Source organism: Eisenbergiella sp. OF01-20 (assembly GCF_003478085.1).
In the GTDB taxonomy this organism is placed as follows: Bacteria; Bacillota; Clostridia; order Lachnospirales; family Lachnospiraceae; genus Eisenbergiella.
In genome coordinates, this window is the sequence record NZ_QUES01000015.1 from 1 (window position 1) to 57,671 (window position 57,671).

Consider the following 57,671-nt stretch of genomic DNA (forward strand, 5'->3'; position numbering starts at 1 on the left):
TTCATCACCTGCCGCAGCTTATAAACCGGCGCCCCGGACAGTTCTCCGTAATGAGGATTCTCATCCATCCGGTACTGCCTGATTTTCGCCGTATTCGCCCCGTGCACCGTATCGATGATCACATTCGTTCCATACCTCTGCCTGCACGCCAACACACAGCCAATCAACGCCTGTGCGATCTCCGTCACATCCACTTCCTCAAACTGGCTCAGGCAGTTCGCACAATTCCCGCAGTAATTCGATCCGTACTCCCCAAAATACCGGAGAATATAATCCCGCAGGCATTCATTCGTAAAGCAGTAGAAGGTCATCTTACGCAGCCGGTCCCGGTCCCTCTCCGTCACCAAATCCCTGGTGAGCGCATCCATCTCCTGGTTGTCCTGGTTATGGTCGATAAAGAACTGGTTCGTCACCACGTCCTGCCCGCCGTACAGCAGAATACACTCCGACGGTTCCCCGTCTCTTCCGGCCCTGCCGGCTTCCTGATAGTAGCTTTCCATATTTTTAGGCATATTATAATGAATGACGTACCTGACATTGGATTTATCAATTCCCATTCCAAAGGCATTGGTAGCCACCATAACGGGATACCTGTCATAAATAAAATCGTCCTGATTCTGTCTCCTCTCGCTGTCACTTAACCCGGCATGGTACCGGGTAACCGGAAATCCATCGCCGTGCAGCCGGTCGCAGACCTCCTCCACGACTTTCCTGGTCAGGCAGTAAATGATCCCGCTTTCCTCCCTGTGCAAATCCAGATAGTTCTTCATGGTGGCATATTTATCCCTGGGAGTCTGTACCCCGAAATACAGATTCGGCCTGTCGAAGCCGGTGGTCAGCACTTCCGGGGACTGCAGCATCAGAATGTCGATTATATCATCCCTTACTTCTTTGGTAGCCGTGGCTGTAAAAGCTCCCACCACAGGCCTTTTGGGAAGCCGGTTAATAAAATCCATTATTTTCAGATAACTGGGCCGAAAATCCTGTCCCCATTGGGATACACAATGGGCCTCATCCACGGCAACCAGGGATATATCGGCATCCTGGGCAAAATCCAGGAATTCCTCGGTAACCAGCCGTTCCGGAGCCACGTATATAATGGGATAGCGGCCGGCTTTGGCGTATTCCAGCGCTTTCCTGTACTGTCCCGGTGTAAGGGAACTGTTGAGATAAGCGGCATGAACGCCCATATTGTTCAGCGCTCCCACCTGATCCTTCATTAAGGAAATCAGAGGGGAGATAACCAGTGTGATGCCTCTTAACATCAGGGCCGGTACCTGGTAACAAATGGATTTTCCCGCACCTGTGGGCATAATTCCCAGTACATCCTGTCCCCGCAGTATGCTGTCAATCAGCAGTTCCTGCCCGTCGCGGAAATTATCGTATCCAAAATATTGTTTCAGCACCTGAAATTTATCCATTGTATTCCTCCACCTTAAAGCTGCCCTTCCGGCCGCATTCCATCCTGTGTACTATTCTTTTTTTCCACACAAATCTCTCAGGGATTCTATGGAGATTTTCCATTTTGAACTCATGAAAAGAACGAAGCATTGAAAGCTTCAAACGAATTTACCGATAAAAATATCCTACCACATATCTTCCGCTTTCCGCAACAAGAAGTTGATTAAAAAAAGGAAAACCGCGTCCCCAAAATGAGAATACACGGTTTTCCGTAACAGCCCGGATACATCCGGACTGTTACCGCATCCCTTCTTTTCAAACCCCCGCCAGCATATTCAACAAGCCTGCGCCGCCGCCATGTCCCAGCCTTTACAAACATCCACCCATTCCCCGGAACCGGAGTATTGTTCCAACTCCTCCATCGTTACTTCGATAGCGCTGTTGCTGCTGCCGCAGGCGGGAAATACGGTTTGAAAGCGTTTGAGGGACTCGTCAAGGTAAATTTTAACCCCTTCTTTTACGGCAAACGGACAGACGCCGCCAACCGCATGTCCGATTTTTTCTTCCACCTCTGCTGCGGGAAGCATTTTAGCCTTTAATCCGAAGCGGGCCTTATATTTTGCATTATCTATTTTGGCATCACCGGCCGTTACGATAAGGATACAGGCATCTCCTGTATCAAAGGACAATGTTTTGGCGATCCTGCGTCCTTCGCAGTTAAGTGCCTGGGCGGCCAGTTCCACCGTCGCGCTGGACACCTGGAATTCTTTGATTCTGCCGTCCGCGTTCCATTGTTTCAAATATTCTTTCACTTTTTCAATTGCCATAATATGTCTTCCTTTCTGCCTTTCGGTATCTATTTTATAACAAGGCCCATCAGCTTTGCAAGCTCTGCAGCCTGGTAAATATCTATGACGGCCCCGATAAGTTCCTTTTTTTCTTCCGATACGATAATGCCTTCCACCTCATTTCCCCGCAGATCCATTCCCTTCAGGGATGTGTGGAAAAAACTGGCCCGCTTCAGGTTCATTGCCTGCCAGTCCACCTTTTTAAAGCGGCAGTCCGCCAGATAGCTTTCCTGCATATCGCATGCTGACAGGCTTGCGGCTTCCCATCTTGTCCCGCTGAAATTGGCAAAGGACAGGCCGCATTCCTCCCATCTTGTCTCCTTAAAAAGACTTTCATGGAAATCGGTGCCCACGCCCTTCACACAGAGGAATTCACATCGGTTAAAATAGCAGTCATCCAGAATACTGTTGGAGAAATCGCAGTTTTTAAACTGCACATCAATAAAACTTGCTTTTTCAAAGTTGCAGTGGAGAAAAGTACAGTTTTCAAGCACCACACCCTCCAGATTGATTTTATAAAAATCTTCTTCTTCCGCCATCAGACCTTTTATGCGGCATTGTTCCACCAGCATATCCTCCCGGCGCGCTTCCTGCAGACAGGCCAGGCCTTCCTCCACATCCCGCAGCGAGGCGGAAAGCACCGGCGGTGCTGTTTTTATCCGTTTTGCTTCCATACCGATTCCCCGTTCCTGTTTTCTTGTGTACAGGCACCTTCCCGCGAACTTGCTCTGCTGTGTTCCCAGCGTGTCAAGTACAAGGCCCCGCTGCCTGCGGCGGGGTCTCTGATTTCTCTAACTGTTAAGTCTATCACAGTATGGGGGAAAGTGGAAGTACGCAAATAGAATAAGGGTGCAGATAAAAAAGTTTGGCGTCACCCGCACAGGGAAACTGGGGCGGGTGACGCCAAACTTTTTTATCTGCACCCAAAAGGCGTCCCGTCCAAAGCTGCCGCTTTGCCGGGACGCCCTATATCGGAGGACTATGTCTGTACCAGGAAAAGCAGCCGCTCCTCTTACCGGCCGCCTTTTTCCGTCAGCCGTCAATGGCGATATAATTGTGCTCTTCCACCGTCTTCTTTTCTTCTGCTTTGGGTATCGTAAGCTTCAGGATACCATGCCTGAAGCTTGCTTTAATCTGTCCGCGTTCCACGTTTTCCCCTACATAGAAGGTACGGCTGCAGGATCCTTCATAACGTTCTTTGCGGATATATTTTCCGGTCTTTCCTTCGTCCTTGTCCAGGGTCTTTTCCGCATGGATGGTAAGGCAGCCGGGACAGCCCTGATAACCTTCCTCCAGTTCCACCCGGATTTCCTCTTTCTTAAAACCGGGCAGATCCACCACCAGCTCATAGGTTGTGTCCGTTTCACGGACATCCGTTTTCATAAGGCGGGACGCATTTTTGCCATAAAGCGGGTTTTTCCTGCCGAAGAACTCCTTGTTCCTCTTTTTTTCCCATTTATCATCGAACGGGAAATCCATAAAATCATCAAATAAGTTTTCACCAAATATGCTGGGCATCAACATATGTCATTCCTCCATTCTTTTCCATATGCAATTCGTCCGCCGTTACCAGATATTATCCCTCAATGGCAATGCATTTATTTTCTTCCGTCTTCGGCAGCGCTTCTTGCCTGGGTACGGTCAGCTTCAGGATACCATTTTCAAATTTTGCTTTAATATCCTCCTGTTTTACATCACTGCCCACGTAAAAGCTTCTGCTGCAGGAGCCCATGTAACGCTCTCTCCTGATATATTTTCCGTTTTCATCCTTCTCATCGTTATTTTTCTTCGTAGATGCGCTGATGGTAAGGTACCCCTCCTTCAGCTCCGCTTTGATATCTTCTTTTTGAAAGCCGGGCATATCGATATCCATTTCATAGCTTCCGTCGCTTTCTCTGATATCGGTTTTCATCAGGCTGTTTTCACTGTAGCCTCCAAACGGGAATCTCATCCAGTCATCCAATAAATTTTCTCCAAAAATACTAGGCATCAACATAATCAATCGCTCCTTTTCGTAAGTCGAATATCCCGCAGCAGGCTGCTGGGTATCCGGTTCTCGCGGCAGTCGCCAAATATCCATGAAAGCATGGCTGCCTGGCTCGCTGCCCGCGGAAATAATATGGTTTCGTTTACAAGTTCGGAACGCGGGTACTGACTCTGCTTCGGTATAAAAAGGGATTGTCATCTTTCGATGCATCCTGCTTTTTGTATCTTTGGTTCTATGCCTTTCCCTTTGTTCTATATGTAATATAACACGCATTATCAGCAGAGTCAAGAGCCGAGTGCTAAACAAATTATAAAAAAAGTGTGAAACAAAAAGAAAGGGATGCAATCCCATAAAAAAACAGGCCGCTCCCATGTCCGTATTGTTTCTTTGCAGCGGTTCAGACTTGTCAGAACCACTGCATCCGGCCAATCAAATCACCGCGCAGGCGGCCGGATACGGTTCTTTGTATCTATGATAAAATAAATATGGATATTCCCTTCAGAAAATTATATGATACTGTTATATGCGATGTACCGTTCCGGCACCTTTTTGTGCCATAACCACAGCAAAACCACTCAAACAGGAGACAGAAATGAATATCAGACAGGAAACCCCAAAAGACTATGACGAGGTATATCAGCTTATAAAATCAGCATTTGCCGCCGCAGAACACCGTGACGGCACGGAGCAGGATCTGGTTGCGGCCCTGCGTAAAAGCGCCGCTTTTGTGCCGGAGCTTTCCCTTGTTGCGGAGTCCGGCGGCAGGCTTGCCGGCCATATCCTTTTCACGGAAGCAAAGGTGGGCCAGGATATCGTATTGGTGCTTGCCCCTTTATCCGTATCCCCGAAATTCCAGAGACAGGGAGTCGGAACCGCCCTGATTCGGGAAGGGCACCGGATCGCCCGGGAAATGGGCTACCGGTATTCCCTTGTTCTGGGAAGCGAAACCTATTATCCCCGTTCAGGCTACCTTCCTGCCGCACAATTCGGGATCCAAATTCCTGACGGAATGCCCGAGGCCAACTTCATGGCAATCCCTCTTCAGGAACAGGCCGGGCCGATCAGCGGGGCCGTGTCTTATGCAGAAGAATTTCGGTAACAATGCAGTCAGGTCTGCGCCTTCACTGCGCAGACCGAGGCCGTAAGGAAGTGATTCAGGAGTGCCAAAAGCCATAGCCGAAGGCGGTTTCGGATGGATTTTGGCAGAAGCCGGGTAGGGACTGAACCGTTACGGATATGGCATATAAAGGTTGGGGAACCGGGCGATACTATCCTTTCCGTTCCAGGTAGTTCTCCATATATTCCCGTATCTTCCTGAACTGATCTTTCGTCACCGGATTTTGTGACTCGAAAGCCATCAGTCTGGGAAGGTATCCCTGCCGGTTTACGATACGCCGGCTTTCCGGGAATTGCAGCTCATATACAAGGGAAATGTGGCCCACCAGATGATCCACCGCCGTTTTTTTCAGACTGCGCAGTATGGCATGCTCTTCATAAAAGGCCGCCATCACCGCTTCCGATACCGTACAGCTTCTGAGCTCCCGGGAAGATACATTATAAATCTCTTCCGGCGGGAAATCCACATTCACTTTCAGAATATCAATCTTATCCGCATCCCGCAGGATATGGCAGAAGCGCTCCGTCCGTTCCTCCGGCATGGCAGGGATCCGGTAGGCGCTGTGATAGCGGACCGCATTCCAAAGCAGTGTATCCTCCGACTCCTCCCCGGTATACTCCCTGATTTTTCCCTGTTCAAAAAGAATCTGTGCCCCATATTCGGCATGATCAATGGAATCGGCATCGATAAAAGTCCCATAATTTTTCAGCTGTTCAAAGCGGCCCACATCGTGCAGCAGCCCGGTAAACCAGGCCAGATCCTGTTCTTCCTCTTCCATCCCGAGGGATTCGGCTATCTGCCGGCAAAGTCCGGCAACCCGGAAGGTATGCTCTATTTTCAGACGCACCTTTTCTTCCCCGGCATTATAATGGCTCACATATTCACGGAAAACGGCCTCCGCTTTCCTTCTGTCTATTTTCATCCTTTTTCCCTTTATCAGCACTGCTTACGTTTTGCGCAACAATACCCAGTGTTTACACCGCAAACTGGCTGTTATAAAGCTGTGCATAAAATCCTTCGGCCCTCAGCAGCTCTTCATGCCGTCCCTGTTCGATCACTTTCCCTTCCTTCATCACCAGAATCACATCCGCCTCCCGGATTGTGGAAAGCCGGTGGGCCACAATAAAGCTGGTCCTTCCTTCCATCAGACGGGCAAAGGCTTCCTGGATTTTCATTTCCGTCCTCGTATCGATGGAAGAGGTTGCTTCATCCAGGATCAGCATAGGCGGCAGGCAAAGCATAACCCGTGTAATACACAGCAGCTGCTTCTGTCCCTGGGAGAGGCTTCCCCCATCCTCGGAAATCACCGTATCATATCCTTCCGAAAGACGCTTGATAAAGCTGTGGGCGTGGGAAGCTTTTGCAGCCGCCACGATTTCCTCCTCCGTGGCATCCGGTTTTCCCATGGTAATATTATCCCGGATGGTCCCTGCCTTTAGCCAGGTATCCTGAAGCACCATGCCGAAGCCGGTGCGAAGGCTGCTTCTTGTCATATCCCGGATATCGGTGCCGTCGATCCGTATGGCGCCGCTGTCCACATCATAAAAACGCATCAGCAGATTGATCATGGTCGTTTTTCCGCAGCCGGTGGGACCTACGATTGCCACCCTCTGGCCCGGCTTCACCGTCAAATTAAAATCCTCAATCAGCTTCTGCTGCGGCGTATAAGAAAAATACACATGGGAGATATCCACATCCCCCCGGAAGGCATTGCTTCCCTGAAGAACTGCCGCATCCGCCTTTTCCGGTACCTGCGGCTGCTCTTCGATCAAATCAAAAATCCGTCCGGCACAGGCCAGGGCGTTCTGCAGTTCGGTCACCACACCGGATATTTCATTAAAAGGCTTGGTGTACTGGTTCGCGTAGCTTAACAGACAGGATAAATCCCCGACGCTGAGCCGTCCCCCCACCGCAAGCAGGGCGCCTGTCAGGCCCACTCCCGTATACACCACATTGTTCACGAAACGGGTGGCCGGATTGGTGATAGAGGAATAAAAAATAGCTTTCAGGGAGCACGTTTCCAGCCGGCTATTGATTTCGTCAAACTGCTCCATCGCTTTCTCTTCATGGCTGAACGCCTGCACAGTGCTCTGGTTTCCGATCATTTCATCAATCAGCGCCGTCTGTTCCCCTCTGGTTTCCGACTGCAGCCGGAACATGGTAAAGGTCCGTTTGGCTATAAAGGCCGCCACAAAAAGGGACAGGGGCGTAATCAGCACCACCACAAACGTGATTCCCACATTGGTAGCCAGCATAAAAAGAATCGTTCCCACGATGGTCATAACTCCGGTAAAAAGCTGGGTAAAGCCCATGAGCAGACCATCTGCAAACTGATCCACATCCGCAATTACGCGGCTTACGATTTCGCCATAGGAATGGCTGTCAATATACTTTAAAGGAAGGATTTCTATTTTCCGGAAAGCCTCGTTCCGGATATCCCTCACAATATGATAGGTCATTTTATTGTTGCAGATATTCATGATCCACTGCGCCAGGCCGGTAAAGGCTATCGCTATGGCAATCTGCTTTAAAACAGCAGCTATCGCAGGAAAATCCACCCGGCCCTGTGCGATGATATGATCAATGGCCCGGCCCGTAAGCTTGGGCACATACAGGGTCAGAGCCACACTCACTGCGGCCAGCACCAGGGATACTCCCAGATAAAACCAGTAAGGCTTCAGATACCGCAGAACTTTGACGAACGTTTCCTTCTGCGAGGATATTTTTTCTTTTCCCTTTGCCATTCTTACGCCTCCTTTTCAAACTGGGAATAATAGATTTCCTGATAAGCCGGACAGTCCGCAAGAAGCTCCTCATGTGTGCCGATACCGGCCATTTCCCCGTCGTCCATAACGATAATCTGATCCGCATAACGGATGGAGGATGCCCTTTGGGAAACAAGAAACACCGTAGGCCCGTCCTTCATCTCCTTAATTGCCTTGCGCAGTCTGGCATCCGTGGCAAAGTCCAGCGCGGATGCACTGTCATCCAGAATCAGGATTTCCGGCATTCTGACCAATGCCCTGGCAATGGTCAGGCGCTGCTTCTGTCCGCCGGAAAGGTTTTTCCCTCCCTGGGACACCGGTGCATCAAGACCGCCTTCTTTGGTATCCACGAATTCCCTCGCCTGGGAAATATCCAGCGCACGGTAAATCTCCTCATCCGTCGCATCCTCTTTTCCCCAAAGCAGGTTTTCCCGGATTGTCCCTTTAAATAATACTGCCTTCTGCAGGACAACTCCCACTTTACGCCGCAGCTCCTCCAGCGGATAATCCTTCACGTTTTTCCCGCACACCAGAACCCGTCCTCTGGTCGCATCATAAAAACGGGGAATCAGGTTCACCAGGGAGGACTTTCCGGATCCCGTACCCCCGATAACGCCGATGGTCTGTCCCTTATATACCCTGAAATCAATATCCGTCAGGGATTCCGCACCTGCATTTTTATAAGTAAGCCCTACCTTATCAAATACAACCACCGGTATCTCTTCTCTCCCGGATCCCACTGTTTTCTTTCCGTTTCCTCTGGAATCCCCTTTTTCTTTCCGTACCGCTCCCGCTGCCTGCCCCGGATCCGGCATACTGGACTGTATCTCAAAAATACTCTGGATCCGGTTTCCGCAGGCAATCGCTTTGGTAATGGTAATAATCAGATTCGCCAGCTTAATAAGCTCTACCAGTATCTGAGACATATAATTTACCAGGGCCACCACCGCCCCCTGCGTGATCGCGCCCCCTTCCACACGCCATGCCCCGGTCCAGATCAAAGCGATAATCGCCCCGTTAATAATAATATACGTAATCGGATTCATCAGTGCCGAAATTTTTCCCACATGCTTCTGCATCCCGGTCAGCGCGTCATTGCACTCTTCAAACCGGCTGATTTCGCTCTCTTCCTTATTAAATGCCCTCAGCACACGCACACCGGTCAGGTTTTCCCGCGTGATCCCCAGAACCTTATCCAGCCCTCCCTGCACCTTTTTGTAAAGAGGCATGGTCAGCATCATAATCCCGAAAACCACCACAGAAAGCGCCGGTATCGTTACCACAAAAATAAGGGCCGCCTTAACATCTATTGTAAAAGCCATAACCATCGCCCCGAACACAATAAAAGGCGAACGAAGGAACAGACGCAGCACCATATTCACCCCGTTCTGCACCTGGTTCGAATCGCTGGTCATCCGTGTAATCAATGTGGACGTACCGATCGTATCCATTTCCGAAAAAGAGAAGCTCTGGATATGCGCAAACAACGCATGCTTCATTTTGGCTGCAAATCCCACCGCCGCTTTCGCAGCAAAAAACTGAGCCGTTATCGAACACACCAGCCCGATAACTCCCAGCATAATCATCACAAAACACATCTTCCCGATATAGCCCCTGTCCCCATTACCGATACCGGTATCAATAATAGCCGCCATAACCAACGGCACCAACAGCTCAAAAGACGCCTCCAACAGCTTAAAAAGCGGCGCCAGGACCGTCTCTTTCTTATAATCCTTCAAATAAACCAGTAACTTTTTCAAACCCTCACTCCTTCATCTCCCGCAGCATGCTCCTCTGCAGTCTCTCACACAATCCGGTATTATTCCATTGCCAAATTACTCCGTATATCGTATCATAAAAATAAATATATGAAAATTATTATATTTATATACAATCCATACTTTTTTCATATACCTAATTTCTCTATAACTTGTAACTCCGCTCCTGCCCCGCATACCCCCAGCTTCGTGAGTCCGTGCCGGCCTCCCCCTCAGAAAGGAACATATGGATTTAAAACAACTCTCCTACTTTACTACCGTTGTAAAAGAAGGCACCATCTCCGGCGCCGCAAGAAAACTGAACCTGTCCCAGCCTCCGCTCAGTACCCAGATGAAGCTTCTGGAAGAAGAATTCGGCTGTGTACTGTTTCAGCGTGGCTCACGGAAAATCCAGCTTACGGAAGCCGGGCAGCTTCTCTATGAAAGGGCTGTCACCATGCTGGAGCTGTCTGAGGTGACCCGGAAAGAACTGCTGGATTACCGCAACGGACTGACCGGCGCGCTGCGGCTGGGTGTGGTATCCTCGGTTGGCTGCAGCCTGCTGCCCGAATGGGTTGCCGCCTTCCATAAAGATTTCCCGGCCATCCGTTTTGAGCTGTTCGAAGCAAATACCTACCAGCTTCTGGAGCAGCTGCGTTCCAATCTGATCGAACTTGCCATCATCCGCACGCCCTTTCACGGGGAGGGCTTTTCCTGCACCACGCTCTGTGAGGAACCTATGCTTGCCGTGGGAAGCGGAATGTACTTTTCGGATATTCTTTCCGGCAAAGACCCTTCCTCTCCCGATGGCACCATTTCCCTGGAAGCCGTGAGCCGTCTTCCGCTGATTATCTACCGCCGATGGGAAGCCCCTCTCCGGGAGGCCTTTGCCAGGGAAGGGCTTTCCCTCTCCTGCTTCTGCATAAACGATGACGCAAGAACCTCCGTCAACTGGGCGGACGCCGGCCTGGGCGTGGGAATCGTCCCCGCGTCTTCCCGTCCCCTCCTGCGCAATCCGCGGACAAAAGTATATGAAATAAGCGACAGCGGGCTTTTTACCAGCATTTCCGTCGTTCATAACAAAAATGCATATTTGTCCGCTATCGCCAGAAGATTTGTCACCTGTTTACAGGAATTGTGTTAACTGTGCAAGACGTTCTATTTCTTTGTCAATCCGCAGCCCCAGGGGCCGTTCCTTCCCTGCCGGGTTAAACCAGCAGCATGCGATCCCCGCATTGTTGCCCCCCTGGATATCGGAGGTAAGGGAGTCGCCGATTATCATTGCCCTGTCTTTCTCAAATCCGTCAATATGGGCAAAGCAATACTCGAAAAATTCCATCTGCGGTTTCTGAAAACCAACCGCCTCGGACACAAAAATATCCTTCATATAGCGCTCGATACCGGAAAGCCTTAACCGGCTGCGCTGGGTGGCCTCCACCCCGTTGGTCACCACATAAAGGTCATATTTGGAATAAAGGTATTCCAGAACCTCCCGGGCATTTTCCATCAGCTCATGCCCTTCCCCCAGAAGAAGCTGGTATTCCTTTTCAAAGGAAACGCCGTCCCCTTCAATTCCCAAATGCGCAAACAGCCTGGAAAACCGGGTAAAAAGCAGGGTCTGCTTATCAATTTCCCCCCGTTCAAAGGCCTCCCACAGGCCATGGTTTATCCGGGAATACAGCTGATAGGTATCTTCCCCGGCTTCATAGCCGTTCTTTTCCATAGCGCGGTAAAAAGCGGACTTTTCCGCCGCCCCGAAATCCAGAAAGGTTCCGTCCATATCCAATAGTAATGTTGTATATTCCATATATTTCTCCTCATGGGTATTATACTTTTATTCTATCTTATTCCCTGCAATTACGCAACGCAAACACATGGCTCTCCCTAAAACGATACGCAGCGAAACGATACGTAAAAGCCGGGACTGCCCTCCGGCCCGCAAACAGAAAGCGATGGATTCCGTATAACCTGCAGCAGTAACCGCATGATAAAAATTTTGTTCCCCCAAAATGAACCCGGATGAAAGTCATGACGAATATAGAGTAAGAGGGTACGGGAGGTGAGGATTTGGAAGCAAAAGAATTAGAAAAGTGTATTGACGAGTTTGGCACGGAAATCTATCGATTCTGCATTAAGCTATGTATGGATAAGGCAAACGCGGAGGATTTATATCAGCAGACCTTTCTGAAAGCATTAGAGAGCGATATAAAGCTCGACTGGGCACAGAATCCGAAAGCGTTATTCTTCTCCGTCGCACACAATCTGTGGAAAAGCGACCAGCGGAAAAATGCCCGGCGTGCCGCAATTGCCCCCTGTAATCATCTGGATGAGGAAAGCGGGAAGGAATTGTATTCGGATATAAATGTGGAAGAACAAGTATTCCGGCAGGAACTCATCAGGCAGACGAATGAAATCATTGAGGGAATGCCCGAAAAATTCCGGATACCGCTGATACTCTACTATCTGTTTGAACTGCCGGTGGAGCAGATAGCCCAAACGGTCAAAAAGCCGCCGGGCACCATAAAAAGCCGCTTATTCAAAGGCAGAAGCCTCATAAAAAAAAGATTGGAGGAATCAGGCTATGGAAAACAAGAATTATGACAGTAAATTAAATGAACTGATCCGTACCTCTATGGAACTGGAGGACACTCCGTCCCCGGAATTAAATAAGCGTCTGAAAGCCAGCCTTTACCAGCGGGAAGCAGCACGGGAGAAAACTGCGGCAATCCGTTCCATCCCGCTTTGGTTTGTTCCGATGCTTCTGAACCTTGTAACCTTTTCCCTGTTGGCAATCCTTGCCTTATTGGTGATCGCCAACCCTTATCTGGCTAAACTGGCTGCCGGAATCTGTGTCTATCTCGGCATTGCCGGTATCCTCATCACGGCGGTCGGTGTAAAGAGAACGAACATGAAAGAAGCGATAACCATTCATGTTCAGAAAAGAGGTATCTTCGCATGAATGAAAATAAGAATTGGGGAAAACGGCTTGCTTATATTGGCATTCCCGTCGTACTGGCCGCCGTAATCCTGCGGGTCGTCCTGTACTACTTCAAAAGTGACGGGTTCAGCGGGATATCCATTATGTTTCCCGTACTTATTATAGGTACATTGTTGTCTGCTTTGCTGATGTCCGGCTTCTTCGCCGCTTGGGTTTACCAGGACTGTAAAAAACGGAAGGATGACGGCATCCTTTGGGCCATTATCGTATTTATTACAACGCCGTTTATCGGGCTGCTCGTTTATTTTTTACGGCGTTCCGAGGTAAAAAGGGTCTGCACCGCCTGCGGGCACCCTGTTTCCTTAAAAGCTAACTATTGTGAAGAATGCGGATCGAAAATTGAAAACAAGGAGGATTTTACAAATATGAATATACAACGTACACACCACATCCGTTTTATTATTACCGGCGCTGTCTGCATGGTGCTTATGATCACCTGCCTTACGGGATTCATCGTGAAAGCGGCGGCGGGCAGCGGTATCAATTCCGATGCTGCTTCCAATGAAAAGGTATGGAATATGGGCAGTATCCGCATGAATTATGAGAGTTATGTAAACGGCGTATGGAAACTGGATTTCAAGAGCGCCAGTGACGGCTTCGTGGCAGAGGAAAAAATGACCATCCAGAATGCCGGAAGCGACTGCCTGTATGCAGATATATCCTGCGGTACTATCCCTGAAGATGCAAGCCTTACTTTGTATCTGGTACAGGGGGATAGGGTTAAGACCTTCGATGTAACAAACCTTTCCGAACCGCTCAGCTATCCCCTGGCAGACTTTGAATACGGGAAGCTTTATGTAAGGCTGCTGATTGAGGGCGTCGGGGATACTGTCTCTGTAATCGATATCCACTAGTACTACAGGGAACTGATCGGCTTACGGAAAACAGAAGGATAACCGGTCAGTCCCAACGAGGGATCTTGCTTCACAAAACACTAAGAGCCGCATGGATACTATGTCCGTGCGGCTTTGCGCATTTCTTTCCGCAATCTATAGACGCAGGAATGAATAGCGTGAATGAAAAGGCGCAGGAATGAAGTGGAAAACACACAGGATATATGGTACAATATTTTATCTGAAATTTACACGGTACCTGTTAGAAATGAATCATATTAGAAGGGGTTGGGGGATTGGATATGCCTTTTACAAATGGACTGGAATGGACTTTTAATACGCAGGCAGAAAGATACGAAAAAATGCGTCCGGGTTATGTCCCTGCGCTGTATGATGATATATTCCAATTGGCGGCTATTGACGAAGCCAGCAATGTAATGGAAATCGGTATCGGAGGCGGACAGGCAACCCTGCCCTTCCTAAAGACGGGCTGTAGCTTAACTGCTGTGGAATATGGGGAAAACCTGGCAAGCGTTTGTTGTGAGAAATTTAAAGACTATCCAAATTTTTCAATAGTTGTGGGTAAATTCGAGGATTCCTGTTTTGAAAGCAATTCCTATGACTTACTGTTTTCGGCATCCGCTTTTCACTGGATACCGGAAGAAACCGGATACCGGAAAGTTTTCGATTTATTAAAAAGCGGCGGGGTATTTGCCCGTTTTGCCAATCATCCTTACAAAGATAAAGGCAGAGAAGGTCTGCACGAAGCGCTTCAAAAGATTTACGGTGTATATATGCCCAAGGCCCTTGCCCCCCATGAATATAGTGAGCAGGATGCATCCGCCCGTGCGGATCTTGCTGAAAAATACGGATTTACAGACATCTCCTATAAGTTATACCATAGAACAAGGACTTTCACTTCGAAAGAGTATATAGAACTGCTGGGCACTTACTCAGACCATATCGCCATTGAAGAAAAAACAAGAAGCAGATTCTTTTATGAAATAGAATCTGTTATAAATACTTTCGGCGGGCGGATTACGATTTATGACACCATAGATTTGCAATTGGCAAGGAAACCGTAACTACAGCTTCCTGATAGGAAAGGCCGGGCTGTCCGCCCGGCCTTTCCCGTTTTTATAACACGGTTTCCGGGATACTCCCCGGACACCGTCTGCCTCTCTGCATAGATTAATCCAGGGCAATCCGGAACACCACCGGCTTATCGCCCTTCACGCCTGCCGTCTTCACATGAAGGCCTTTTTCATCTCTGGTACAGCAGCATTCTCCGTCAAAACCCAGCACCTCCACCTTGTTAATGATCCCATGGAAGTTCGGCTTGCTGGATGCATCTTGTTCCCCCAGCGCCGGGAAGGTATATTCCCCGTTTTCACTGCGTTTCATGACAATGGCATACAGATTGCCGCCGTTCATGGTATAACGGATATCGTCGGAGGTAAATTCCTTCTTGATGCCGTCGGAAAACTGGCCTTCCACTACCTGGGTGGGGCCTTCCCCGTATTTTCTCCATACATGGGAACCATAGATGGCCTCTCCGTTTACCCTGAGCCATTCCCCGATTTCCAGAAGGATCGCTTCATCCTCCGCCGGAATGGTGCCGTCGGCTTTCGGACCGATATTCAGCAGCAGGTTTCCGTTCTTGCTCACGATATCCACCAGGTCACAGATGATATCACAGGCCGGCCTGTACGTATTGTTTTCCGTATAGCACCAGGAATTCAGGGCAACCGCGGTATCCGTCTGCCAGTAGTAGGGCTTTACGTCCGCAAACTGCCCTCTTTCAATGTCCACCACCGCTGTGCCGAACATAAACGCATCGTGCTTGTAATTGATGAGGACCTGTTCGCCCCATTCCTCCGCCCGGTTGTAATAATAGGCGGCCAGCTTTTTCAGATAGGGCTTAAAAGAGCTGTGCTGGATCCACCAGTCAAAATACAGCAGACGGGGCCGGTAGCGATCGATGATCTCACAGGTCCTCACCAGCCAGTCCTGCAGATATTCTTCCGCAGGCTCCGGTTTGCTGTAGATATCATGATGATCCGCTTCCGGCATGGAGGGCCAGTAGATATCCCCCCGAACCAGAGGTTCCTTCACATCGCTGTCAAATTCTTTCCCGTGTCCCAGGAAAAACCAGTGCTCCGCCCGGTGGGAGGAAGCGCCGTTCACTATTCCTCTTTTGGCGAATTCGACACACAGCTCACCCAGCGTATCCCGCTTCGGCCCCTGTTCATAGGCGTTCCAGTGGGAGATATCACTCCGGTACATCTGAAAGCCGTCGTGATGTTCGGCTACCGGCACCACATATCTGGCTCCCGCTTTTTCAAACAGATCCGCCCATTTGGCCGCATCAAATTTTTCCGCCCTGAACATAGGGATAAAATCCTTATATCCAAAGTCTTTATGAGGGCCGTAGGTTTTCACATGGTGCTCAAATTCAGGGGAACCCTGGATATACATATTCCGGGGATACCACTCGCTGCCGAAGGCGGGGACGCTGTAAGGACCCCAATGGATGAAAATCCCGAATTTCTCATCCCGGAACCAGTCCGGAAGAGGATGGGCGCTGAGGGAATCCCAGTCATCCTTATAGGTTCCGCCGGCAATCACATTTTCTATCTGCTCCAGATAATTCTTCATTTTCGCTTGTCCTCCATCCTCAGATTGGCGTAAGCCTGCAGCATCAATCCGTTACCACGCCCTTCTGCAGCATCACATTGGCGTACAGGGCCGTTTCACCGGTGGCAATTATGGCATAGGCTTTCTTAGCTTCTTCATAAAAAGCAAACCGTTCGATATGCCCGATGGCATCCTTTCCCCGGGCCTCATATTTTTCTTCGATTTCCTGATAGGTGTCCCAGATGGGCGTTTCCACATCGTCCCCCGGCATAACCTCCATGAGGCTGAAAGGCTTTTCCACATAGGAATCCAGAGGGAATACCTGCAGGACGGCATCCAGGATTTCCGGCACGCCGTGTCCGTCCATCCGGATTACCACAGCGTCCTTTCCCATAGATTCCGACGGGAAATTCCCGTCCGCAATCACAATACGGTCACTGTGCCCCATTTCACACAAAACCTTCAGAAGCTGGGGCGATAAAATTTTAGGAATTCCTTTTAACATATCACTTTCCTCCGCCGGTTATTTCACCGGTTATATCCCACAGGTCTTCCCAGTCCCCGGCTCCCGGCCAGAGGAATACCTGTCCCTTTATCAGCCTGCAGTTTTTATCCGCTTTGCGGATCGTTTCCATTTCCTCCGCTGTCAGGGGATCCTCCGTAACGCATTTCAAATTGCTGACATATTGAGGCTCCTTAACGGAAAACGGGATGGGGATCTGCCCTCTCTGGGCCGCCCATTTCAGGCAGACAAGCGCCGGATGGATGTTGTGTTTTTCCGCAATCGCCACGATTTCCGGCATCTGGGTATCCGCCACATCCTCCGCTGTCCTGTCCCTTTCCGGGCGGGAGGGAGAACCGATGGGGCAATAGCCTATCGGCTGGATGTTCTGGGAAACGGCATAGTCAAACAGTCCGGGCTGCTGGAAACCGGGATGAAGCTCCATTTCCAATGCCGCCGGCCTGATTTTGCACAGAGGCAGCACCGCTTTCAGCTTAGGTACCGTCATATTGGACATACCGATATATCTGACCTTCCCTTCCTCCACCAGCTGCTCGCACTGTCTCCAGACAGACATGAATTCTTCCGTCGAAAACGGTTTGGAATCCGGATTGCGGGAATCCCCGTCGCAGCCCGGCGCATGGTAATTGGGAAAAGGCCAGTGCACAAAGTAAAGGTCAATATAGGTCAGCTGCAGATCCTGAAGGCTTTTCCGGCAGGCATCCAGCACCTGCCCTTCTCCGTGCCTGTCATTCCAGACTTTGGAGGTGACAAAAAGCTCCTTGCGCTCCACAATCCCCTCGTCCAGCACACGCTTAAGCACCTCACCGATGCGATCCTCATTCTGGTATACGGCGGCGCAGTCTATCAGACGATAGCCTGCTTTTATGCTGCCGTATACCGCCTCGGACACCTGTTCCGGGCCGTATTTATCGGAACCGAAGGTTCCAAGCCCCACCGCCGGGATCGTCTCTCCGGTATAGAGAGCCCTGCGGGGGATTTTATTCTGTTCTATAACTTCCGACATACTTCCTCCTGTCGTAACTGCCGTACGGGCGCACAGTTACCTCTTGTTTTCCAAGTTTTCCGGCCTGCTGTCAGTCAAACACCACAGCTACCTTGCCGCAGTTTCCTCCTGCCATCAGTGCATAAGCTTCCCCTGCTTTTTCTATGGGGAATTCGTCGGTAATCAGATCCTCGGGATGGATTCCCCAGCGCACCAGACGTTCCACCAGTTCTTCCATTCTCCACAGGGAGGTTACCCAGGAGCCGTAAATCGTTTTCTGTCCATGAATGATGTCCGGGCTGGGCGTAAAGTTACAGGTTCCCCCTTCACCCACGAATGCAATCTTGCCCCATTCCCTTGTGGCACGGATGGCAAGCTGTCTTCCCGGATCGCTGGCGCTGGCGTCAATGGAGCGTTCCACACCGTTTCCGTTCGTCACCTTCATAATACCTTCCATGGCTTCATCCGGTTTGAATACATAATCCACCAGCCCCAGCTCTTTGGCAAGGCCGATACGGTAATCGTTCATTTCCACACCGATAAGCATGTTGGCTCCCATGGCTTTGGCAAGCATAAGGGCGGCCAGGCCCACCGGTCCCAGTCCGGTAACCAGCACGGCGTCATTTCCGCAGATGCCTATTTTTTCAATCGCTTCATAGACCGTACCGAAGCCGCAGGCAACCTGTGCCCCGTCCTTATAGGTCAGTTCGTCGGGCAGCGCGATCAGATCCTTTTCCTCCGCAAGGATGTAAGGAGCCATTCCGCCGTTCCTCTGCCATCCATAGGCCTGACGGAAGCGGCTCTTGCAGGATATGTAATAGCCTCTCCGGCAGTCATTGCAGACACCGCATCCGGAAATATGGTACACAATAACCCTGTCCCCTTTTTTAAAGCGTTTCAGCCCTTCGCCCTCTTCCACGATCACACCGCACGGCTCATGTCCTGCCACCATGCCGGGGATATAGCCTTCCGGCCCTTTTCCCACATGCTCCCTGTAAATACAGCGGATATCGCTGCCGCAGATGGTGGTTGCTTTCGTCTGGAGCAGCACCTGTCCGTGGCCGGGTTTGGGAATCTCAAAATCCTTCATTTCCACCGTACTGTTGCCGGGCAGTGTCGCCCCTCTCATTCTCATTTTTTCCATTGTCGTACCCCTTTCTTTAACACAGATAAATACTAACTGTTCCGCAGCTTCACAGTTACAAAAATAGTTCCTAATCTCCGCCGGGGCAGTCCGTAACCGCACAGGCAGAAATATTTTTAACGGATAACTTCATTATAAAAGCTTCCTGAAAAAAGTATTAGACAGGGATTTGACAACTTTCCTTTTTTTGTGTCGCATCAGCGCAGGTTTTTCATTTCCCTAAAAAACTGCCGTTCCTCTTCCATCCCCTTGTCCCCTTCCCGTCCGAATCCGGGAAAGCCTTGACTTACGGGAAGGTACGCGCTACAGTAAGGATAAAAGCCCGCGGCTTCCAAAAAGCCCTCCCTCTCCGGAAAGGATCCGAATTATGCGAACAAACTTCAGCGATCTGGATATCCGTTTTACCATCGGTGACACCCGGTTCCAGGCCCTCAATATTATCTATGAAAAATTCCTGCGCACCGTTCCCAGCCACAGCCACGGCAGCGGGAGCTATGAAATCCATTATGTCCCCAAAGGTTATGGCCGCGCCCGAATCAACGGCCGGTTTTATGATATCCAGCCCGGCACTCTTTATGTCACCGGCCCCCATGTGGAGCATGCCCAAACGCCCCATCTGGAGGATCCCATGTGTGAATTCTGTATTTATCTGAAAGCGGAAAAAAAACGCCGTTCCCAGCCCCTGTCCGGCGCGGAGGCGGACAGCGCCGGGCAGATCCTCTCCCTCCTGGAGAGGACCCCGTTCTGGTTCGGCCAGGATACCCGGAATGTATCCCCTTTGGTGGAGGATTTGTTCGCAGAGCTGGAAAACCGCGATACCGGTTACCAGCTCCAGGTGGAATCCCTTCTGCGTCAGCTCCTCATCCGTCTGGTTCGCAATTTTGAAGAGAAAAAAGGATCCGGCGCACCGTCCGGATCCCTGATTACCACCGATAAAACCGCGGTAATTATAGAAGATTATTTCCTTTATGAATACCAGAACCTGTCCCTGGAGGAGCTTGCCGGCAAACTGGGTCTTGGCACCAGGCAGACAGAACGGCTTCTTCAGAAGCATTACGGAAAAACCTTTCTCCAGAAAAAAACGGAGGCCCGCATGTCCGCCGCCGCCATCCTTCTGACGGACAGCAGCCGGAGCATAACCTCTGTGGCCGAAGCCCTCGGTTATTCTTCCATTGAACACTTTTCTTCGGCTTTTAAAAACTATTACCAGATCAGCCCCAGGCAGTACCGGAAGGAAGGCGCCTATCACAGCTTCCCGCTGCCGTAGGCTGTGTCTGAATGATAGCTATTGCCGGTAAGTACATCCTCCCGTAAGATCCGACCGGCTTTTTCCGGTTCCTCAAAAAGGGGGCTATGGGCCGAATGGTAAAAGGTATAAAAGGCTTTAACCGGCGCCTGTATCTGTTCATAATATTGTTTTTGCAGAGAATAGCAGCATGTATAATCATCGATTCCGGCAAGAAAATAAACAGGGATTTCTAATGCCGGTACTTCGAGAAAGGCATTAAAACCAGCTGCATCTGTAACAACAGGGGTGGTCTTGGTAAAGGCTTTTCCGCGCCAGATATTGATACGCTCAAATGGCGTATATACCGGACAGCGCAGACTCGGAAAAAACAGCCCCGTAATTACAGAATTCATGTTGTGCATGGTTCCCACTCCCAGCCGGTGCATTGCGGTATCACGCAGCGGGGAATTGAAATAGCTTTTATAAGCGCTGTCGTCATTTAGAATCGGATAGTTTTCCAACTCACTGACCATTTTTATATTTCCGGATAACCGATACTGCTTCAGCATATAGCTATACGCTAATTTCTCTGATTTTTCCTGGTCGGTAATCTGCGACATTCCAATATAAGCGTGAAAAAGTTCAGGATGCCTTGACGCGGTTACTATGCCGATATAGGTTCCAAAAGAATGTCCCAACAAATAAATTTTATCCTGCCCAAACCTTTCCCGCAGGTAGTTGGCCGCTCCTACAGCATCCTCAATATACTGTTCTGTCGTTATCGTTTCCGGCTGAATACCGGGATGGTAAGAAAGCGAAGTTCCCCGGTATTCCAGATAGCAAACGACAAATTCCTTTTCCATGCCGGAGGGATATTGTGTTTCTAATAAATACGCCGGAATCCCGGGACCGCCTCCGAGAAACAGCAGAACTGGTTTGCTGATGTCTTTTCCCAGGATAAACATACCCAGAGATGTGTTGTTGATATCTACAAGGATCTTTTCTGAAATACTTCCCTCTGCCACATCGCCGTTCTCGTTTCGGAACAGTTTTGGTTTTCCATAACCAGGCGGAAGTATGATACATACGGTAATTCCTATACATACAATAAGCCCAATAAAAATACTCCACATCTTCTTTTTACCCTTTCTATATGGTGCGCCGCGCATCGTAACACCCCTTCCCTATATGGTTTGTATTCTAAAACTGAACTCAAGTTCAGTTTAACCATACCCTAAATCCGGACCGCCGTCAAGATATTCTGAATTAAAGTTCACTTTTTCAGCTATTTATGCTATTCTAAACGCAAGTGTATTTGAAAATTGCCTTCTGCAAGATGTGCGTCACGATTTACGTGGCATACTTCCTGCGGGAATGAATGTTCAAATACTCTCTGCTACTCCAACCGGGGACAGGAGGATTTACATGGGAGCGGAAAGAAAAACACAGCAACGGACGATTGAAAGCCGCAAAAAGCTTTTACATGCCGCCTATAAACTTTTTGTAGAAAAAGGATACTATAACACGAATACAAAGGAAATAACACGTTATGCCGGAATCTCCATCGGCAATTTTTATAACTATTATCAGGATAAGGGAGAAATCTATTGCGCCCTGTTAAGGGAGTATACCGCGGATTCCTGCAGAGCCATGCAAGAATTAACGGACCAGCTTACGGCACTGGAAAGCCGGTCTGCTTATAAGGACTTTCTTTCCTCTTATCTAAGACAACTGCTCAGCCGGGCTGCGGACACTAAAAAATTCTTTGAAGATTCCATCGTCATTGCAAAAGAAAATCCCCGGATACAATCCATACTTTCCGGGACCGAAGAAGATTTGACTGCCATTATGGAAACGTTTTTAAGAAACCGATACCCGGATAAACAAGAAGATTTCCATATCAAGGCAAGAATGGTATACGTAATTACCGACAAAGTAGCCAAAGATATTCTTAAAGTGGATAACAAACAACAAAAGGAAGTTTATATGCAATATTTTATCGAACTGATTCTCCACTTTTCCTTTGATCTATAGATACCCGATTTCGTGAAGAAAGAATTATGTTTATTTTTTTTCATCTAAAAAAGGACGCTCAACAGAAGCATCCTTTTTTAGCAGTAAATGAGGGTTGCAGATGGGGGCTGCATCTTTCAGGCAGCTCTGCACATTTACTGCGCAGAACGTAAGATAACGCAGCGGCAGCAAGCAGCCGGCTCATCGCGGAACGATGTAATCGGCCGACGAAAAGTTCTATTGGAGCCGATGGTTCTATTGTCCGCCCGGCCGCCGCGGGGATCCGATGTCCTGTCACTTTCAGGGGATCCGATTCGTAAACAGCGAATCGTCTACCTCGCATCCTGTAAATAAAATATGGTTTTCTATATTGTGCATCCGTTCTTTTTGCTTCTTATCGGCATCTGCATTGTTGGGGTTTTCACAATCACACCCCAAACTGAACAGCGCGATTTTGCAGGCCGTCATAAACAGCGGGATTTTGGATAACCAGAAATCGTTCATGGGATTCCCCGACAGGTAGCCCTTGAGAAAGCCCGCTATAATCTCGTTTGTAAAATCGCTCCCTGCCTCATTGTTCCGTCCCATCCATAACGCGAGATACAAGGCGTTGCCGATATCGAACGCATACCAGGAATACATGCAGTCATCAAAATCGACAAGATGAATGCGCTCCCCGTCGATCAGAAAATTACCAGGGTGCAAATCATTATGTATCAATCCATAGGAGTCTTTGTCTCTTGGCAGCGCTTCTATTTCGGCAAGTAAATTTTCAGCAATTACATTCACCGAAGGAAAGGATTTTATTTTTTCGCTTATCATACTGCGTATCGGAAACACGGGCCGTTTCTCCATACCCACTGCGGGCGCATAGTCTCTTGTAACACGGTGCATGTCACCCACGGCCTTCCCCCAGTTATAAAATACTTTTTTATTCCACAGCCGGGGATTATTCTTGTCCCAGCAGCGGCCATCCATCCTGCGAAAAGCGGAGATTATCCGGGACACCCCCTTCTCATCTGCCGAGAAGGCAAGTTCTCCTTTTTCCGTTTTCAGAGGGGAGGGCACGTTTACGCCTTTTTGGGACAAATACAGAAGCCAGTCCATCTCTGCTTTTGTCTGGCCGCTGCTGCCGGCAGCGTTTTCCACGATCCGCAGAATGTACGGTCTGTGATCTTTCTCAAACGTATACATTTGCTTGTTTTTCTCACGTCCATAAGTAAGAAACCGGCACGTATCCTTATCAAATCCATAAACGTCAGCGGCCAGCCCCGTTAAATAGTCTGTCATCATCGCATTTTCCTTATTGTGCCGTCATCTGTCCTATATTTCCTGCGGCCCGCCTCTTAATCCGCCGTATCCATCTTTCCATAATTGCCGGAAGCCTTTACCAAAGCTTCTCTGAAAGCAGAGGCAGCGGTTCCAGGAAGCGTTCCAGCATACCTTCCTCCGTAATACCTACGTCCAGGCTGCCTATCGTATCGTTCCACAGGCAGTAGACGGCCCCTGCCATTCGGGGCGAATAGGCCGGCAGCACCTCCGCCCGGGCGCCTGTGCTGAACCGGTTGGGTTCCCACTGCTGCAGCGCCTGTGTATCCAACCGGTCATAGCCGCCTCCCGGAATGATATAAAGGTTGCTGTTCAGGGAATTGATAATAGAAAAGCCGGCTTCATACATATCCTCCGGATCCGCCCATTCGGTGCTCCAGATCTGCATCTGCACCTTATCGGAAACCACCTTTGTTTTTCCGTCCGCACGGCTCAGGCTTCCCCAGAGACGCACCGAACGCCCGCTCTCCTGTACCATGGCAATCATTTCATTGGCAAACTTCCGCAAATCCTCTCCGCTTCCGTAATACTCATCCAGTCCGATATGCACTACCCCTTCTTCGGGGAAAACAGGATCCTCCCCTTCCAGATATTCCTTCCAGATAGTCTGTACCAGTTCCAGCGTTCCCTTTTTACTCAGATCCAGGTGATCCACGTTATCAGGTTCATCCGCCAGCGCATATTCCGGAAATACCCGTGTAATGGAAAGGCTGTGGGCCGGCGTATCGATTTCCGGAATCACCTGTACTCCTTTTCCCTGTGCCCACCTGGTAAACGCCTTCCATTCTTCCTTAGTCAGCGCCCCGTCCAGCGAAGTAATCCCTTCCCCCTTTTTATTCCTGGTATCCGATTCCAGCCGGAAGCCGGCATAAGCGGTGAAGGCATTTGCTATCGTGTCATTTTTCCCGCTGGTAGCCAGGATTTCGTTATCATTCAGATGAATCCCCAGGTTATTCATCTTGTTATCACTCATATACAGCACGATCTGCTTCAGAGTATCCATGGATACCATCCTTCTGCCGATATCAATGGCAAAGCCGCGCACCGCATAGCGCGGATAGTCCCGGATCACCCCGCAGGGTATTCCCTGTGCCCCTTCTTGGACCTTTAGCAACAGCTGCTTCAGCGTCCCGGTTCCCCATAGCAGCCCCTGCTCTTTTTCCGCCTTCAGCCGAATGCTTTCCCTGCTGATATCACACCAGTAGCCTTCCTCCCTAAGCCCCATGGAGCTGTCGGCAAAACCCAGGTAAATATCCCCTTTTTCCAGGGCATCCTCCGTTCCCGAAACCACCGGTAACTCACCGCCTGCCAGAGAGTTCCAAATGTCTTTCCATTCTTCCGCCGCTTCCGTCAGTTCCTCTTCCCTGCCGCTCTGCAGAACCAGACGGCCGGAATTTTCTACTGTAAAAAAGCCTTTTTTCCCTTTCCACTCCGTAAGGGCTGGGGTAATCTCCGGCCGGGAATTCACCTCTTTGTCCGCAGGCACGGCTTCTGCTCCGGCTGAGGCGGCCTGTTCCTCTTCCTCTCCGGCCGGCTCCGTCTGTTCTTTTTCCGCTCCCGCCGGATGCGTCTGTTCTTCTTCCTCTCCCGCCGGATGCGTCTGTTCTTCTTCCTCTCCCGCCGGATGCGTCTGTTCTTCTTCCTCTCCCGCCGGATGCGTCTGTTCTTCTTCCTCTCCCGCCGGATGCGTCTGTTCTTCTTCCCGGTCCGCAGCCGGAGGAACCGTCACCGTATATGCCGGAGAATCCTCATACAGCCCCTCCCGGGATACCCGGTATCCCACTGTCACATTTTTTTCTTCCACAGTCGGATAGACCGTTCCGTCGTCGCCTATAATTTCCTCATAATCCGCTCCCAGAAGCGCAATCTCATACCCCTCCGGTACCCGGGGAAGCGGAAGGAAACGCCTCCCGTCCTCCATCACTTCTATTTCCGGGATCTCCAGCGCGTAAACCAGGGGCACTTCTTCATACAGCTCCATTTCCAGCAGCGAAACGTTCTGGTAATAAAGATACTGATTTTCCTCCGTCGTGGAAACAGCGGTGGTCCGGATCCGGAAAAAACGTCCGCTTACCCCGTTTTCCAGAACAACACTCTGGACATTCGCTTCCGGTACCCCTTCCCACGCGCCTGTCTCTATCCAGTTTTCCCCATCCCGGGAAGCCTCCAGCACAAACCCCTGCACATTCAGCCGTTCCCAGGAAAGCCTGACAAAAGTGACGGTTCTCTCCTCCGGGAACTCCACCATCAGCCAATGCTCCGGCTGTCCCGGTTCATTGGCACTGGACCAGCGGCTCGCGCCGTCTTCCTTCCCATCTGCCGCCAGGGACGGAGCAAAGCTTTCCTTTTCCACACTGTCTGCCGTCACCCGGACCCCGGACAGCCGGGCGAGATTTTCCCGGTAAAATCCATGGGTTTCCCCCGTTCCTTCTTCCGCTTTTGTCAGGTCATCCCCCCGCAGTCCAAAGGCCGCCAGCAGAAAGAGGAATACCAGCAAAACACCTGTGCCTACCTTAAAAAATCGTTTCATACAAATTCCTTTTTATCATTCATTTTCTATTATTTTTTAATGCTTGAAGCCGAAAAAAAGGCTTAAATCATCTCATAGCTTCTTATTAGGAAGCCGGCAAAGCCGCATAAAATAAGCTTTGTGCAGAAATCATTTGTATCAGCACAATATAAATAGGTATTGGCACATTTGCTGGTAGTCTATCTAATTCATAATAACCAGTTGACTTCATATCACATACATCAAAAAGATTTGCTTTAAGGGATTGGCCAAAATACATCCCTGTCACTTTTTCAATTATCATAGCAAGTAATACAAAACCTGAGTTATTCTATTGAAATTATTCGCCCTTGGGATACATCATTGGCTTGTTAATGAATAACGGCAGCAAATCGCTGTTGTGCCTTATTTTAAAATTAGGATAATCTGCCCATAATTCTTCATATTCATTCAGAACAGATTGATCAAAATAATCAGGAACTCCCGAAGTATGATTCAATAATTGTTCTACTGTTACATCAATGCTATGTAAATCAATAGCAAGAAGTTTTCCTAAAGTATCATCAATTTATATTCTTCCTCATTCGCCAAATCCGCAAACCCAGTTGAACTTTCACATAGTACCTTATCATCTTGAACGCTATATACATTTCCTTTAAAATTAACGTCTATCATCTCTTTGATATTCATACTTTACCTCTGTAAATTCAAATTTGTTCTTTATTTCCATGTAGATGGATACTCCAAATGATAGGGTAATTTTGTATTACGATTTCCTTTTGCAGAATTAACTTGTCCTTGCGTCAAAAATACAGCTTCACTTAAATCCGCATCTTTAAAGTTAGTATCTCTTGTGTCAGCTCCCAAAAAAATTGTTCCATTAAATACGCTCTTTTCAAAATTTGTGGCTATTAAAAGTTTTGTGCTTAAGTCTGCTCCACTCATGTCCTGCCCTTTGAAATTGCTTCCAAGAAAATTGGCAGGAATTTTTTTATATTCACTGTGAATACTTTGCTGAAGCAACTTACACACGTGTTTTAAAATATAATTCGATCTGAGTCTGTATTGCTCTAAATCTAAAGATAAGATACTATTAGGGCAACAATGGCACATTTTTATATTTTCCTCAATCAAAGAATGAATGGATTTTTCTAATGGTTGTGCTGAAATAAGCGACGTTGCTTCTATCAAATAATATCTAATTTGATAAAGCTGAAATATAATTATAAAAACATCAAAAATTTCTGTTGATTGGTTTGGTATATCATTCCAAGTCTGACCTTGATAAATAACTTGCGTCACCTGTTGTCCGGCACCGAAGCAGTCATAACCAATGCAACCTTTCATTTTCTGCTTTTCAAGTTGCGAATGTATTTTACATCGGTAATCTTTTAATAAATTTGTGCATGGTTGCCCTGATACTTTATCTTTTGGAAACCCATCAATTTTTGAAAAAAACAGAGCAGTACAACACAATCCTGAACATTTTGAACAATCCGACTTCATATATTCCCATATTTTATCATTTCTTTCATGTATCATCATCTATTTTTTGCCCCTGCAACTTCCTATTTGTCGAGTACACATTATCCGCCAAATGCGAATATTCTTGTTTGTTATACTCTAATTTTTAATGTCGAATCTGTCAAGTTGTTTCATCTATTCTTATATCGTACCTCAAGTTTTTATGAAATCAGGGCGGGATTTGAGTTAGATCATGACCCACAAACATTTCACACTACAAGCTGAAAAGAGTAGTGAAATGCCCTATTCATCAGACTTTCCAGCTTCGTTGTCTTTACATGAAACCTATCGTACAAACGAAAACCGACACTATTTTTTATAGCATCCGCGACCGGTCAGAACTCCACGCCCTTCCGCGCCGGAATCCCTTTCTCGAACGGATGTCTTATGCACTTCATTTCCGTAATATAATCGGCTGCGTCCGCAAGAAAATCCGCCGCATCCCGGCCTGTGCAGACAATCTCCAGCCCTTCCGGCTTTTCTTTCAGAAAAGCTTTAAGCTTATCCACATCCAGCAGTTTCCAATTTACCGGATAAGTGACTTCATCCATAATAAGAAGCTCAACTTCCCCTGCATATGCCAGGCTCACCGCTTCGTCCAGCAGACGGTTATGGATTCCGGCAAGCGCATCTTTATCCTCCTGTGTCATGGAGGAATAAAAACCATAATCCTTTTCACTGCGCAGAATTCGTATTTCAGGTATGTGGGAAAGGCTGTGCAGCTCCCCGGTATCCCGTCCCTTCATAAACTGCAGGATTAGCACCTTTTTCCCCGCACCCGCCGCGCGCAGGGCCAGCCCCATGGCGGCTGTGGTTTTTCCTTTTCCTTCTCCCGTATATAAATGTAGTAAGCCTTTATTCATTTTTTTCCCGCCTTTCTTCCTGTGCTGCTGCATTTCTGTGAAAAATCCGCTGATACCCATAAGGCAGAGCCATACCCGATATATCCGGCCAAAGCGCTTCCCTGCGGCGATACTTTTCTTCCTCCGCCCGTCTGTTGGGACAGTCCGTACGGGGGCAGGACACACAGATACCGGCACAGGCCTCTCCTTCCTTCCGGGTGAGGACCGCCTGGTAAGCCACGCTCTTTTTCGGAGTCAGCACATAATATCTGTTATAACGGACCTCTTCCTGCCCGATGCTCCCGAAGATTTCCTCCATGGCTTCCAGGGGCAGTTCGCCTCCGGGAAAGAGCATTTTCTTTACCCGCCATCCGTATTTTTCCCGTATTTTTCCGTTCATATCCTCATAGGCCTTCAGCAGCAGCTCCGAACAGATACATTCCGCCATAAAGCTTTCCGTAAGCATCCCCCGGAGGGCGTACTCCTCCTGAAGGCGATCCGGCCAGCTTCCCAGGCTCACAATCACCGGCAAGCTTCTTTCCTCTCCTTCTTCCGCCGTTACCGATCCTTTTTTTACGGCATCCTGGCACCGCATCCCTCCGGCTGCAAACGCATACATTCCTGCCGGCGCCGCCTGTTCCATAATCTTTTCGTAAACCTGGGAAAACAGCAGAAAGTCGGCATCCTCATAGTGATACCGACTCAATGCTGTTTTTAATTCTTCCTTTGATAAGCTTATATGCAGCTGTATTTTATTCATCTTGCGTCTTTCTCGTTTACGCAGTCAATCCCCTTTACCCGCAGGGCACGCATTGCATTCAGGATAGCAAGGACCGCCACTCCCACATCGGCAAATACGGCCAGCCACATATTGGCGATTCCGACAGCGGCTAAAATCAATACCAGAATCTTTACTCCCAGGGCAAAGACAATATTCTGTTTCACAATGCCCAGCGTCTTTCTGGATATTTTCATGGCTGCGGCGATTTTGGAAGGCTCATCGGTCATAATAACCACGTCTGCCGCTTCGATAGCCGCGTCGCTTCCCAGCCCTCCCATGGCGATTCCGATATCCGCCCTGGCAAGAACGGGCGCATCATTGATGCCGTCTCCCACAAAGACAAGCTTACCCTTAGGTGACTTGGATCCGATGATTTTTTCCACCTCATCCACCTTATCTCCGGGCAGGAGCTCGGAGTGCACCTCCGTCAGACCGATTTGGGAAGCCACATAATCCGCTGTTTCCCTGCGGTCTCCGGTAAGCATGATAACCCGTTTTACACCCTCTGCCTTCAGCCCGCTGATGCATGCGGCGGCGTCTTCCTTGATTTCATCCGCAATCAGTATATATCCCAGATACTGGTTATTTCTGGCTACATGCACAATTGTACCAATCTGAGCCGCATTGGTAAAGCTTATTTTCTGCTGCTGCATTAATTTTTCATTTCCTGCATAGATATCGTCCCCGTCAATCACCGCATGGACACCGTGGCCGGCCAGTTCTTCGGTACTTTCCAGCCTGCTTTTATCCAGCTCTCTGCCGTATGCCTTCTGTATGGATAGGGAAATGGGATGGTTGGAATAGCTTTCCGCATAAGCGGTAATTTCCAGCAGTTTATCCCGGGTAATTACTTCCGATAAAACATTCTGCTTGTTTTCCTCCATGGCCGGTTTGACTTCCTTCACCTTAAAGGTTCCTTTCGTCAGCGTGCCGGTCTTATCCATAACAACAATTTCCGTTTCTGCAAGAGCCTCCAGATAATTGCTTCCTTTTACCAGCACCCCCGCCTTGCTGGCCCCGCCCAGGCCGCCGAAAAAGCTTAACGGCACGCTGATCACCACAGCGCAGGGACAGGACACCACAAGGAAGGTCAGGCCTCTGTAAATCCAGTCGGACCAGCCGCCCAGGAACAGGGGCGGAATAACAGCCAGCGCCGCCGCGCAGAGCACGACGATAGGGGTATAGTATCTGGCAAATTTTGTGATAAAGTTCTCCGCTTCCGCTTTTTTGCTGCTGGCATTTTCCACCAGATCCAGGATTTTGGAAACTGTGGATTCCCCGAAAGGTTTGGTGACCTCCACTTCCAGGACACCCGTAAGGTTGATACAGCCGCTGATTACCTCTTCCCCGCAGAGTACCTCCCTGGGCACGCTTTCCCCGGTCAGCGCCATGGTATCCAGACTGGAATTTCCTTTTATAATAACCCCGTCAAGGGGGATTCTCTCTCCCGGCTTCACAACGATGAGTTCTCCCACCGCCACTTCATCCGGATCCACCTCTTCTTCCGCACCATTCCTGCGCACATTGGCAAAATCAGGCCGGATATCCATCAGCTCCGTGATATTTTTTCGGGAACGGTTTACCGCATAGGTCTGGAACAACTCTCCCACCTGGTAAAAAAGCATAACCACCACCGCTTCGGGATAATCCCCCACAAAAAAGGCACCTACCGTGGCAATTGTCATCAGGAAATTTTCATCAAATACCTGCCCCTTCCCGATGTTGCCAACCGCCCTCTTTACCACATCTCCGCCGATTATCACATAGGAAACCAGAAATGCGGCAAGCAATACATACCAGGGCAGCCCCGGCACCAATTTTTCAAGTAATACGGCTGCCGCAAAAAAAGCGGCGCCGATAAGAATTCGCTGCATTCTTTTCTTAATTTTCCTTGTCATTTTGATTCCTCCTCCTGTATATGATCAAGTCCCTGGCTCAGAATGGTAGTAATATGTCCGTCGGCAAGGGAATAAAAAATGGTTTTCCCTTCTCTCCTGCTCTTCACCAAATCCATCTGTTTCAAAACGCGCAGCTGATGGGAAATTGCCGATTGTGTCATGTTCAGTATCTGCGCCAGATCACAGACGCACATTTCCGAACAAAGCAGCACATACAGCATCTTAATCCTTGTAGTATCTCCGAAAATCTTAAAAAAATCGGCCAGATCATCCAGGTCATCCTCTGCCGGCATCCTGGCGTTTACCTTTTCCACAATATCCTCATGCACGTGAATATATTCACAGCTTTCGGCGTGTTCATGGGTTCTCTTCATAAAATAAAACCTCCATTTTTATATAATCGTTCAGGCAAGTCTGAACGATTACGTCTCCTTTCCGCAGACTTGGATAGGCAGTGCCTGCGTCGGCGGGAATTGACCGTTACCTTTATTTACATTTAAACATATGAACAATCATTCATATGTTTAATGCTATTATATGCAGACACACAAAAAAAAGCAAGTACTTTTTCTATTTTTATTAAATTCTGTCTGCACATGGCGGCAGTCGCCAAACGGATACACTCTGCCTTCCGCTGTCTGCGGCAAAAAAAGAATGACCGCCCCAAGCACAAGGGCGGCCATCTTTATGAAGGGTATAATCAACCAAAAATTGGAAGAAAGCAATAAAAAGATACCGGCAAGGACTACTCCTCACCCACTTCTATCTCCAGAAATTCAGGGGAATCAAAAAAATCTTTCAGCGAAATACTAAGCCCGCCGCATAATTTGCAGATCGTAAAAATTCCCGGATTCTGTGTGGAACCATCAATAATATGCATCAGTGTCGTCATAGGAACTGCAGAACGGTAGGATAAAGTATAATAAGATATATCCTTTTTCTTACAAAGGGCCTTAATACGGTTCGCTAACTTTTCCTGCTCTGACATAGCCGGCCTCCTCTGCTTATAAATACATTTTATCTCATTTTTTTCCAAAATTGCACCCATATATGGTAGTAATTTTGTTAATTTATGTATTTATTCCCGAACAAGGCCGTAAAGTTACTTTATTTCGTGTACTTTTTTATATTGCTTCCCACCCGTACTGCGCCAGTATTTTCCTCGGAAATTCCACACGTACGGTCATTTTGGGATCCACAATCTGGCATATGCTCATGTCTGCGGCAAGGGACATGAGCATTCCGGATTTCAGCTCACTGATTCCGGCGGCTTCCCTCACAAACGCCTCCATGCGCAAAACGGCTTTTCTGCCTGCTTCATCCGTCGTGGGGGCGGACTGGATGGTCATTACTTTATCTGCCGTCAGCAAAAAGGGAACGGGCAGGCGGCAGTTCTTCAGGACATGCACCCGGACCGTCACTTCCCCGGCTGTCTCAAGGCCGCAGATAAACACCTCCCCGTCCCCCATCAGCGCATGAAGATCGCCAAGGGACAGAAGTGCCCCCTGCACCGCTACCGGCAGATAAAGCGCCGTACCTTCCCCTATTTTCCGGCAGTCCATATTGCCGCCGTGGCCGCCGGGTGTTGCCGTGTCGATCCCTTCTCCGCCTGGAGCGGTGCCAATCACGCCTATCATGGGACAGCAGTCCAGTGTCAGTTTTTCATCAAACCGTATTTGATCGCCGTTGATAGCAAAGATTGCTGCTTTCGGCTCCGGGAACCTGCCGGCAAAGGCACCATAGGAAAAGGAGGAGCACATGGCTCCCCAGCTGCGCAGGTTTATTGTAAGAATCTCCACCTTCAGGATATCCCCCGGAAGGGCGCCGCGGATATACAAAGGTCCGGTCGCCGGATTTTCCAGGGTATCCCTGCGGTCTCCCAGAGGTCTCTCTTCACAGGTGACGCTGTCATCATAGCAGTCCCTGGTCTGGAAAACCACCGTGTCCCCGCTGTCGCAGACGGCGGCGGGGGCAATTTCCTTATCGAGTCTGTCATGCACATGTTCTCTGCTGATGTACAGCATGGCTGTCCCTATTCCTTTCCGGCCGGTTCCGTTTTCTCTGCGGTTTCCGCATCTTCCCCTGCAAGCCCGGTCCCTTTCAGGATTCCCCATATATAAGGTGCGCCGAACATACTCAGCTTTTTGGGTCCGCGGATAGGCTCCCCCGCCTTCTGCGCTTCCCGTATTTTCCTGTATGCCCGCAGCACCGTAGCCTGGGTAATGGATTTTTCCTTCCTGTCACAAAAAAGCTCCCTGCCCTTTACCCGGTAGGTAAAGGGCAGCTTTTTGCTGGTATAAAAAGTACTGCCGGCATAAAGCTCCACCACATTCCACAGGGCTGTCCCCAGAGCTTCCTCCGAGCGGCATTCCCTGACCGCTTTGATTGCCGCTTCACGTTCTGTTGCGTTCATTTCTTCCATATGTAACCTGTTTTCTTTCCTGCGGGTACCGCATCAGCGGTATTGGTTATGCCAACGGGTAACGGTTCCGGACCTGCCCGGTTACGGCAATGGTTTCTTTTCCTGAAAAAGCATGGGAAGGAAGTCCCTGATACACTGCCGCCAGACATTCCAGTCATGGCCGCCTTCGTATTCCTTCCGGACACAGGGTATTTTGTTTTCCTCACAGAATACATCATCCTCTGCAAATTGTTCCCAAAATTCATCCTGCCTGCCCATCCCGCGGAAAAACAGACGCTGCTCTTTCTGAAAACGTTCTTCCTTCATGACAGCCAGAAAACTGTTATCCGGATTATTACCCATAAAATTATGCATGAAACCGCTGAAAAGCCCTTCCCAGGCAAACAGCTCCGGATGGCTGCAGACAGTTACGCTGGTCTGCATGGATCCCATGGAAAGGCCGGCCATAGCACGAAATTCCCGTCCCGCCTTTACCCGGTATTTCTTTTCTATAAAAGGAATGATATCCTCCACCAGCTCCTCCGGGAACAGATTATGCCGCAGGATAGATTCTCCTTCCGCCGTTTCATCCATTACCATGCCGTTTGCCATGACAATGAGCATAGGAACCGCCTTTTCCCTGGCAAGAAGATTGTCCATAATATGGTTCACCTTTCCCTGCCAAACCCAGCCCCGTTCATTTTCCCCGAAGCCGTGCTGCAGATAAAGGACCGGATAAGGATCCCTGTTTTCTTCATAGCCCGGTGGTACATAAACGATGCAGGTTTCCGTCCTTCCCGTCACGGCGGAGTTATAATATTCATGCCGGATATCTCCGTGGGGCACATCCTTCATCTGGAAAAACTCCGGTACCGGCCCGATTTCAATGTAGTTCACAGGCCTTGCAAACCCATATCCGACAGGAAGAAAAGGACTGAGGGCCAGACAATTGTCCACATACAGATGCACATAATAAAAACCGGCATCCAGAGGCAGATCCACTGTCCACACATCCTTTTCCGTTTCCAGGAAAGGATACATGATATCCCCGATCTGCAGCTGTACATTCATGGCATTGGGATAGCGAAGCCGGATATAGGGCCTTCCTTCCGCCCGGTACATAAGCCCCTCCTGGGAATTGTGAGAGACCGGCTTTTCGTCCGTTTCCACCATCACCGGCCTGCTGTATGCGCAGGACTGCTCCACCACGGCAGGATTGTCCATCCATTCCTTTCCCGCTTCTATCTGCTCTCTTACCTCAATCGTGAGATTTTCCGTTACAGCCTCCGCATCCCGCAGCGTTTTCAGCACGCCATCCAGATTACTTCCCAGACGCTTCCGGCTTTTAGCAAGACCCTCCACAATAATATGTATTTTTCCGGAAGCCTCCGACAGCATGGCATAAATATTATCCAGATTATCTCCTTTTGACTCCGGAAGATTCAGCTTTCCCTGCAGATACCGGTACATTTCCTCCCTGGACCCGATTCCTGCAAAGTTCAGTTTAATCATACCTTTTTCCTTTTCCCTCTCATTTTCTTTCATCCGTTGTCCCTTCCTTCCGCACGTTTCCCGCGTAAGAGCGCGTCTGTACAGACACTCTAATCTCCTGCAATCGCTTTTCGGAGCTTGCTCTTTATTCTCTGCAGGGCATTATCCGTACTTTTGCCGTCCTTTCCCAGGACTCTGGCGATCTGGTTGTAGCTCATACCGGTGATATAAAGATCCAGGACCTGTTTTTCAAAGGTACTTAATTCCTTTTCAATGGCCTGCTCCAGCACCTCCACATTTTCCCGGTCAATAAACAGCTCCTCGGGACTCAACTCCAGGGCCGCAGGTATGGCATTCATCAGGCTGGTTTCTTCATTTCCTTCACTGTCCTGGCCGCCGTTCCCCCCATACAGAGAGATATAGGTATTCAGGGGCATGTGCTTTTTCCGGGAGGATGCCTGCACCGCCGTATACATCTGGCGGGAGACGCACAAATCCGCAAAGGTGCTGAAGCTGGCATCCCTGCCGCTGTCATAATCCCGGATAGCCTTGAACAGCCCTATCATACCCTCCTGAATCAGATCGTTGCTGTCTCCGCCGAGAAGGTACATGGATTTGGCTTTTGTCTTTACCATACCTTTATATTTTTCCATAATATAATCGGTGATATCGTTTTCTCCGTCTCTGAGAAGTACGATCAGCTCCTCATCGCTGTATTCCCCATAAGATTCTTTCATTGGGAATCCATTCCTTTCTGCTGCCTGTCCTGCTCTCTTGCCTGCAGGATACGGATTAAATCCGCCGCCACATGCTCACCCAGAATCTCATAGCCATCCGCATTGGGGTGGACGCCGTCCGGCATAAAATGCAGCACGTTATCTTTGTCATGGCCGTCCAGAATATTGGAATTATACAAATCAATCACTTCCATCCCATGCTCCCGGGCAAGCTCTTTGGTAACTTCCGCAAATTTATCCTGGGAAATCAGGTACGGATGCTGGGTTTTCAGATAATCCTGGAGACTGTTGGGCAATGGTGTCATAAAAATTACTTCGGCATGCGGATAATCTTCTATAAGGCCATCCATGAGTTCGTCCAGATCTCCCCAGAAGGTACGTTTTTTCCTCTCTGCAGAGTTCCCGAACTCCACAAGGCTGGCACAAAAGCCGTCATTGGTCCCTCCCATCACCAGGATGATATCACTGTCCTCAGGGATATCCTGATATCGGTCCACAAAAGCATCGGCCCAGTACCTTCCTATAGAGGATCCGCCTATCCCTAAGTTATATACGTGACTGGCATCCAGGGCTTCCTGAAGTACGTGGGGATATGCCAGTTCCTGATAATTCTCTATACTGTCCAGATTTACCGCCTGGGTAATGCTGTCTCCCAGACAAGTGATTTTGATATCGGAGAAATCAATGTTATTTTCAGATATAGTTCTTTTATCCTGTTCGCTCACCAGAAGCGTTTCCGTATGGGAACTGCGCACCTCCTGACGCTGCTCCAGGGTATACTGCTTCTTTCCGAAGGGATCCGGCAGCCTGGACTCGTTTTTCCCTTTCCGGAGCACGATATCACTGCCGGATACGGTATTGCCGGATGTGGTGTTACCGGAAATATCATTGCCGGATATGCCGTCACCGGAAAGGCCGTTACCGGATTCATCATTGGCGGATATGCCATGGCCCGCCTCATTCCCGGATACGTCGCGGTCGGCTCCGCGGCTGCCGGATGACTCTTTATCCGGTTTCTCCTGGTCAGACTTTCCGCTGCCGGATGGCTCTTTATCCGATCCGTCACGGTCAGACTTTCCGCCGCCCGGTTCATCGCTCCGGTCTTCCCCGTTTGTTTCCTCCCCGGCAGATGCATCATTGCCGGAAATACTGCTGCCTGATACGGTATTGCCCGAAACTGCGTTACCGGAAACCGAATTGCCCGACAGGGTATTGCCTGAAACATCGCCGCAGGGCCGAAGCAGCTGCCTGGCGGGAATTTTATTGCCGGATACCGCCGATCTTTCCTGTTCTCCGGGAATATCATCTTCCGATACCCCGTTTCCGGATACCTCGTTACCGCTCACCGAATAGCCGCTCACCTGGCTGTCCAACAGCTGATTACCGGATATGTGGCTTTCATCCCCTGTATTTTGGGACACGCCGGAAGCCTCTTCCTCTCCGTCTTGTTCTCCGGAATAAATGAAATTCTCTTCTGTTTCCGCTGCGGGCGCACCGTCCTGCGTTGTGCCGGACTGCTGCACGGATCCAACATTCTGAACCTCATCGCTGTCCGCCTGGACGGCAGGGACGTCGGAAGGCTCTTGTTCTTTCCCGGGTGAACAGGCTGCCGCCAGCGATAACAGGAATACAGCCAGCAGACCGCATCCCGTTATTTTTAGAAAGTTATATTTTTTCATTATAATTGACGCTGTCTTACGATTTCATATGCCAGTACTCCTGCTGCCACAGAAGCGTTCAGGGAATCGATATTTCCTTTCATGGGTATCGCTGCGATAAAGTCACAGTTTTCTTTCACCAGGCGTCCCACGCCCTCTCCTTCATTTCCGATTACCAGGCCTATGGGGCCTGTAAGGTTCAGATCATACATTCTGGTTCCGTCCATGTCCGCACAGACAAACCACATCCCTTTCTTTTTCAGTTCCTCCATAGTCTTAACCAGATTGGTAACTTTGGCGACGGGTGTATAATTCAATGCGCCTGCGGAGGTACGGGCCACAGTGGCCGTAAGGCCTGCCGCCCGGTTTTTAGGAATAATCACGCCGTGGGCACCCGCCAGATTGGCAGTACGGATAATCGCGCCAAGATTGTGGGGGTCTTCTATATTATCCAGCAATAGCAGAAACGGAGGTTCCTGCTTTTCCTCTGCCAGCTTCAGGATATCATCCACCTGCGCATACTCATAAGCTGCCGCATAGGCAATAACCCCCTGGTGTTTTCCGGTTTCGGACATCTGATCCAGCCGTTCCCTGGACACAAATTTGATGAGGCAGTCCGTCTTTTTAGCTTCCCTCTTAATGGTCATGATGGGTCCGTCCTGGCAGTTGTCCAGGATGAAAACCCTGTCGATGGTTTTTCCGGAACGGAATGCCTCGATTACCGCATTGCGCCCTTCTATTGTCAGTTGTTCGTATCTCATAGCAGCTCCTTTTTTATAGATGGATATCCAGTTCCTGCAGGGACAGCTTCAGCAGCTCCATAAGCCTGTCCATACGGCCGTCCAGATAAAGATAGCCGTACAGGGCTTCCAGGCCGGTGGCCTTCCTGTAATCTCCCACAGTGGCGTTCTTGGCCGTGGTATAGGATTTGGCATTCCTGCCTCTCCGGTATACGGCCTGCTCCTGGGGAGTGAGAAAACCCTGGATCGCTTCTCCCATCAGGGCCTGGGTCTGGGCTTTGGCCAGACGGCTTTTTTCCTTATGAAGCCGGTTGGGAGAGGCATTGTGGCGTTCCACCACCACTGTCCGTATGATCAGATCATAAATGCAGTCTCCCACAAAGGCAAGAGTCAAGGGGGAGTAGGTTCTCAGATCTACTTCCCCCAACCCGAATTCTCTTTTTATCTGCTCCAGCAGGTTCATGCTCTCTTCCATTTCACTCCTTCGCGGGTGTCCTCCAGGATAATGCCCTTTGCCAGCAGCTCATCCCTGATTTCATCCGCCCTGGCAAAGTTCTTTTCTTTTCTGGCGGCCTGCCGTTCGGCGATTAAGGCTTCTATGGCCTCATCCAGCATTTCTTCTTTTTTCTCCACGATCAGCCCGCATACATCGGAAAGCTCCTTGATTTCATCCAGAAGCGCCTTGAGATAGGCTGCCGTATTCTCCGCACCGCTATTGGTATTGGCGAATTTGACCAGTTCAAAAATAGCGGCAATGGCATCGGCAGTGTTAAAATCATCCTCCATCGCTTCATCAAACTTGGCGGCAAAACCTGCCGCTTCCTCCAGAAGCGCCTTTTCTTCCAAAGTCATCTGACCGGCCTGCGCTTTCTCCAGAAGGAAATTCAGGTTGTCTGCGGCGGTGCAGATCCTGTCCAGGCCGTTCTTTGCCGCTTCCATCAGCTCATCGCTGAAGTTCAGAGGGCTTCTGTAATGGGCGGAAAGCATGAAGAAACGGACTACCTGGGGATCGTATTTCGCCACAATATCACGCACGGTAAAAAAGTTTCCGGCCGACTTGCTCATTTTCTTATTATCAATGTTCAGGAAGGCATTATGCATCCAGTATCTGGCGAAGGGTTTGCCGTTAGCTGCCTCCGACTGGGCAATTTCGTTTTCATGATGGGGGAATACCAGATCCTCCCCGCCCGCATGGATATCGATTTCTTCCCCCAGATATTTCCTGCTCATAACGGAGCATTCAATATGCCAGCCGGGACGTCCGTTGCACCAGGGGGATTCCCAATAGGGTTCGCCGTCTTTTTTAGGCTTCCAGAGGACAAAATCCAGCGGGTCTTCCTTCTGATCCTCTCCGGATACCAGAAGGGAGCGCTTGCCGCCTTCCAGATCATCCAGGTTTTTGTGGGAAAGCTTTCCGTATTCCTTAAAGCTCCTCACGCGGAAATATACGGTTCCGTCCGCCGCCGCATAAGCATGGCCGTCCTCGATCAGCTTCCCTATCATTTCCAGCATACCGCAGATTTCCTGCGTTGCCTGGGGATGGGTGGTTGCAGGCTTCACATGGAGTGCCTCCATATCCTTTTTGCATTCCGCAATATAGCGTTCGGAAATAACGGAGGAATCCACACCCTCCTCGATGGCTTTCTTAATGATTTTGTCATCCACATCGGTAAAGTTGCTTACATAATTTACTTTTAACCCCTTGTATTCAAAATAGCGGCGCACCGTATCGAATACGATCATCGGGCGGGCATTGCCTATATGGATCAGATTATACACGGTGGGCCCGCAGACATACATCTTAACCTCGCCGGGCGTAAGGGGCACAAATTCTTCTTTTCTCTTTGTGAGGGTATTATAGATTTTCATCTTCTTAAGGTTCTCCTTTTTCTCTATATTCGTGAAGACTTACCGCTTCTGACAGCACTTTTCGGTTTCATGGCACCGTTCCTTCCGGCTGCATTCCCGGCGGAAGCTGCATTCGCCTTCTTCACACATTTTTTCTTCTGTTCTTTTAAGGTAACGCACTTGGGCTTCCAGGTCAAGCAGTCTGTTAATTAATTCGCTGTTGGCATGCTGTAAATTGGAAATATCCTCTTTTACCGGGTCCGGCAGGTTCACCTGATCCATGGTATCCCGGGGTATGGGCTGGTTTCCGCGCTTTACTACCCGTCCGGGGACACCTACCACAGTGGAGTTGGGCGGCACCTCGTCAAGTACCACGCTTCCCGCCCCGATTTTGGAATTCTCGCCGATGGTAAAGGAACCCAGGACCTTGGCCCCCGCGCTTATCATTACGTTATCCCCGACAGTTGGGTGGCGCTTGCCGTGCTCCTTGCCTGTTCCTCCCAGCGTTACCCCCTGATAGAGGGTTACGTTATCCCCTATTATGGCTGTTTCTCCGATAATAACTCCATTTCCGTGATCGATAAAAAACCCTTTACCGATTTGCGCGCCGGGGTGGATCTCAATCCCTGTTTTACGCACGCCTCTCTGGGATATCCATCTAGCCAGGAAAAAGTGGCCTGACCGGTACAGCCTGTGGGCCAGCCGGTAATGGAGCATAGCCTTGAAGCTGGGATACAGAAATACCTCCATGGGAGAATGGATGGCAGGATCCCGCTCCCTGATTATCTGTATTTCTTCTTTGCATTTTCTGATTATACCCATTTTTCTTCCTTCTTTCCTATGGGATTGACAGATGACACCAATCTGACTGTCCGCCGCTTCTACGGTTCCGATGCCTTGCGCCTTCTGATCCGCAACGAAAAAACGCGCCTTCTTCCATACTCTGCTAAGAGACGGTTGAAGCCGCGGTTCCACTCTGCTTCAGGCAATAGCCTGCACTTATATCGCGTAACGTGCGTTAACGTATCCGGTTAAAGGGAATCCCTTCCTTTCACCGGATCAGCTCCCGGAGGCACTTTCAGCTGTCCTTGCCGGGAATGCTTGCAGCCGGTGACATTCCCTCTCTGCGGCAGAATACATACCTACTCTTTCCGTTCTTCGCCTTTTCCTATCGTTGGATCGATGTCTGTATATACAGGATATGCAAAATTACATTTTTTGTCAACTTTTTTGTTAGTATTCCGGCTACACGATTTCATTAATGCATATATCCCGGAGCGTCTTAACCTGTTCCAGGCTGCGCAGCAGCCCCATCTTTTCCCAGAGATAACTTCCTTTAAAAGTAAAGCATTTGTCCGCCGGCGCTCTTCCGAACAGAAATGCGCATAACCGTTCCGGGGAGGTTTCTGCATACAGCTTTCCGCAAACGTCCGCCTCCGGCAGCTTCTGTACCGTGCTTTCCTCCGGACCTGCTTTCCAGCAATAGAAGCCGTTGTTCATTTCTATCAGAGGATCCGTGTATTGCAGAAGGATTTCCATTCTCTGCCTGGATTGGATTAGGGAAAGCATTGCGGGAAGATGAACTATCCTGCCCATAATGGCGGGCCTGCATTCCGGGGCCTGTTCCATAAGAAGCTCTTCGTATTCGGGAAGAACCATGGCCTCCTGGATTTCCGCCTCTTTTTCTCGTCCATAGAAAAAATAGCCCACAATCGTCCCTTCATCCAGTAAGAGGAAGATATCCCCCTGCTGGGCATACATTTCCTTCAGCGCCAGCCGGAAATAGTCCTCCGAACGCTGCGTGTACAGCTGGTACCTGCGTTCAAGCTGGGCGGAGGCAAAATCTGCCAGGCCGGGTATATCCTCCTCTTCCAGAGGGCGTATTTCCAGCGCCCCGGAGCCTCCCTGCAGCTTTTCCTCCCGTACATCCTCTGCCGCCTGCAGGATTTTGCGTTCATAACGGACGGCTTCCGCCGCTCTGGCCTCTCCCTCCAAAAGAGAGTAAACCTTCAGCGCCAGATCCGTCTGCAGCCTCCACCGCGGCTTGTCATAAATATAGGAAAACTGGAACGGCTCATAAATCGCCGGGGAAGCCGGCATCAGATACAGAAACGGACGTTCCCTCCCATACCGTTCCAGGCAGGCTTCCTTCAAAAGCCTGCCCATATAACCTCTGTGCCGCCATTTCTCCCTTGTAGCCACTCCCACCACATAATCGGATTCCACCAACCGGCAGGAACCTCCGCTTTTCATGCACAGCCTGTAGGGGGTCAGATACAGCATCGCCAGATCTTGTCCGTCCTCCTCCAAAACCAGGGCTGTGTTTTTTTCCGCTTTGTTCTCAAAATAGTAATCGTTAAAAAGCCTGGTGTCCTCAAAGAAAACTTCTTCCCACAGAGGACGCAGGCTGCAGCAGGCGCCGCCTTCTATTTTTTTTATCTGTTGCATATGCACATCCATTTTTTATCCAGCCTTTACTGTGTTCCGGCCTTCGGGCAGCCACCGCAGCCTGTACATCCGGCATCGATATCTGAAGAATAAAGTCCATAGGGTGTATTTAAAAGGCAGACTGCCTGGGATGAAATCCCTTCTCCCGTACCGGTAAAACCCAGCCCTTCCTCTGTAGTCGCCTTTACATTCACCTGGGAAACTTCGATCTGAAGAGCCCGGGCGATATTTTCTCTCATGGTATCAATAAAAGGCCGCATTTTCGGGGCCTGGGCGATAATCGTCGCATCGATATTTTCAATAAGGAAACTGTGCTCCTCCAGAAGCTGTCCCACCTTCTTTAAAAGCTCCATACTGCTGATCCCCTTATAAGCAGGATCGGAATCCGGAAAATGCGTTCCGATATCTCCAAGGGCCGCTGCGCCAAGAAGGGCGTCCATTATGGCGTGGAGAAGTACGTCCGCATCCGAATGGCCAAGAAGCCCTTTTTCATAAGGGATGTCCACCCCGCCGATTATCAGCTTTCTTCCTTCGGTCAGACGGTGTACATCATATCCCATTCCTATTCTCATCTATAATTCTCCTTACATTCTTTGTAACAGCCCAGACAAGTCTGATCGACGTCTGGTGAAAGTATACCACAATTCCGGAATAAATAACAGGCAGAGCGTTCTTCATTTTTTCTCATGTTGCTGGTAACGGCCCTTTGCACCTGCCATCCAATGGTTTTGCCTGCCCGTTTACCCTCCCGGCTTTACTCCGGGGGTGGCGGTGCTGCAAGGATTCCTGGAAGGGGCGTCTGAAAACGCCAGTCCTTACGCTGTGTCCTTTACAGCGTTAGTACTGCTGCGTTTTTAACCGAGCGAGAGCGCACCCTGGAAGGAACCTTGCAGCACCGCCACCCCCGGAGTAAAGCCGGGAGGGTAAACGGGCAGGCAAAACCACTGGACGGCAGGCGCAAAGGGCCGTTACCAGCAACATGCCTGTCTGATTATCTCCTCAGAACCGCTTCGATTCCGTCCGCCGCTTTTGCCGCGCCGCCGGCCTTCCGGAGAGTGTCCCCAATCCGTCGTGCACAGTCCCGGTAATCCTCCTTCTCCAGTATCTGCCTTACGGCATCCTTTACCGCTGCCGGATATATGTTTTTCAACAGGATACCTGCTCCCAGTTCCTGTGTCCTGCGGGCCACGGCCCCTTCTTCGGGCTGCTGGGGAAACAGCACAAGAGGGACGCCGAAGTAAAGGCTTTCACTCACACTGTTCATACCGCAGTGGGTTATAAAGACACGGGCCTGCTGCAGGGTGCGCAGCTGATCCACCCTGGGTTCTATACGGAAATTAGCGGGAATGCTCCCCAGCGAGGAAATATCGGTATGCATTCCCACCGCCATTATGACATCTGCATCCTCTTCCTTTAACGCTTCCATACAGCTGCGGTAAAAGCCCTCCTGCTTATTCAGCACCGTCCCCAGGGAAATATAAATGACCGGCCGGCCGTTTACAGCCCGGGACGGGGAAGGCACAGACAGGGACGGCCCCGTAAACCGGTACCTGGAAGAAAACGTATCCGCCATCGGCTGGAATTCCCTGGAGGTATAAACAATCGTATCCGTATCGTTATCATTTTGTATCAGTTCGTAAAATTTATCCACACCATAACCATGCTGCCGCAGCTCCTTCATCCTCTCCTTTATCTCCCTCATACCGGTCATCATGCGGAACAAGTCCCCCGGCTTCTGTTTCATCAGCTTTGCGGTATATCTGTTAAAGGCAAACGTGGTCGTGGAACACACATAGGGGATCCCAAGCTTCCCCGCATACAGCTTTCCCCAGATGCAAATGGAATCCGATACAATACAATCCGGCCTCCATTTACGGAAATCCTCCATGACCCGATCCTCCATAGCCAGCGTTACATGAACCGTCATAGACAGCAGCGAGGCCAGATCCTTCCCCACCTTTTTATCAATATCCGCCGGAACCGGAGGCATATACTCATCACAGCATACACAGTCAGCACCCGCCGCTTCTATCCGGTCCCGGAATTCAGCAAACGAATAATAACGGATCGCATGCCCCCTGCCAGCCAGTTCACGAACCACCTCCAACGTAGGGTTCGTATGACCGTAAGCATAAATATTAAAAAAAGCAATCCTTCCCATTTACATCCTCCTTTTTAATACTTTTTATAATTTGTTTTATATGTATTACTTTTCTTACTTTTATGCTTAAATCATACTCCCGTCAATGCGGAATGTCAACATTAAAAAAGCTCCGAACGCGGGAAAGAACCAGCTGGGTTATCATTCACGGCCCCTATTCTTCTTCCGTCTCCTTTCTGTTAAAAACATCTTCAAACAGCTGCACCGTACTGTCAAAAGGCAGGATCCCTATCCCCTGCTCTTCGTCCGCGAGCATGAGAAGCATATCCCCGGGTTCAATCCCGAACATATCCCTCACTTCCTTCGGCACAACTATCTGTCCCTTTGGCCCCACTTTGACCGATGCTACGAATTTTCCCTTGGGCGGCTTAATCTTTGCCATATCCGTTTCCTCCTTATATCTGCCTTTGGATCTACAGTTATACTTGTAAGAAAAATCGTACCATCATTCCGGCAGGCCGTCAACTCCTTTGGTTTTGTTGATGCATATCCGCGAGGCCGAACAGCCGGTTTAATATGGGAACCCTGCAAAAGCACAGGCACAGCAGGATAGCCGCGGCAAGGGAAAACAGGAAAACAAGAAGATAGTTCCACAGCACAGGAAGCGATAATCTGCCGGTCAAAAACCAGACGGCATAGACCATAGGCACCTAATAGAAGAGTTCCGTGAACCAATGCTTCTCACGCAGAAAGAGACGTACCCTTCCATACTCGCTTCCTGCTTCGCTTTCTGGAAAGGCAACGCCTCTCTTCTTGAACTATTGAATAAGAACAATATCACATATCTGCTGTTCGGCAGATATCTGGAATGTATTTCTTCCCTTCCCTGGCTGTTTCCTTCCCGGGAAAGCCTCCCGGACGACAGGGATTCCTTTGCCTGCAGCCTGTCCTATCATTCGGGCGGGTTCTGGAGCGTGCTGACCTATTGGATCATAAACGGCTGCCGGCTGCCGGAAGAAATGCTTGCCGGCATTCTCTGTTCCCAGATGCCGGGAATCTGTCAAAAGGAATCTGCCGTATACCAGAATACCGGCAGCGGGAACCAGCCTGCCGGAGAAGGAACCTCCATGTAACGGCCATAATCGGAAAGCAGGAGCTGCTGGGCCTGCTGTTTTTCCAGTACAACGGCACCCGGCAGAGCCTTTCTTTCCACACAGACTCCGGCATCCGTCACCCGTACCGTTACGGGCTGTCCGTCCAGATATGCGGAGAATTCACCGGGCGTAAGGCCGAGGGTATTCTGTTTCAGGGTCAGATAGGCTTCCAATACATTGGCAAAATCAAATATCTGGTACATGCCGCTGGGTTCTGTGGAATAATATTCCGCAAAACGGCCGATGCATTGATTCAGGTTCTTATCAAAGGCAGGGACATATATTTCCGTTTCCTGTACCCCTGCATATGCCAGATAGGCCTTTACCGCCGCTTCCAGATCCTCCTGCCGCTCCGTCACCAGCTCATAGATCGTTTTCCCGTCTTTACCGGTCAGAAGATAGCCTGCCAGCTGGCCGTCCTTCTTTATGGCGAGAGGCCTCTCATCTGCAGTTTCCACAATGGTTAAAACCGATTCCGGCTCCCTCGTTACCCAGAACGGACGTTCCTCGTTTTTCCTGCAGACAAAAGCTGCCGCCCCTTCCGCTTCCCGGAGGGGAACAAAGGAGATCCCCTGTATATCCGTCCGTTTCAGGGCATGGCGGATATTGTCCCCTGTCACCGTATATTTTACCTGGACGCCGCCCCTGGTAAAGCCGAAGTATTCATATCTCTGCCTCTGTCCGCCCAGAACAGCCAGATCACAGGTCTTTCGCATTTCCTTCAGCCAGTCCTCCATGAGGATTTTCATATGTCCTTCTCCCCGCGCTTTGGGATGTACGGAAACCGTACCCACATACCCTGCCCGCAGAGGATGTCCTCCTGCCATAAGTGTTTCCGGCAGCACCGCAATCTGGGCGCGCAGCTTTCCCTTCTCATCCACAGCAACCCGATGCATAAAAGCGGACTCCACGCCTTCCCCGTAAACCTTTGGTATCAATGTTTCAAAATCATGAGGACAGTGGGCTTTGCTGAAAACATAATTCGCCAGTTCTATGTATGCTTCCCGTTCTTCCGGCTTCGCTATTCTGTATTCACTCATTCCTTTTCGTACCTCTTTCCCTGTTTTATCATGTTTTAGCGCCAGTGTACCCCATATCCATCCGGCTGTCAATCCTAAACCGAAGCCATATTACCTTGCCTGGAGGATCTCTGACGGCTCTCCCTCCCGGGCGTCCTTCCCGGCTGATTCCGCCCAGTTTGCAGCCTCCTGTTCAAAAATTTTGTCTACCATTTCATTTATCTCGGTTCCCGCAGGCAGCCCCACTCCTTTCAGGGCCTTATCGTACCGGGAAAAGGTAAGGGATGCTTTCTGTCCGTTGACCCCGATTACATCTATGGTTATATCCGGATCATTGCTCCCGTAACCCTGGCAGTTATAAATACATTCCCTGACTTCCCCGTTCACCAGGTTTGCCTTTTCCGCTAAAGCCTTTGCCAGCTTGCTATATTCTGACGGATTCTGTGCCAGAGCCTTATCCGGTCCCAAATCCACCGTTACGCTGAGCGTCCTTCCGTAAGCTGCGCTAAAGCCTTCTCCGGTAACCGCATCAATGGAAAATGAATAGCCGGTATCTGCCGGCGTCCTGCTCTTGCCGAATCTCACATCACCGTTCCAGGATGCCCTGGGGAAGGTATATGTCCCGGTATCATAGCCCATATAGATCGTGGCGCCGTCCAGTTTTACCCCAAACAGCTTCCAAAGCAGCTGCGCCCCTATTTCCGCCGCTTCTTCCTGTGTCAGATCCTTTTCCGTCGGCTTTTTGTCCTGGTAATATTCCAGCGGATCCGCCACAACAGTATAAGCCGCTTTCTGATACCCTTCCGGTACCGTCCGGTTTTCTGCGGATGCGGGCAGAGTATACGCAGTGGGAATCGTCTGTATCCCCCCCATATCCACCGCAGCAGCGGCTTCCGCCAGACTGCTGAATAAAGCGGTACATCCTATCACCATTCCCAGCGCCGCGCAAACGGCAATTCCTGTTTTCCCTTTGTTTTTTCTTATTTTTCTCATAATTCTTACCTGCCTTTCTTTTTGATAAGGCTACTATAATACGGGAATATCAGAAAGTTATCACCGACTTGTTACCGACTTATTAAAAGGAAAATATATGTGTACCGTTGTACCTTTCTGCGGAGAAGATTCCATCCGCATAACCGCCTGATGGGCATCGGCAATCTGTTCGCACAGGGAAAGCCCCAGGCCGGCTCCGCCTTCTTTCCGGCTGCGTGCCTTATCCACCCGGTAAAAAGCTTCCTTCACCCGGGGAAGTTCCTCCGCCGGGATCCCTCTTCCATTATCCGAAACGCAAAGAACCGCTTTTTTGCCTTCCGCAAAAGCGCTGACCCGGATCCTTCCTCCGCTTTCACAGGCCTTGATGCTGTTGTCAATCAGATTGATCAGCAGGCTTTCCAAAAGTTCCCGGTTCCCGGTAAGCACATCCAGCTCCGGCTGAAACGTTATGGTTATCCCCCTTTTTTCAGCCTTGGAGCGCATCGTATATCCCACCGCTTCAAAAAGATGCCTGACCGGGATTTTTTCCCACACCATTTCCTCTCCCCGCAGCGCAGCAAGCTCCAGAAGCTGCCGGGACAAATTGGACAGCCGGCGGCATTCCGACATAATATAACCGGCGCAGGCCGTTTTGTCCTCCTCCGTGACAGCGGCCTTCTGGAGATATTCCCCATAGCCGTATATGGCGGTGAGGGGGGTCCGCAGCTCATGGGCAAAATTATCCACAAGGCGCTGCTTCTGTTCGGCGGCTTCCCGGAGGGCGGCTATCTGCTTTTCGATGGTGGATGCCATCTCATTAAAGCTTTTTGCCATAGCCGCCACCTCATCCTTTCCTTTGTCCGGCAGCCTGCCCTGCAAATCCCCGGCCGCAATGCTGAGGGAGGTTTCCGCAATCTGCTGCAGCGGGGCGAACAAACGGTTCAGCAAAGCCAGGAGGCAGAGGGACAGAAGGAGGGAACAGACGCTTCCCCCCAGGAAAAGGGTATTTTTCAGTTTGTTCCAGCTCTCATATTTTGCCTTCATATCATACCGGTAAACCAGCGTATAATCCTCCCAGGGATCCGGAAACTTACCTTCTACATAAAGATACAGCCCTTCTGTCCAAAGCCTGCGGAACCCTTCGCCGGAAGCGCCCCTGCCGGCCATATCCCATTCCGGCATATCCCCGGCATCACTATACCGCAGTTTTTCTCCCTGATACAAAAACAACGCCCTCCGTTTATCCCTCCTGTATTGGGTATAAGGCTCCATAAGCTTTGCCGGATCATAACCGGTCTCCCCGCTCCTGCTGCTTTCCGCCTGCATATCCCGCATCAGGGATGAAAGGATGAAATAATGCTCAGAAAGAGCCATTTCCTCCTGTACATCCCTTTTTTCATTCCACAGCATGACGGATAGCAGAAGAATGGCTCCATTGAAAAATAAAAGGAACATAAACTGCGTGGTAAAAAAAGTCTTTTTTTTCATTTCGGTATCTCCAGCCGGTATCCCAGCTTATAGACGGTTTTAATACATTTCTCCAACCCCAGCTTTTTGCGCAGCTTCTGGATATGGACATCTACGGTTCTGATATCTCCTTCATAATCATATCCCCATACCAAATCCAGGAGACGTTCCCGGGACAGAGCGATATTCCGGTTCTTTACCAGGGTTTCCAGCAGTTCATACTCCCGGGGTGTGCACTCGGTTTCCTGTCCGTCCTTCTCGATTGTCCGGCTTATGAAATCAATCCGAATCCCGTAAAAGACGAAATCGGTCCCGCTTTTCCTGGTCCGGCGTAGCACGGCCTCCACCCTGGCCAAAAGCTCCAGCATTTCAAAAGGCTTGATAATATAGTCATCCGCTCCCATGCGCAGGCCCTTCACCCGATCGGAAAGCCCTCCTTTAGCCGTGAGGAAAATCGTGGGCACATGCTCCACGGTCTGATACACTTCAAAGCCGTCTGCTCCCGGCAGCATAATATCCAGCAGCATCAGATCAAACTGCTCCTCCTCCAGCCGCCGGATCGCCTCCTCCCCGTCATATGCGGACACACAGCGGTGCCCTACAAGCTCCAGATTTCTCCGGACAAGCTCGTTGATTGCCGTTTCATCTTCTACGATCAATATATCCGCCATAATCTTCTCTTTTCTCCAGGGATTTTTTTCGTATCTATAGTTTAATGCAAAGTTATTATAAAGTTATTAAAGCCGAAGCCTTCTGTGCCGGATTCTGTTTAAAAAAGGCAAAGCATAAGCGGAGGCAGCGTTATGCGCCTCCGCTTTGCAATTGGTTTTTATTTCAGTTTACTTTCCAGCTCTTTTATGCGTTTAAGAGCCTGTGCATACTTCATTCTTTCTTCTTCAAGCTCTTTCCTTTCTTCTTCCCGCCTTTTCCTTTCTTCCTCCAGAGCTGCCGCTTGGGCATCAATCGTCTCCTGCATCTCATCAATCATATACTGCACCGTATTCCGATCCAGTTCCCGCAATTCCTTCGAAAACATACCCATCACCTTTTCCATATTCCGGCAGATTCCATAAATATCGTCATACAGTTCCCTGAACATCGGATATTTATCTATCAGCTCAATTATCCGTTCCGGATCTTCGGAACTAAAAAACATAAACCACGCATCCAGTTCCTTATCTATCCTTTTATTTTGCATATTTTTTCGAAAAATGTCAAGCGTTATGAAGATAAAATTCTGCAGAAGCCCCACTTCCAAACCTGTATCGAAGCCCCAATAGGATTTATGCAGATAGTTTTCCGGAACAGCATGAAACTCTCTTGCACTTTTCTCAAACAGTACAATAATATATACATTTTTGATATCCTTGTAGCTGAATTTCTGCTTTGCCCTGTTCTTTTCGTCCCGCACCCTTTTATACTGCCTTAACAGCAAATCTGCAGAATAACAGGCGCTGCGCTCTCCGGGAAAGGAATATCCGATTTTCTGGATTTCCACATTTGCCAGGCTGCCGTCTTCGAATTCTACCACGATATCCGTGATCAGCAGTGTATTCTCATCGGCAATCCTGCTGCCGTCATTCGGAATCACCTGGCGGATCGTTACCTCCTTCCCTATCAGTAACGACAGAAAACGGTTCAGCCTGGCGGGCGTATATTCCGGGCTCATAACCTCTTTAAAAAAAGAGTCATAAAGCACCTTTACCCCCTTCATCCCCGTGCAGAAATCCAAAAACTCCTCCTGCTGCGCGGGCTTCCAGCCGGCAAACTCCGCCTGCAGTCCGCTGTTCGCGCCAATCTCCTCCAACACCTCCTTTCGTTCCCTGATGAGCGGGAAATAATTCCTGAGCTTATTTGCCATAAATGCTCCTCCTGTCTTTCCTTTTTGTCATTTACGGATTATTGCTTCGAAAAGAAGCGCCGAAATGAAAGACCGGCCTGGACGGCCTGTTATTACAGCAGCGTAGATACTGCTGTGTGACGAAATTATAATAACATATATTTTTATATATATCAACATTAAAAGGCCCGTATCCTTATTCCATTCTTCTGAATAAAAATACGGGCTTTTTCTATTTGCCTGGCACACCGTCATGAATGCCGGCGGTTTCAGTTCTCCAGCGAAAAAGCAATAAAATCAATACAGCCTTCTCCGTCATAACGGAAATACAAATCCTGCACGCCGTCCGGCATAGTCACCTCACCGGAAAACTCCTGCCAGGAATCCGAATCCACATCCACCCGGATCGTACCGGCTGCGGCTGCGTCCGCTTCGACAGAAACCGTCACGGTGCCTTTCCCGCTGCCCCTTACCAGCACGGCAGCCTTACTTACTCCATCGAAACAAAAGGACTTGTACCCGATGACCGTCCCGTCTCCCACATTGGCTATGTACTGGGCGGGAAGCCCTTCCTCCGTATTCACGCCTTCCACATCCGGCTCCCTGTCGGGAACATCCTGTGTCAGATAAGGGAAAGCAAACTGCATCTCGCTCTGGCCGGAGAATACGGCTCCATCCCTGCCGGTAAGCCTGCAGCAGATATAAGCGGGATACGTCCCTTTTCCTTCCAGAGGGCCGTCATTCAGGCCGCAGGAGGTTACCGGAACCTGACGGATGCTTCCGTCCTCCGCTATTTCTATTTTTTCCGCGCAGCCTTGTCTGGAAAACTGGGTGCGGTTGGTCTGTCTGTGATAAAAAACATACCACTGTCCGTTGATATATTCCATGCCGCCGTGGGTATTTCCCAGACAGTTCAGGGCATCCGCCGCCGTCCTGCCGTCAAGGCCCACATCCCCGATATCGATAAGCGTTCCCCCATAGGTATAATCCCGGTCCGGCCTGCTGCTGACCGCATAGCATAATTCATGGCTGAGAACGGAGGAATATACAAAATAATAAGTACTTCCGATTTTACGGATAGAACTGGCTTCAAAGAATTCATGCCCTTCAAAGCCTGTCCCCTGGCTGTCCGCAATCGATGGCAGAAGCAGCCTTGGCTCTGTTTTCAGAGTGACCATATCCGGCTCCAGCGTCATTACCTGTGAGCCTTGTTTTCCTCCGATGTGTTCCTTATGCATGGGCGCATTGCCGGAATACAGATAGATTTCCCCGTCATCATCGATGAAAACGCCGGGATCGAATTGTCCCAGATCCGTTTCTCCTTTTCCGAGAACCGTTCCGTCCGCATGCTTCACAAAGCCCAAAAATTCATAGCTTCCCGCAGGTGTATCACAGACCGCGACGCCGATCTCCGGAAGAAAATCCAGACAGTAATATAAATAATATCTCCCGTCCAGCCCTTTCACCACATCCGGTGCCCATAGCGCATGGATTCCCGGAGGATTCAGACCGTTCCCAAATCTGGACTTCACATGATAAATTTTCCGGATCGGCTCTTTTTCCGTTGGGTTCTGGTTTCTCGGATCCTGTTCCTTCCTGAAAATAACGCCCTCATACTTCCACTGCGTCAAGTCCGTCACATCCGCCGAATAGCAGATATAATCGTTCAGACAGAACATCTCTCCGTCAAAACGGTCATGGCTGCCATACACATACACACGGCTGCCGAACACATGGGGTTCCCCATCCGGTACGTATTCATAAGATGGCAGATAGGGGTTGAATACCTGTTTTTTGGTCATTATGCTCTTCCCTCCTACTATTAATCAAAAGCAACTGTTCAGCACCTTCACAGTTACTTTCGGAAACATTATAGCATGCCCGGCTGTTTATACATAGCCTTTATCCGACCAGTCGTGGTTTTTTATCCTCTCGTATTCCTCCATGGAAATCGTCAGGATCGTACCGTGCTTAAAGCCGTAAGGGAAGGAAAAAGAAGCGTCCGATCGCACAAACCGCCCGTCCGACAGGCTGTCCGCCACAAAGGGGACATAGCCCTGTCCGGCGCCCGGCACCCCATAATAATCCAGGAACAGACACCATCTTCCATCCTCCAGCTTCACCGCCGTAGGTGCTTCATACAGGCCGCTTTCCACGGCCTCCATGCTTTTGTCGAAGGCTTCCACCCGTTCGTAAGGACCCGCCGCATGTTCCGCGCGCAGGAGGATGATTTTCTCCGGATTCCCTTCGCTCTTAACAAACATGTAGTACCAGCCGTTTTCCTCATAAATAGCGGAATCAATCACACCGCTGTCCTCTTTCCGGTACAGAACCCGGGGAGAGCCAAATTCTTTGAAATCTTTTGTCCTGCAGAAATAGATCCCTTTTTTTCCATACTCGTTGCAGCGGTGGGAGGAAGACCAGTGAAGCAGATAGTCCCTGTTTTCCCTGTCATAAATGATATCCGGCGCCCACAGACAGCCGAAATCCGCATCCCCGATCGTTACCAGCCTCTGCTCCGTCCAGTCAACCAGATTGTCCGATTCCCATACGGAAAAGCATTTGCTGCCGTTTCTCCCGATTTCCTCCCAGGAGCCGTGATACTGGTTTCTCATACCATAGGAAAGGCTCAGATCCGTGGCAAAAATATAAAACCTGCCACTTCCTTCACATCTGGTAATCGTAAAATCCCTGACCCCTTTCTCCCCATAATACGTCCAGAGCACCGGATTCCCTCCGTTTACCTCTTCCCAGTGAAATCCGTCCTTACTCAGTCCGAAATACACCTGCTCCCCGTCAGGGGTTGTCTTTTCTTTAAAATGTACAAATAAGTATGCCTGCATTTTATTCCTCCTTGAGTCTGAATATCGTCAGTGACAATCCCGGAAACTCGTAGGCAAAGCTCCCGCCCTTGCTGTGAAAAGGACTTTCCTTCGGCGCTACCCTTTCCGGCTGTTCAAAATCATTTTCCGCCGCCGGATCCGCCTGCATGGTGTAAATGGTTCCCCGCAGGACACTGCCGCACATGTCCTCCAGTTCCAGCTGTACGGCTATACTCTCTTCCCGGAGATTCGCCACCTTGAGGATAAGCGCCTGATCCGCTTCGTCACGGCTTGCCCCGTAATACAAAGGTTCGATCACCACCGGCCTGTCCTCGGTTTTTGCACAGAGTCTGCCGTCCACCCATGCGCACAGCCTGTGTCCTGATACCTGCAGCTTCAGCTCGTATTCCTGCCCTCCGCTGACACGGATCAGGCTTTGGGTCAGATCCGACACGCATCCATGAACCCTTTTGCTCAGCAGAAGGTCATAATTCTGCCAGCCGCCCACGGTCCAGCAATAATGGTTCTCCTCATCCTGCCAGCCGAAAAAGATCTGAAAGCCCTGAAAGCCATCCAGCTCCACCGCCCTGCAGCTGATGGTATAATCCTCCCACTCCGTCTCTGCGGGCAGCACGGACACCTCCCCTTTTTTCAGATGGTAATCCCCGAAATCCTTACGTTCTCCTGTCCTGTTGTTTTCCAGGGTTACGCTGCGGTAAAGGACCTCCGCGTTATACCCCTGCAGCCGGATGCTTCCCCGCAGCGGCTGTTCCTTTCTCTCCGGCTCACCCAGTCCCTGCGTCCGTACTCCAAGCCTTCTGCTCCCCTGATGGTTCATAAAAAGCTTCTGGACATAATAGTCAGGAGTTCCGAAAACCTCCCGGTTATTGAACCAGATCATATCCGGCTTCCAGTTCACATAATCCGCGTTTGCCAGCATTGGCGCATAACAGGCCAGCCCCACAGCCTTTGCATTACGTTCCAGTCCCAGCATAAAGCTGGCCTCCACAAGAGCATTATACCAGGTATTCCCCCAGCTTGCATACTCTCCCAGAAAAACCTTCGGATCCTCTGCACGGAAGGAGTCATATCTGTGATGGTTTGCCAGAAACCATTCCGGCGTATGGTAGTAATGCTCATCCACCAGATCGCTTCCGCATTCCTTCGCACAGCTCCAGCCTTTTTCATATTCGCTTCCCGCTGCAAACGGCCCCGCCGTACCTATGATTTTAATTTCCGGGTAGTTTTCCCGGACAGCCTTGTGGAACAAGGGATACCTTTCAAAAAAAGCATCGCCCACCTCCTCATTGCCGATAGCAAGATACTCCAGCCCAAAGGGAGCTTCATGCCCCATCTGTGCCCTGACCGCCCCCCATCCGGTTTCCGGGGATCCGTTGGCAAATTCTATCAAATCCAGCGCATCCTGGATCCATGGCTGCATTTCCTGTATGGGGACCACCCGCTGATGATGGGGGTCATAGCCGCCGGGAAGCACCGGAAGAGGCTTGGCGCCGATATCCTCGCAAAACTGGAAATACTCAAAAAAGCCCAGACCCAGCGTCTGGTTATATCCCCAGCTGTTTCTCCTGGCCGGCCGCTCCTCCGCCGGCCCGATGGTATTTTTCCACCGGTACATGGAATTCCTGGCCTCCGGGTCCAGGGAACCGTCATGGACGAGACACCCTCCCGGAAAACGCATGAATTTCGGCTTCATATCCTTTATTTTCAGGGCGATATCCTTGCGCATCCCGTTTCTGCGCCCCATAAAAGTATCCTCGGGGAACAGGGAAACAAAATCCAGGGCAAGCGTTCCCTTCTGCGGCAAGGTCAGCACAAGCCTTGCCGCGGCATCCGTTCTGCTGCTGACAAGCCGCCCCTCCTGTTTCCTCCAGCCGGTGTCCTCTGCACACAGAGTCAGGACAGCATATTCACAGCCGTCCTGCCCCTCCAGAGCAACCCGCAGTTCCACCGGATCCTCGGACAGCTTCTTAGTATAGCAGGAAAACAGATACGCCTCCCCTTCTTTAACGGCAAAACCGCTGTTGTACCCCCGGTTTGCAATCCCGGCGCCTTCCCCCGGTTTAACCGCCTCCAGCACCAGATAATGCGGATTTTTATCACAATACGGGTCTGTCGTACAGATGGAAAGAACCACTCCGGCATCCCCCCGCTCCACCTTTTCCCAGGCATACAGCGGATGGTATTCCTTATTATCCACCGTATCGAATTCAAACGAACGGTTCTGCACCATCTCCGCGTAAAGGCCGCCGTCGGCCGCATGATTCAGATCCTCAAAAAAGATACCGTACAGGTCCCCCAGAGGTTCTTTTTCATCTTTGCCGTTAACAATGATTTTTTTATCCATTTTTATTGCCTTTCTGCATTCAGCCTTTAACGGAGCCTACCATAACACCCTTTTCAAAAAATTTCTGGGCGAACGGATACATGATAATCAGAGGGATGGCCGACAGCACCATACAGGCCAGCTCAATTGTTTTATAGTTGGATGCGGAGTCCGCCATCGTGGTGAGTACCGAGGACATGCCGCTGTTCATGGCATTTCCCAGATTGGCCGCCGCTTCGCTGGATTTGGTCAGGGAAAGCGTATAGTAGGAAAGCGTCTGCATCTGTGTGGATTTGGTATAATAAAGCGTCTGGGTGTAATCATTCCACATGGCTACCGCTGTAAAAATCCCCAGCGCGCTGATAACCGGTTTGGACAGGGGCAGTACCAGCCGGAAAAAAATCTTATGCTCCGATGCGCCGTCAATCTTGGCCGATTCAAACAGGGACTCCGGAATCGCCTTGAAGTTCGTATTGAAAATAATTACATTATAAAAACCGCCGAACAGGCACGGCAGCACATACACCCAGAACGTATTGTAAATATGTATGGCATTAAACAGAATAAAGTAGGCGATTACCCCGCCGTTCAGGTACATGCTCAAAAACCCTATGACCGTATAAAATTTTTTTCCGGTCAGATTCCCTCTGGAGAATCCGTAGGCAAACATGGCCGTGATCAGCGTCTGCAGAAAAGTCACGATCACGGTTCTCGCAAAGGTGATGCCGAAGGCTTTCATGATTTCCATATCATTCAGCACCGCTTTCCAGCTTTCCAGGGTGAAATCACGCATCCACAGCATGGCATACCCGTTTCTGGAAATATCCTGGGCGCTGTTGAGGGAATTTATCAGGGAATACCAGACAGGATATACCGTAATCAGCATAATAATTACCATGACTGCCGTCAGGATTATCTGGAATCTTCTCTGCCGTCTTGATTTCAGGCTATTCATTTCTTTCTCCTCCTTAAAACAATCCGCTGTCCGTCAGTTTGTTGGAAACCCTGTTTGCCGTAAACAGCAGGGTAATAGCAAGTACGGATTTGAAGATATTGATTGCCGCCGCCATACCGAACTGAAGCTGCTGCAGGCCGACCTTATAAATATAAGTATCTATGACTTCGCTTCGTTCCAGATTAAAGGCGTTCTGGAATACATAAATCTGATCGAAATTGTTGTTCATAATACCTGCCACAGCGAAAATCACCATAATCACAACGGTTCCTTTGATGCTGGGGAGTGTCACATACCACATTTTCTTAAAGCGTCCGGCTCCGTCCAGCTCCGCCGCCTCATAAAGCGCCTGATCCACACCCGCGATTGCCGCCGTATACAGAATCGTCCCCCAGCCAAGCTCCTTAATCAGATTGGACAGAATAGCAACCGTCCAGAAAAAGCCGGGTTCCGCCATAAATACAATAGGCTGGTCCGTCAGTCCCAGCTTCATCAGAATCGTGTTCACCATACCGCCGTCCGCCCCCAGAAGCGTGATCATAATGCCGCCGAACA

At 49.8% G+C, this 57,671-nt stretch carries 56 protein-coding genes and 1 other annotated feature (1 of these 57 running past the window's edge); of the genes, 9 read left to right on the forward strand and 47 right to left on the reverse strand.

Features of this window, described 5'->3' with window-relative positions; all coding sequences use genetic code 11:
• From DXA36_RS17325 to DXA36_RS17345, 5 genes are all read right to left on the reverse strand, one after another.
• The coding region (locus DXA36_RS17325; protein WP_118680744.1) for a RecQ family ATP-dependent DNA helicase at positions 1-1,421 on the reverse strand (1,421 nt) is incomplete at its 3' end.
• Positions 1,422-1,736: 315 nt separating this feature from the next.
• Positions 1,737-2,228: a YbaK/EbsC family protein gene (locus tag DXA36_RS17330; RefSeq protein WP_118680745.1), complete on the reverse strand. Its 492-nt coding sequence runs from the start codon at positions 2,226-2,228 to the stop codon at positions 1,737-1,739.
• A 29-nt stretch (positions 2,229-2,257) separates the two neighbouring features.
• Entirely contained in the window at positions 2,258-2,923 is a 666-nt protein-coding gene (locus tag DXA36_RS17335) for a pentapeptide repeat-containing protein (RefSeq protein WP_118680746.1), read from the reverse strand.
• A gap of 358 nt (positions 2,924-3,281) precedes the next feature.
• Positions 3,282-3,773, reverse strand: a complete 492-nt coding sequence (locus tag DXA36_RS17340) for an Hsp20/alpha crystallin family protein (protein WP_118680747.1) — start codon at positions 3,771-3,773, stop codon at positions 3,282-3,284.
• Positions 3,774-3,825: 52 nt separating this feature from the next.
• Positions 3,826-4,245: an Hsp20/alpha crystallin family protein gene (locus DXA36_RS17345; RefSeq protein WP_118680852.1), complete on the reverse strand. Its 420-nt coding sequence runs from the start codon at positions 4,243-4,245 to the stop codon at positions 3,826-3,828.
• Positions 4,246-4,828: 583 nt separating this feature from the next.
• Between DXA36_RS17345 and DXA36_RS17350 the strand changes: the two genes are divergently transcribed.
• On the forward strand, positions 4,829-5,335 hold the full coding sequence (locus tag DXA36_RS17350; RefSeq protein ID WP_118680748.1) for a GNAT family N-acetyltransferase: 507 nt from the start codon (positions 4,829-4,831) through the stop codon (positions 5,333-5,335).
• A gap of 169 nt (positions 5,336-5,504) precedes the next feature.
• Here the strand turns inward: DXA36_RS17350 and DXA36_RS17355 are convergent, their stop codons facing one another.
• The 3 genes from DXA36_RS17355 to DXA36_RS17365 are packed head-to-tail and all read right to left on the reverse strand — an operon-like array spanning position 5,505 to position 9,878.
• Complete coding sequence (locus tag DXA36_RS17355) at positions 5,505-6,275, reverse strand: HD domain-containing protein (protein ID WP_118680749.1); 771 nt, start codon at positions 6,273-6,275, stop codon at positions 5,505-5,507.
• A 52-nt stretch (positions 6,276-6,327) separates the two neighbouring features.
• Positions 6,328-8,097, reverse strand: a complete 1,770-nt coding sequence (locus tag DXA36_RS17360; protein ID WP_118680750.1) for an ABC transporter ATP-binding protein — start codon at positions 8,095-8,097, stop codon at positions 6,328-6,330.
• 2 nt (positions 8,098-8,099) lie between these two features.
• A complete protein-coding gene (locus DXA36_RS17365) occupies positions 8,100-9,878 on the reverse strand; it encodes an ABC transporter ATP-binding protein (RefSeq protein ID WP_118680751.1) in 1,779 nt (592 codons plus the stop codon).
• Between the two features lie 244 nt (positions 9,879-10,122).
• Between DXA36_RS17365 and DXA36_RS17370 the strand changes: the two genes are divergently transcribed.
• Positions 10,123-11,019, forward strand: coding sequence for a LysR family transcriptional regulator (locus tag DXA36_RS17370; RefSeq protein ID WP_118680752.1), 897 nt, complete (start codon positions 10,123-10,125; stop codon positions 11,017-11,019).
• Here the strand turns inward: DXA36_RS17370 and DXA36_RS17375 are convergent.
• Entirely contained in the window at positions 11,002-11,682 is a 681-nt protein-coding gene (locus DXA36_RS17375; RefSeq protein WP_118680753.1) for a YjjG family noncanonical pyrimidine nucleotidase, read from the reverse strand. The two genes, DXA36_RS17370 and DXA36_RS17375, sit on opposite strands and share 18 nt — an antisense overlap.
• Before the next feature lie 260 nt (positions 11,683-11,942).
• Between DXA36_RS17375 and DXA36_RS17380 the strand changes: the two genes are divergently transcribed.
• From DXA36_RS17380 to DXA36_RS17395, 4 genes are all read left to right on the forward strand, one after another.
• A complete protein-coding gene (locus tag DXA36_RS17380) occupies positions 11,943-12,476 on the forward strand; it encodes an RNA polymerase sigma factor (RefSeq protein WP_118680754.1) in 534 nt (177 codons plus the stop codon).
• A complete protein-coding gene (locus DXA36_RS17385) occupies positions 12,457-12,834 on the forward strand; it encodes a hypothetical protein (protein WP_118680755.1) in 378 nt (125 codons plus the stop codon). The genes DXA36_RS17380 and DXA36_RS17385 overlap by 20 nt, the downstream gene beginning before the upstream one ends.
• The gene (locus tag DXA36_RS17390; protein WP_118680756.1) at positions 12,831-13,727 is read left to right on the forward strand and encodes a zinc ribbon domain-containing protein; all 897 of its coding nucleotides are present in this window, start codon (positions 12,831-12,833) and stop codon (positions 13,725-13,727) included. Before DXA36_RS17385 ends, DXA36_RS17390 begins: the two co-directional genes overlap by 4 nt.
• Positions 13,728-14,008: 281 nt before the next feature.
• Positions 14,009-14,791 (forward strand): class I SAM-dependent methyltransferase, encoded by a 783-nt coding sequence (locus tag DXA36_RS17395; protein WP_118680853.1) that lies wholly within the window; start codon positions 14,009-14,011, stop codon positions 14,789-14,791.
• A gap of 106 nt (positions 14,792-14,897) precedes the next feature.
• On the opposite strand, the gene DXA36_RS17400 is transcribed toward DXA36_RS17395, so the two are convergent.
• The 4 genes from DXA36_RS17400 to DXA36_RS17415 form a co-directional block, all read right to left on the reverse strand.
• Positions 14,898-16,364 (reverse strand): alpha-L-fucosidase, encoded by a 1,467-nt coding sequence (locus tag DXA36_RS17400; RefSeq protein ID WP_118680757.1) that lies wholly within the window; start codon positions 16,362-16,364, stop codon positions 14,898-14,900.
• A 43-nt stretch (positions 16,365-16,407) separates the two neighbouring features.
• A complete protein-coding gene (locus DXA36_RS17405; RefSeq protein ID WP_118680758.1) occupies positions 16,408-16,848 on the reverse strand; it encodes an RbsD/FucU family protein in 441 nt (146 codons plus the stop codon).
• A 1-nt stretch (position 16,849) separates the two neighbouring features.
• Complete coding sequence (locus tag DXA36_RS17410) at positions 16,850-17,872, reverse strand: aldo/keto reductase (protein ID WP_118680759.1); 1,023 nt, start codon at positions 17,870-17,872, stop codon at positions 16,850-16,852.
• Between the two features lie 70 nt (positions 17,873-17,942).
• On the reverse strand, positions 17,943-18,995 hold the full coding sequence (locus DXA36_RS17415; protein ID WP_118680760.1) for a zinc-dependent alcohol dehydrogenase family protein: 1,053 nt from the start codon (positions 18,993-18,995) through the stop codon (positions 17,943-17,945).
• A 367-nt stretch (positions 18,996-19,362) separates the two neighbouring features.
• On the opposite strand from DXA36_RS17415, the gene DXA36_RS17420 reads away from it, so the two are divergent.
• Positions 19,363-20,262 carry an AraC family transcriptional regulator gene (locus tag DXA36_RS17420; protein ID WP_118680761.1) on the forward strand — a complete coding sequence of 300 codons (900 nt, stop codon included), beginning with the start codon at positions 19,363-19,365 and terminating at the stop codon, positions 20,260-20,262.
• On the opposite strand, the gene DXA36_RS17425 is transcribed toward DXA36_RS17420, so the two are convergent.
• Entirely contained in the window at positions 20,241-21,356 is a 1,116-nt protein-coding gene (locus DXA36_RS17425) for an alpha/beta hydrolase (protein ID WP_118680762.1), read from the reverse strand. The genes DXA36_RS17420 and DXA36_RS17425 overlap by 22 nt on opposite strands.
• A gap of 292 nt (positions 21,357-21,648) precedes the next feature.
• Here DXA36_RS17425 and DXA36_RS17430 point away from each other — a divergent pair, with 292 nt between their 5' ends.
• Positions 21,649-22,257 carry a TetR/AcrR family transcriptional regulator gene (locus DXA36_RS17430; protein ID WP_182479130.1) on the forward strand — a complete coding sequence of 203 codons (609 nt, stop codon included), beginning with the start codon at positions 21,649-21,651 and terminating at the stop codon, positions 22,255-22,257.
• A gap of 279 nt (positions 22,258-22,536) precedes the next feature.
• Here DXA36_RS17430 and DXA36_RS17435 read toward each other — a convergent pair whose 3' ends face one another.
• The 23 genes from DXA36_RS17435 to DXA36_RS17540 form a co-directional block, all read right to left on the reverse strand.
• A complete protein-coding gene (locus tag DXA36_RS17435) occupies positions 22,537-23,529 on the reverse strand; it encodes a phosphotransferase enzyme family protein (RefSeq protein ID WP_118680764.1) in 993 nt (330 codons plus the stop codon).
• Positions 23,530-23,623: 94 nt separating this feature from the next.
• Complete coding sequence (locus tag DXA36_RS17440) at positions 23,624-26,095, reverse strand: family 20 glycosylhydrolase (RefSeq protein WP_118680765.1); 2,472 nt, start codon at positions 26,093-26,095, stop codon at positions 23,624-23,626.
• Between the two features lie 85 nt (positions 26,096-26,180).
• Complete coding sequence (locus DXA36_RS34045) at positions 26,181-26,378, reverse strand: hypothetical protein (protein WP_330425053.1); 198 nt, start codon at positions 26,376-26,378, stop codon at positions 26,181-26,183.
• A 248-nt stretch (positions 26,379-26,626) separates the two neighbouring features.
• Positions 26,627-26,764, reverse strand: a complete 138-nt coding sequence (locus tag DXA36_RS33005; protein WP_182479131.1) for a hypothetical protein — start codon at positions 26,762-26,764, stop codon at positions 26,627-26,629.
• 30 nt (positions 26,765-26,794) lie between these two features.
• The gene (locus DXA36_RS17450) at positions 26,795-27,619 is read right to left on the reverse strand and encodes a pentapeptide repeat-containing protein (RefSeq protein WP_118680766.1); all 825 of its coding nucleotides are present in this window, start codon (positions 27,617-27,619) and stop codon (positions 26,795-26,797) included.
• 314 nt (positions 27,620-27,933) lie between these two features.
• Positions 27,934-28,461: a cob(I)yrinic acid a,c-diamide adenosyltransferase gene (locus tag DXA36_RS17455; protein ID WP_118680854.1), complete on the reverse strand. Its 528-nt coding sequence runs from the start codon at positions 28,459-28,461 to the stop codon at positions 27,934-27,936.
• The gene (locus tag DXA36_RS17460; protein WP_118680767.1) at positions 28,454-29,200 is read right to left on the reverse strand and encodes a hypothetical protein; all 747 of its coding nucleotides are present in this window, start codon (positions 29,198-29,200) and stop codon (positions 28,454-28,456) included. Before DXA36_RS17460 ends, DXA36_RS17455 begins: the two co-directional genes overlap by 8 nt.
• A complete protein-coding gene (locus tag DXA36_RS17465) occupies positions 29,197-31,119 on the reverse strand; it encodes a heavy metal translocating P-type ATPase (protein ID WP_182479132.1) in 1,923 nt (640 codons plus the stop codon). Before DXA36_RS17465 ends, DXA36_RS17460 begins: the two co-directional genes overlap by 4 nt.
• Positions 31,116-31,493, reverse strand: a complete 378-nt coding sequence (locus DXA36_RS17470) for an ArsR/SmtB family transcription factor (protein ID WP_118680768.1) — start codon at positions 31,491-31,493, stop codon at positions 31,116-31,118. The genes DXA36_RS17465 and DXA36_RS17470 overlap by 4 nt, the downstream gene beginning before the upstream one ends.
• A gap of 371 nt (positions 31,494-31,864) precedes the next feature.
• Entirely contained in the window at positions 31,865-32,107 is a 243-nt protein-coding gene (locus tag DXA36_RS17475; RefSeq protein ID WP_118680769.1) for a helix-turn-helix domain-containing protein, read from the reverse strand.
• A 136-nt stretch (positions 32,108-32,243) separates the two neighbouring features.
• Positions 32,244-33,143 carry an acetamidase/formamidase family protein gene (locus tag DXA36_RS17480; RefSeq protein ID WP_118680770.1) on the reverse strand — a complete coding sequence of 300 codons (900 nt, stop codon included), beginning with the start codon at positions 33,141-33,143 and terminating at the stop codon, positions 32,244-32,246.
• Positions 33,144-33,151: 8 nt separating this feature from the next.
• Complete coding sequence (locus DXA36_RS17485; protein WP_243114678.1) at positions 33,152-33,541, reverse strand: hypothetical protein; 390 nt, start codon at positions 33,539-33,541, stop codon at positions 33,152-33,154.
• Positions 33,542-33,622: 81 nt separating this feature from the next.
• A complete protein-coding gene (locus DXA36_RS17490; protein WP_118680771.1) occupies positions 33,623-35,065 on the reverse strand; it encodes an alpha/beta hydrolase-fold protein in 1,443 nt (480 codons plus the stop codon).
• A 56-nt stretch (positions 35,066-35,121) separates the two neighbouring features.
• Positions 35,122-35,748: an RNA polymerase sporulation sigma factor SigH gene (gene sigH, locus DXA36_RS17495; RefSeq protein ID WP_118680772.1), complete on the reverse strand. Its 627-nt coding sequence runs from the start codon at positions 35,746-35,748 to the stop codon at positions 35,122-35,124.
• The gene (locus tag DXA36_RS17500) at positions 35,745-37,427 is read right to left on the reverse strand and encodes an SGNH/GDSL hydrolase family protein (protein WP_118680773.1); all 1,683 of its coding nucleotides are present in this window, start codon (positions 37,425-37,427) and stop codon (positions 35,745-35,747) included. The genes sigH and DXA36_RS17500 overlap by 4 nt, the downstream gene beginning before the upstream one ends.
• On the reverse strand, positions 37,427-38,167 hold the full coding sequence (rlmB, locus tag DXA36_RS17505; RefSeq protein WP_118680774.1) for a 23S rRNA (guanosine(2251)-2'-O)-methyltransferase RlmB: 741 nt from the start codon (positions 38,165-38,167) through the stop codon (positions 37,427-37,429). Before rlmB ends, DXA36_RS17500 begins: the two co-directional genes overlap by 1 nt.
• Before the next feature lie 13 nt (positions 38,168-38,180).
• Positions 38,181-38,621: a Mini-ribonuclease 3 gene (locus DXA36_RS17510; protein ID WP_118680775.1), complete on the reverse strand. Its 441-nt coding sequence runs from the start codon at positions 38,619-38,621 to the stop codon at positions 38,181-38,183.
• Positions 38,606-40,015 carry a cysteine--tRNA ligase gene (gene cysS, locus DXA36_RS17515; RefSeq protein ID WP_118680776.1) on the reverse strand — a complete coding sequence of 470 codons (1,410 nt, stop codon included), beginning with the start codon at positions 40,013-40,015 and terminating at the stop codon, positions 38,606-38,608. The genes DXA36_RS17510 and cysS overlap by 16 nt, the downstream gene beginning before the upstream one ends.
• A gap of 39 nt (positions 40,016-40,054) precedes the next feature.
• Complete coding sequence (gene epsC / locus DXA36_RS17520; RefSeq protein WP_118680777.1) at positions 40,055-40,816, reverse strand: serine O-acetyltransferase EpsC; 762 nt, start codon at positions 40,814-40,816, stop codon at positions 40,055-40,057.
• Positions 40,817-40,940: 124 nt separating this feature from the next.
• Positions 40,941-41,162, reverse strand: a binding site (T-box leader).
• Between the two features lie 77 nt (positions 41,163-41,239).
• Positions 41,240-42,442 carry a GNAT family N-acetyltransferase gene (locus DXA36_RS17525; RefSeq protein WP_182479133.1) on the reverse strand — a complete coding sequence of 401 codons (1,203 nt, stop codon included), beginning with the start codon at positions 42,440-42,442 and terminating at the stop codon, positions 41,240-41,242.
• Positions 42,443-42,468: 26 nt separating this feature from the next.
• A complete protein-coding gene (gene ispF / locus DXA36_RS17530; protein ID WP_118680779.1) occupies positions 42,469-43,014 on the reverse strand; it encodes a 2-C-methyl-D-erythritol 2,4-cyclodiphosphate synthase in 546 nt (181 codons plus the stop codon).
• Positions 43,015-43,433: 419 nt separating this feature from the next.
• Complete coding sequence (locus tag DXA36_RS17535; protein ID WP_118680780.1) at positions 43,434-44,603, reverse strand: macrolide family glycosyltransferase; 1,170 nt, start codon at positions 44,601-44,603, stop codon at positions 43,434-43,436.
• Between the two features lie 154 nt (positions 44,604-44,757).
• The gene (locus DXA36_RS17540; protein WP_118680781.1) at positions 44,758-44,985 is read right to left on the reverse strand and encodes an AbrB/MazE/SpoVT family DNA-binding domain-containing protein; all 228 of its coding nucleotides are present in this window, start codon (positions 44,983-44,985) and stop codon (positions 44,758-44,760) included.
• Between the two features lie 292 nt (positions 44,986-45,277).
• On the opposite strand from DXA36_RS17540, the gene DXA36_RS17550 reads away from it, so the two are divergent.
• Entirely contained in the window at positions 45,278-45,676 is a 399-nt protein-coding gene (locus DXA36_RS17550; protein WP_118680783.1) for a hypothetical protein, read from the forward strand.
• Here the strand turns inward: DXA36_RS17550 and DXA36_RS17555 are convergent.
• The 10 genes from DXA36_RS17555 to DXA36_RS17605 form a co-directional block, all read right to left on the reverse strand.
• Positions 45,604-46,737 carry a GNAT family N-acetyltransferase gene (locus tag DXA36_RS17555; protein ID WP_118680784.1) on the reverse strand — a complete coding sequence of 378 codons (1,134 nt, stop codon included), beginning with the start codon at positions 46,735-46,737 and terminating at the stop codon, positions 45,604-45,606. The genes DXA36_RS17550 and DXA36_RS17555 overlap by 73 nt on opposite strands.
• Positions 46,738-46,827: 90 nt before the next feature.
• A complete protein-coding gene (locus DXA36_RS17560) occupies positions 46,828-47,709 on the reverse strand; it encodes a hypothetical protein (RefSeq protein WP_118680785.1) in 882 nt (293 codons plus the stop codon).
• Between the two features lie 60 nt (positions 47,710-47,769).
• A complete protein-coding gene (locus tag DXA36_RS17565; protein ID WP_118680786.1) occupies positions 47,770-49,176 on the reverse strand; it encodes a HAMP domain-containing sensor histidine kinase in 1,407 nt (468 codons plus the stop codon).
• Complete coding sequence (locus DXA36_RS17570) at positions 49,173-49,826, reverse strand: response regulator transcription factor (RefSeq protein ID WP_118680787.1); 654 nt, start codon at positions 49,824-49,826, stop codon at positions 49,173-49,175. Before DXA36_RS17570 ends, DXA36_RS17565 begins: the two co-directional genes overlap by 4 nt.
• Before the next feature lie 158 nt (positions 49,827-49,984).
• Complete coding sequence (locus DXA36_RS17575) at positions 49,985-51,016, reverse strand: PD-(D/E)XK nuclease family transposase (protein ID WP_118680788.1); 1,032 nt, start codon at positions 51,014-51,016, stop codon at positions 49,985-49,987.
• A 248-nt stretch (positions 51,017-51,264) separates the two neighbouring features.
• Entirely contained in the window at positions 51,265-52,797 is a 1,533-nt protein-coding gene (locus DXA36_RS17585) for a family 43 glycosylhydrolase (RefSeq protein WP_118680790.1), read from the reverse strand.
• Between the two features lie 87 nt (positions 52,798-52,884).
• A complete protein-coding gene (locus tag DXA36_RS17590; protein ID WP_118680791.1) occupies positions 52,885-53,838 on the reverse strand; it encodes a glycoside hydrolase family 43 protein in 954 nt (317 codons plus the stop codon).
• Between the two features lies 1 nt (position 53,839).
• Positions 53,840-56,182, reverse strand: coding sequence for an alpha-L-arabinofuranosidase C-terminal domain-containing protein (locus tag DXA36_RS17595; protein WP_118680792.1), 2,343 nt, complete (start codon positions 56,180-56,182; stop codon positions 53,840-53,842).
• Between the two features lie 19 nt (positions 56,183-56,201).
• Positions 56,202-57,116 (reverse strand): carbohydrate ABC transporter permease, encoded by a 915-nt coding sequence (locus DXA36_RS17600; protein WP_118680793.1) that lies wholly within the window; start codon positions 57,114-57,116, stop codon positions 56,202-56,204.
• 13 nt (positions 57,117-57,129) lie between these two features.
• On the reverse strand, positions 57,130-57,671 hold the 3' portion of the coding sequence (locus tag DXA36_RS17605) for an ABC transporter permease (RefSeq protein ID WP_118680794.1). The gene runs 406 nt beyond the window's last position; 542 of the gene's 948 nt are visible here — the last part of the coding sequence; the start codon falls outside the window, past its right edge; its stop codon occupies positions 57,130-57,132.

Coding starts and splice junctions, on each gene's coding strand:
- DXA36_RS17330 (WP_118680745.1), bottom strand. CDS start 2,228: ATGGCAATTGAAAAAGTGAAAGAATATTTGAAACAATGGAACGCGGAC.
- DXA36_RS17335 (WP_118680746.1), bottom strand. CDS start 2,923: ATGGAAGCAAAACGGATAAAAACAGCACCGCCGGTGCTTTCCGCCTCG.
- DXA36_RS17340 (WP_118680747.1), bottom strand. CDS start 3,773: ATGTTGATGCCCAGCATATTTGGTGAAAACTTATTTGATGATTTTATG.
- DXA36_RS17345 (WP_118680852.1), bottom strand. CDS start 4,245: ATGTTGATGCCTAGTATTTTTGGAGAAAATTTATTGGATGACTGGATG.
- DXA36_RS17350 (WP_118680748.1), top strand. CDS start 4,829: ATGAATATCAGACAGGAAACCCCAAAAGACTATGACGAGGTATATCAG.
- DXA36_RS17355 (WP_118680749.1), bottom strand. CDS start 6,275: ATGAAAATAGACAGAAGGAAAGCGGAGGCCGTTTTCCGTGAATATGTG.
- DXA36_RS17360 (WP_118680750.1), bottom strand. CDS start 8,097: ATGGCAAAGGGAAAAGAAAAAATATCCTCGCAGAAGGAAACGTTCGTC.
- DXA36_RS17370 (WP_118680752.1), top strand. CDS start 10,123: ATGGATTTAAAACAACTCTCCTACTTTACTACCGTTGTAAAAGAAGGC.
- DXA36_RS17375 (WP_118680753.1), bottom strand. CDS start 11,682: ATGGAATATACAACATTACTATTGGATATGGACGGAACCTTTCTGGAT.
- DXA36_RS17385 (WP_118680755.1), top strand. CDS start 12,457: ATGGAAAACAAGAATTATGACAGTAAATTAAATGAACTGATCCGTACC.
- DXA36_RS17390 (WP_118680756.1), top strand. CDS start 12,831: ATGAATGAAAATAAGAATTGGGGAAAACGGCTTGCTTATATTGGCATT.
- DXA36_RS17395 (WP_118680853.1), top strand. CDS start 14,009: ATGCCTTTTACAAATGGACTGGAATGGACTTTTAATACGCAGGCAGAA.
- DXA36_RS17400 (WP_118680757.1), bottom strand. CDS start 16,364: ATGAAGAATTATCTGGAGCAGATAGAAAATGTGATTGCCGGCGGAACC.
- DXA36_RS17405 (WP_118680758.1), bottom strand. CDS start 16,848: ATGTTAAAAGGAATTCCTAAAATTTTATCGCCCCAGCTTCTGAAGGTT.
- DXA36_RS17410 (WP_118680759.1), bottom strand. CDS start 17,872: ATGTCGGAAGTTATAGAACAGAATAAAATCCCCCGCAGGGCTCTCTAT.
- DXA36_RS17415 (WP_118680760.1), bottom strand. CDS start 18,995: ATGGAAAAAATGAGAATGAGAGGGGCGACACTGCCCGGCAACAGTACG.
- DXA36_RS17420 (WP_118680761.1), top strand. CDS start 19,363: ATGCGAACAAACTTCAGCGATCTGGATATCCGTTTTACCATCGGTGAC.
- DXA36_RS17425 (WP_118680762.1), bottom strand. CDS start 21,356: ATGTGGAGTATTTTTATTGGGCTTATTGTATGTATAGGAATTACCGTA.
- DXA36_RS17430 (WP_182479130.1), top strand. CDS start 21,649: ATGGGAGCGGAAAGAAAAACACAGCAACGGACGATTGAAAGCCGCAAA.
- DXA36_RS17435 (WP_118680764.1), bottom strand. CDS start 23,529: ATGATGACAGACTATTTAACGGGGCTGGCCGCTGACGTTTATGGATTT.
- DXA36_RS17440 (WP_118680765.1), bottom strand. CDS start 26,095: ATGAAACGATTTTTTAAGGTAGGCACAGGTGTTTTGCTGGTATTCCTC.
- DXA36_RS34045 (WP_330425053.1), bottom strand. CDS start 26,378: ATGATAATTGAAAAAGTGACAGGGATGTATTTTGGCCAATCCCTTAAA.
- DXA36_RS33005 (WP_182479131.1), bottom strand. CDS start 26,764: ATGAATATCAAAGAGATGATAGACGTTAATTTTAAAGGAAATGTATAT.
- DXA36_RS17450 (WP_118680766.1), bottom strand. CDS start 27,619: ATGATGATACATGAAAGAAATGATAAAATATGGGAATATATGAAGTCG.
- DXA36_RS17455 (WP_118680854.1), bottom strand. CDS start 28,461: ATGAATAAAGGCTTACTACATTTATATACGGGAGAAGGAAAAGGAAAA.
- DXA36_RS17460 (WP_118680767.1), bottom strand. CDS start 29,200: ATGAATAAAATACAGCTGCATATAAGCTTATCAAAGGAAGAATTAAAA.
- DXA36_RS17465 (WP_182479132.1), bottom strand. CDS start 31,119: ATGACAAGGAAAATTAAGAAAAGAATGCAGCGAATTCTTATCGGCGCC.
- DXA36_RS17470 (WP_118680768.1), bottom strand. CDS start 31,493: ATGAAGAGAACCCATGAACACGCCGAAAGCTGTGAATATATTCACGTG.
- DXA36_RS17475 (WP_118680769.1), bottom strand. CDS start 32,107: ATGTCAGAGCAGGAAAAGTTAGCGAACCGTATTAAGGCCCTTTGTAAG.
- DXA36_RS17480 (WP_118680770.1), bottom strand. CDS start 33,143: ATGCTGTACATCAGCAGAGAACATGTGCATGACAGACTCGATAAGGAA.
- DXA36_RS17485 (WP_243114678.1), bottom strand. CDS start 33,541: ATGGAAGAAATGAACGCAACAGAACGTGAAGCGGCAATCAAAGCGGTC.
- DXA36_RS17490 (WP_118680771.1), bottom strand. CDS start 35,065: ATGAAAGAAAATGAGAGGGAAAAGGAAAAAGGTATGATTAAACTGAAC.
- sigH (WP_118680772.1), bottom strand. CDS start 35,748: ATGAAAGAATCTTATGGGGAATACAGCGATGAGGAGCTGATCGTACTT.
- DXA36_RS17500 (WP_118680773.1), bottom strand. CDS start 37,427: ATGAAAAAATATAACTTTCTAAAAATAACGGGATGCGGTCTGCTGGCT.
- rlmB (WP_118680774.1), bottom strand. CDS start 38,167: ATGAGATACGAACAACTGACAATAGAAGGGCGCAATGCGGTAATCGAG.
- DXA36_RS17510 (WP_118680775.1), bottom strand. CDS start 38,621: ATGGAAGAGAGCATGAACCTGCTGGAGCAGATAAAAAGAGAATTCGGG.
- cysS (WP_118680776.1), bottom strand. CDS start 40,015: ATGAAAATCTATAATACCCTCACAAAGAGAAAAGAAGAATTTGTGCCC.
- epsC (WP_118680777.1), bottom strand. CDS start 40,816: ATGGGTATAATCAGAAAATGCAAAGAAGAAATACAGATAATCAGGGAG.
- DXA36_RS17525 (WP_182479133.1), bottom strand. CDS start 42,442: ATGCAACAGATAAAAAAAATAGAAGGCGGCGCCTGCTGCAGCCTGCGT.
- ispF (WP_118680779.1), bottom strand. CDS start 43,014: ATGAGAATAGGAATGGGATATGATGTACACCGTCTGACCGAAGGAAGA.
- DXA36_RS17535 (WP_118680780.1), bottom strand. CDS start 44,603: ATGGGAAGGATTGCTTTTTTTAATATTTATGCTTACGGTCATACGAAC.
- DXA36_RS17540 (WP_118680781.1), bottom strand. CDS start 44,985: ATGGCAAAGATTAAGCCGCCCAAGGGAAAATTCGTAGCATCGGTCAAA.
- DXA36_RS17550 (WP_118680783.1), top strand. CDS start 45,278: ATGCTTCTCACGCAGAAAGAGACGTACCCTTCCATACTCGCTTCCTGC.
- DXA36_RS17555 (WP_118680784.1), bottom strand. CDS start 46,737: ATGAGTGAATACAGAATAGCGAAGCCGGAAGAACGGGAAGCATACATA.
- DXA36_RS17560 (WP_118680785.1), bottom strand. CDS start 47,709: ATGAGAAAAATAAGAAAAAACAAAGGGAAAACAGGAATTGCCGTTTGC.
- DXA36_RS17565 (WP_118680786.1), bottom strand. CDS start 49,176: ATGAAAAAAAAGACTTTTTTTACCACGCAGTTTATGTTCCTTTTATTT.
- DXA36_RS17570 (WP_118680787.1), bottom strand. CDS start 49,826: ATGGCGGATATATTGATCGTAGAAGATGAAACGGCAATCAACGAGCTT.
- DXA36_RS17575 (WP_118680788.1), bottom strand. CDS start 51,016: ATGGCAAATAAGCTCAGGAATTATTTCCCGCTCATCAGGGAACGAAAG.
- DXA36_RS17585 (WP_118680790.1), bottom strand. CDS start 52,797: ATGACCAAAAAACAGGTATTCAACCCCTATCTGCCATCTTATGAATAC.
- DXA36_RS17590 (WP_118680791.1), bottom strand. CDS start 53,838: ATGCAGGCATACTTATTTGTACATTTTAAAGAAAAGACAACCCCTGAC.
- DXA36_RS17595 (WP_118680792.1), bottom strand. CDS start 56,182: ATGGATAAAAAAATCATTGTTAACGGCAAAGATGAAAAAGAACCTCTG.
- DXA36_RS17600 (WP_118680793.1), bottom strand. CDS start 57,116: ATGAATAGCCTGAAATCAAGACGGCAGAGAAGATTCCAGATAATCCTG.